This is a genomic window from Bradyrhizobium sp. WSM4873 (assembly GCF_055811355.1).
On sequence record NZ_JBVVPS010000001.1, the window covers coordinates 223,198 to 280,481 of the forward strand.

Here is a 57,284-nt window from a genome sequence, read left to right on the forward strand (position 1 = left end):
CGGAATGCGGCGCCAGCCCTTGGTCACCGGCTTGCCCTTGGCAAACTCCTCGAACACGCCGGTGATGACAGGCTCCATCGCGGCGAAGACGTCTTCCTGCGTGACAAAGCTCATCTCGACGTCGAGCTGGTAGAATTCGCCCGGCAGACGATCTGCGCGCGGGTCCTCGTCGCGGAAGCAGGGCGCGATCTGGAAGTATCGATCGAAGCCCGACATCATCAGGAGCTGCTTGTACTGCTGCGGCGCCTGCGGCAGCGCATAGAACTTGCCGGGATGAATGCGCGACGGCACCAGGAAGTCGCGCGCGCCCTCCGGCGAGGACGCGGTCAGGATCGGCGTGTTGAACTCGAAGAAGCCCTGCCCCTCCATGCGCCGACGCATCGACTTGATGATGTCGACGCGCGTCATGATGTTCTGGTGCAGCTTCTCGCGGCGCAGGTCGAGGAAGCGGTACTTCAGGCGGATGTCTTCAGGATATTCCTGGTCGCCGAACACCGGCAGCGGCAGGTCGCCGGCCGGGCCCAGCACCTCGATCTCGCTGACATAGATCTCGATCTTGCCGGTCGGCAGATCGTCATTGTCGGTGCCTTCGGGGCGGCGGCGGACCTTGCCGTCCATCTTGACCACGAATTCCGAACGCAGCTTCTCGGCCTGCGAGAACGCCGGCGAGTCCGGATCGACCACGCACTGGGTCAGGCCGTAATGGTCGCGCAGGTCGATGAACAGCACGCCGCCATGGTCGCGAACGCGATGGACCCAGCCCGAAAGGCGGACCGTCTCGCCGATGTTGCTCTCGCGGAGCGCGCCGCATGTATGTGACCGGTAGCGATGCATGGTCGTCCCAAATTCAATGTCGGAGGATCGAATCGAACCGCCGAAACGGCAGGTCCAAAGTTGCGGCAGGGTTTACCCCGGGAGGACGGGGGCGGCAACCAAGGGGACGGCCCGTTTTCGGCTGGAAGTGGCCATTTTTGCCCAATCTGGGCTCAAGCCTTTGCCATCAGGCGTTCCACGCCTATCTTGAGACCATGACAGTCCATTTCCCGTTCCAGAATTCCTATTCGGCGCTGCCCGACAGCTTTTTCGCCCGGGTCGCACCGACGCCGGTGGCGGCGCCCCGGTTGATCAAGCTGAACCGGCCGCTGGCGGTCCAGCTCGGGCTCGATCCTGACGTGCTGGAGACCCCTGAGGGCGCCGAAATCCTGGCGGGCAAGACGGTTCCCGCCGGCGCCGATCCGATCGCCATGGCCTATGCCGGCCACCAGTTCGGACAGTTCGTACCCCAGCTCGGCGACGGACGGGCGGTGCTGCTCGGCGAAGTCATCGACAAGGACGGCATCCGCCGCGACATCCAGCTCAAGGGCTCGGGACCCACCCCGTTCTCCCGCCGCGGCGACGGCCGTGCCGCGCTCGGGCCGGTGCTGCGCGAATATATCGTGAGCGAGGCGATGTTCGCACTGGGCATCCCGACCACGCGCTCACTCGCCGCCGTCGTCACCGGCGAGCACGTCATCCGCGAAACCGCGCTGCCCGGCGCGGTGCTGACCCGCGTTGCCTCGAGCCATATCCGCGTAGGTACCTTCCAGTTCTTCGCCGTCCGCCGCGACACCGACGCGATCCGCCGGCTCGCCGACCATGTCATCGCCAGGCACTATCCGGAGCTGCTCGGCGCCAAGCGGCCCTATCACGCGCTGCTCGGTGGCGTCGTTGCGCGCCAGGCCAATCTGGTCGCACGCTGGCTGCTGGTCGGCTTCATCCACGGCGTGATGAACACCGACAACAGCTCCATCTCCGGCGAGACCATCGATTACGGCCCCTGCGCCTTCATGGACACTTACAATCCGGCGCAGGTGTTTTCCTCGATCGACGAGATGGGCCGCTACGCTTATGCCAACCAGCCGCGCATCGCGCTGTGGAATCTGACCCGGCTGGCGGAATGCCTGTTGCCGCTGTTCTCCGACGATCAGGAAAAGGCGGTGGCCGAGGCCCAGGACATTCTCGCCGCCTTCTCCGACACGTTCAGCGACGCCTATCAGGCAGGCCTGCGCAAGAAGGTCGGCCTGTTCACGGAGCGCGACGGCGACGACGCGCTGATCCAGGACCTGCTGGATGCCATGGCCAAGAACCAGGCCGACTTCACCCTCACCTTCCGCAAGCTTGGTGACGCCGCCGGCGATCCGGCTGCCGACGATGCACGCGCCCAGTTCATGGACCCCGGGGCGTTCGACGAGTGGGCCAGCCGCTGGCGCGAGCGCACGGCGCTTGAGCCGCAGACCGCAGCCGAACGGCAGGCTGTCATGCACGCCGTCAACCCGATGTTCATCCCGCGCAACCACCGCGTCGAGGCCGTGATCCAGGCCGCGGTCAACGATGACAACTACGCGCCATTCGAGGAGCTGGTGAAGGTCTTGGCCAAACCGTTCGAGGACCAGCCGGACTACGCCGCCTACGCCGATCCCCCGCTGCCGGAGCAGCGGGTGCTGCAGACGTTCTGCGGGACGTGATGACAAACTCGGTGCGTAGGGTGGATTAGGCGAAGGCGTAGCGAGCCGAGCTTGTGGACGCCTCGCGCCACCGGAACCGCTGTCATCAAACTGAAACACTCCCACTCTAACGGCCTGTCAGGGTCGTCTTGCCGGAGGCGCCCACCCTCCAACGATCCTGACAAGCGCCATGCCCTTCAAGTTCATCCACATCACCGACACGCATCTCGCGAACCCCGGGCTGCTGCTGTATGGCCTCGATCCGCGCGCCCGACTGGACGCTGCGATTGCCGACGTCAACAAGCATCACGTCGACGCCGCCTTCGCGGTCGTGACCGGCGACCTCACCCATTGGGGCGAGGCTGAATCCTACGCCAATTTCGCCGACGCAATGGCGGCGTTGAAAATTCCCTACATCGCCATGGTCGGCAATCATGACCGTCGCGTCACCTGCCTCGATAGTCTGAAGGCGGCCCCGCGCGATCCGAACGGTTTCGTGCAGGGCACGCGCACCACCGAGCACGGCCTGTTCGTGTTTCTAGACACGCTGGACGAGACCAGCCATGCCGGCGAGATGTGCTCCAGGCGTCTCGGCTGGCTCGCGAGCACGCTCGCGGCCGCGCCGATGGACATCCCATTCGTGGTCTTCATGCATCATCCGCCATTCCCGGTCGGCGTCCACGCCATGGACGAAATCTCGCTGGCACAGAGCGCCGAGTTCGCTGAGGTGATTGCGCCCTACCGGTCGCGCATCCGCCACCTCTTTTTCGGCCATGTGCACCGGCCGATCTTCGGCAGCTACGGCAACATCCCGTTCTCGACGCTCCGCGGCACCAATCACCAGGTCTGGTTCGAGCTCGACGCTGCCGCGGCCGAGCATCTCGCCAGCCATGAGCCGCCGGCTTACGGCGTGGTGCTGATCGACGGCGAGAACCTGGTCGTGCACAGCCACGACTTCCTCGACACCAGTCTGCGCTTTCCCTTCGAGCCACCGGCGGGAGTGGACGACCGCGACTATGCGCTCAATTTCCCGGCGCGGTGAGATGAGCTTCGCAGAACCCGCGGCTCTCCCGGTCGCGGCCTCGGCGGCGCCGCGCCTGCATGTCCTGAAGCGGTTCTCTCACCGCTTCAAGACCTCGCTGCCGGCCTATCTCCTGCTGCTGCCCTCGCTCATCTTCCTCGCACTGTTCACCTATGGTGCGATGGGCCGCGTCCTCGTCGACGCGCTGTACCAGCGCGCCACACCCAGGGCGCCGGTCCGTTTCGTCGGCCTCGACAACATCGCAGCGGTGCTTGCGGACCCCGCCTTCACTGGCGCGGTCGTCAACAATCTCGTCTATGCCGTCGGCACCGCGGTCCCGAGCATTGGCCTCGCGCTGCTGTTCGCGCTGGCGCTGGCGCGCACCAATGCCGTGACCAGCGCGCTGCGCGCCGCGCTGTTTTTGCCGGTGCTGATCCCCATGGTCGCGGCCTCCGCGCTGTTCCTGTTCATCTTCCTGCCCAACGTCGGGCTGCTCGACTATTACATCGGCCGCTTCCTGCCGGTGCTGCCGAACTGGCTCGGCGATTCCGACATCGCGCTTTACGCGATCATGGTCATCACGATCTGGAAGAACGCCGGCTACTACATGCTGTTCTTCCTGGCCGGCCTCCAGGCGGTGCCGGAAGATGTCATGGAAGCCGCCTATCTCGACGGTGCCGGGCCGTACCAGCGGCTGCGCCACATCATCCTGCCCGAGCTCAAGCCCACCTTCCTGTTCGTCACGGTCATCGCCACGCTCAACGCGGTCACGCAGGTCGACCACGTCTTCGTCATGACCAAGGGCGGGCCGTCCAACGCGACCAATCTCGTGCTGTTCTACATCTATCAGCAGGCGGTTGAGCACTACGACATCGGCAAGGCCTCGGCAGCTACACTGCTGACGCTTGCGGCGCTGATGGGCCTCACCGCGCTCTCATTCCGGACGATGGCAAACCGCGAGGGCGGGTCATGAGGCTGTTCGACCGTCTGTTCAGGGACGCCCCACTCGCCACCCGCCGGGAAATCACGCCAAAGCTCGGCTTTGCGCTGACCGTGCTGCTCGCGGTGGTCTGGCTGATCCCGTTCCTGTGGATGGGTGTGGCGACGCTGCGCCCGGCATCCGACGGCATCAACCTCATGGCCGAGCTGATGCCGAGCCTGAAGCCGACGCTCGACAACGTCAGGGACGCCTGGGAAATCGGCGATTTCCCGCGCTACACCCTCAACACCATCATCATCTGCACCGGCATCCTCCTGGTGCAGGTCGTCACGATCACGCTGGCGGGCTTTGCCTTTGCCCGGCTCGACTTCGCGGGCAAGACGCTGATCTTCTATCTGTTCCTAATGCAGCTGATGCTGGTGCCGGTGCTGCTGATCGTGCCCAATTTGAGCCTGGTGGCGCAGCTCGGCCTCTACGACACGCTCACCGGCGTGATGATGCCGTTCTTCGCTTCCGCCTTCGGCACCTTCCTGATGCGGCAAGCGTTTGAGGCTATACCGACCGAGCTGGAAGACGCTGCCCTGATCGACGGCGCCAGCCTGCTCCAGCGCATTCGCCACATCTATGTGCCGCTGTCGATGCCGAGCTTCTCAGCCTTTGCCATCATCTCCGTGACCAGCCATTGGAACGACTTCCTGTGGCCGCTGATGGTGATCAACTCGCCGGACAAGCGGCCGCTCACGGTCGGGCTCTCGGTCTTCACGGCGACCGCGGAAGGAACGCAGGCCTGGGGCACCATCGCCGCCGGCACGCTGATGGTGATCGCACCGCTGCTCATCACCTTCCTGATCTTCCAGAAACGCTTCATCAGCTCTTTCGTCACCTCAGGCATCAAATAGGAGATTTCTCGATGCTGTTTTCCCGCAGGCTCATGCTTGGCCTTGCCATCGCAGGCACTTTGGCAGGCGCCCTCACCTTCCCGGCGCTGGCCGAAGGCCCGACCGAGATCGACCTGTTCTTCCCCGTGCCCGTCGACGGCAAGCTCGCCCGCGACATGAGCACCCTGATAAAGGAATTCAACGAGACCCATCCCGCGATCAAGGCAACCGCGGTCTACACCGGCTCTTATGACGACACGCTGATCAAGACGCGCGCCTCGATCAAGGCCGGCAAGCCGCCGGCTGCGGTGATCATGTCGGCGAACTTTCTGCTCGATATGCAGATCGAGAACGAGCTCACAAACCTCGATCCCTTGATCGCCGCCGACGGCACCACCAAGGAGCAGTTTCTCGGCCAGTTCTTTCCGGCGCTGCAGGGCAACGCGGTGATCAACCGCTCGGTCTACGGCGTGCCATTCCATAATTCGACGCCGCTGCTCTACATCAACGCCGACAAGGCGAAGGAAGCGGGCCTCGATCCGAACAAGCCGCCGCAGACTTGGGCCGAATTGACCGACTGGGCCAAGAAACTCACCAAGCGCGAGGGTGACAAGGTGACCCAATGGGGCATCGCGATCCCCTGCGCCTACGATTATTGCGGCTGGATGATGGAAACGCTCACCATGAGCAATGGCGGGCGCTACTACAACGAAGAGTTCGGCGGCGAGGTCTATTACGACACGCCCTCGATGCTCGGCGCGCTGACCTGGTGGAACGACCTCGTCACCAAGCACAAGGTTCACGCGCCCGGCGCCACGCCCGGTCCGGCCGTCAGCACCTCCTTCATCTCCGGCAACGCCGCGATGATGATGCTCTCGACGGGCTCGCTCACTTACGTGCGCGACAACGCCAAGTTCGCCTACAAGGTGGCCTTCATCCCGCGCAACGTCCGCAACGCCGTGCCGATCGGCGGCGCCTCGCTGATCGTTCCGGCTGGCCAGGAAGCCGACAAGCAGAAGGCCGCCTGGACGCTGATCAAGTGGATGACCTCGCCCGAGAAGAGCGGCTGGTGGAGCCGCGCCACCGGGTATTTCGCCCCCAACATGGCCGCCTACAAGACGCCGGACATGGTCGAATTCCTGAACAAGAACCCGGACGCCAAGACCGCCGTCGAGCAGCTCGACGTCGCAAAACCGTGGTTTGCGACCTACAAGACCGTGCCGGTGCGCAAGACGCTGGAGGACGAGGTCATGCTGGTCCTCAACGGCAAGAAGCAACCGAAGGAGGCCCTCGCCGCCGCCCAGAAGGCCGCCGACGAGACGCTGAAGCCGTATAACGCGGAGACCTCGCTGAAGCTGCCGTAAGGCCGGATGCAACGTCAAACGAACGTCGGCGCTCCGTCATGCGGGGCGCCGAATTCGTTTTGGACGGCCGCCCCCGTTAACCCCACGTCCACCATCCGGCCCGACCCGCCGCCGGTAACCACGAGAATTAACAGACCCTCAATTCGCCCTAGACAAGTTTAGCAATGTTTCCGAGGGGGTTTGCCGTGGATCTGTTGGTTTTCGAGTTCCTGGGGCTGGCGCTGGTCGCCATGTGCGTGGTCGTGGTGGCACTGCCTTGTGCGCGCAAACCCTCCCGGCGGGTCCGCTACGAATAGGATTTTCGTCGGAAAATGCGATTCCGGCCCAAATGCAAGGCTCGAATTCGCTTCGAGCCCCTTGACATCACAGCGCTTTCGGCAGAACGGCTGATGGACTTGTCATGGGCCGTTCATGGATTTGATTACCACCACCGCTGACCTTGCGGCTGCCTGCAGCCGGCTGGCCAAGCACCCCGTCATTACCGTCGATACCGAGTTCCTGCGCGAGACCACCTATTACCCGCTGCTGTGCGTGGTGCAGATGGCCAGCGCCGAGGAAGCGATCGTCATCGACACCCTGGCCGAGGGAATCGACCTCAAGCCGTTCTTCGAGCTGATGGGCAACGAGGGCGTGTTGAAGGTGTTCCACGCCGCCCGCCAGGACATCGAGATCATCTGGCATCAGGCCAATATCATTCCGCACCCGGTGTTCGACACCCAGGTCGCGGCGATGGTGCTCGGCTACGGCGACAGCATCGCCTACGACGCACTGGTCGAGAAGGTCACTGGACACCGCCCTGACAAAACCCACCGCTTCACCGACTGGTCGCGCCGGCCGCTGACCAAGGAGCAGATGCACTACGCCGTGTCCGACGTCACGCATTTGCGCGACGTGTTCGCAGCCCTCGATGCCGACCTCAAGAAGCGCCGGCGCAGCGAATGGGTCTCGATCGAGATGGAAGTCCTGACTTCGCCGAAGACCTACGACTTCCACCCCGAGCGTGCCTGGGAACGGCTCAAGACGCGGGTGCGCAAGCCCAAGGACCTCGCGGTCCTGATGGAGGTCGCCGCCTGGCGCGAGCAGGAGGCGCAGAGCCGCGACGTGCCGCGCGGCCGCGTGCTGCGCGACGAGGCCGTCAGCGACATCGCGACCCACGCGCCGAATACGATCGAGAAGCTCGCGAACCTGCGCTCGGTGCCGAAGGGTTTTGAGAAATCCAAATGGGGCGCCGACATCGTCGCCGCCGTCGAGCGCGGGCTGGCGCGGGATCACGCGACGCTGCCGAAGCTGGAAAAGCCGCGCAACAATAACAATGGCGCCGCGATCGTCGAGCTGTTGAAGGTGCTGCTGCGCATGACCGCGGAGCGCCATGCGGTCGCCAGCAAGGTGATTGCGACCGTCGACGACCTCGAGGAGATCGCGGCCGACGACGAGGCCGACGTGCCGGCGCTACGCGGCTGGCGCCGCGAGCTGTTCGGCGAGGCCGCCCTGAAACTGAAGCGCGGCGAGCTGGCGCTGGCGGTCGAGAAAGGCCGCGTGATCGGGGTTCAGCGGGCGGAATAGGCCCGATGCCTCCTTGTCGTCCCGGCGAAGGCCGGGATCCATTACCCCAGGGAGCAGTTTGGCGAAGACTCGTCGTTCGGGACTGCTACCACCCTTCTCGATAGATCACGCGGTATGGGTCCCGGCCTTCGCCAGGACGACACCGGGGGTGTGATAGAGCGCTCCGCTCACGCGTGAAGCGACGCCCCCTACGCCGGCGTCAGCTTCGCCACTTCGCCCTTCATGTCGTCCAGCACACCTGAAATCGCCGCGACCAGCTCGTCGATCTGGGCCTTGGTGACGATCAGCGGCGGGCAGATGGCGATGGCGTCGAGCATGTTGCGCGAGATCACGCCGCGCTCCTGCAGCATGCGGCTTGCCATGCCGCCGACGGCGCCCGGTGTTGCCGCTGCGGTCTTGCGCGCCTTGTCCAGCACCAGTTCGATCGCAGCGATCATGCCGACACCGCGGACCTCGCCGACCAGCGGATGGCCGGTGAGTTCACGCAGCTTGCCTTGCATGTAGCCACCGAGCTCGGCGGCATGCGCCACCAGACCCCGCTCCTCGATGATTTTCAAGTTCTCCAGCGCAATCGCCGAGCCGACCGGATGGCCGCCCGCGGTGAAGCCGTGGCCGAGCACGCCGATCTTGTTGCTCTCATCGGCGATCGGCTCGAACATGCGATCGTTCATCATGATGGCCGATAGGGGGAAATAGCTCGAGGTGATCTGCTTGGAGACCACGATCGCGTCGGGCTTGATGCCGTAGGTTTCGCAGCCGAACATCTTGCCGGTGCGGCCGAAGCCGCAGATGACCTCGTCGGCGACCAACAAGATGTCGTACTTGTTCAGCACCTTCTGGATCTTGTCCCAATAGGTCGCCGGCGGCACGATGACACCGCCCGCGCCCATCACCGGCTCACCGAAGAAGGCTGCGATCGTGTCCGGCCCCTCCTTCTGGATCAGCGCGTCGAGTTCCTCGGCCCGCCGGGTCGCGAACGCCTCCTCACTCTCGCCCGGCGCGCCGTCCTTGTAGAAATGCGGCGAGCCCGTGTGCAGGATGTTCGGGAGCGGCAGGTCGAAAGAGCGGTGGTTGTTCGGCAGCCCGGTGAGGCTGGCGGACGCAATGGTGACGCCGTGATAGGCGCGCATCCGGCTGATCACCTTCTTGCGCTGTGGCTGGCCGAGCGCATTGGAGCGATAGGCAATCAACTTCAGAACGGTGTCGTTAGCCTCCGAGCCGGAGTTGGTGAAGAACACCTTGCTCATCGTAACAGGCGCGAGCGCGACCAGCTTCTCGGCAAGATCGATCGAAGGCCCGTGCGATTTGGCGGAGAACGTGTGATAGAATGGCAGCGCCTGCATCTGCTTGTGCGCGGCGTCGACCAGCCGCTTCTCGTTGAAGCCGAGCCCGACGCTCCATAGGCCTGCCATCGCCTCGAAATAGCGCTTCCCCGACGCGTCGAACACGTAAGGGCCCTCGCCGCGTTCGATCACCAGGGGACCGGCCTCCTGATGGGCGCGCGCGTTGGTGTAGGGATGGAGCTGGTAGGCCACATCCCGGGCCTCTTGCGAATTGGGCAACATGGACATTTGCGGGCATCCTTGAAAGCGTCACGTCGCCGGCGCGGCCAGCGTCATCACTCGATGATCCAGTTCCTTGGCTATTGCCACAGCGCAGAACTTGCAACGTCAATTCGTCGGCAGCAAGCGCTCAGCAGCGTTGCACAAAGCCGCACATCGGGCCGCTGTCACGCCGCGCCCTCGTCATTCCCATCGTTATCGGCAGCAGCGGCTTCCCGCACCTCCACCAGCGCCATCGAGAGCAGATACACCGTCGTGGGAAGACCAAGACGGCGCGCCGCCTCGGCGGCACGCGACAGGTCGCTTGCCAGCTCCTCGAGCTGATCTCCCCGTGACAATGTCCCACTCCGTCCGTCGATCGCGGCCGCCTACACCGCAACGGCGCCGCTGGTTCTGATCAGTTCGGCGCTGGACTGGATTGTAGCAAAATTTCCGATCACATTCACTACCGCATGCTTGTAGGCGGCAGCATCGGCAGTCCCCGGCTGCCGGCAAGCGACCGCGTCGGCCACCACCTGGAAGCGATGGCTGCGATGAAACCCGTCGACAGCGGTGGCCAGGACAGTTTCGTCCAGGGAAAAGCCCGCGAGCACGCAACGGACATTGCGGATATTGGACATGTAGTCCACAAAACGCGCCGAACTGTAGGCCGACGGCAGCGGGTGCTCGAAAGTCATTTCTCCCGGCCGCGGCTTCGCCTCCGCGATCCAATCGGTCAGCCTGGATGCCGGATTGAACCAGGCCGCCTGCGCGATGCGCTTCAGATGCATCACCGGCCAGAGATTGTCGCGCCACAGCGTCAGCAGTTCCACGCAGCGCGCCGTGGCGGCATCGCCGTCGAGGATGACGTGACGACGTCCGGGGGTCAGATATTCGACCTGGAGATCCGCGCAGACCAGGATCGGCGGATCGTCGGTGATGGAAACCAGCATGGTTTTGCGCGCAGCTGCACCAGTTTCAACGGCTGGCGAGCGCGACGTCCCGCAGCGGCGACGTCACGGCCCGTCCTGCCGAGGCGTCGAGCACGCCCGGCCGGTCCCAATCGCCCTCGGGGCGGATGATCACGTACGGATCGCTGTCCAGCGTAATGGCATCCGGGCCCGGCTCGATCTCCAGCAGCATTTCCGTGTAGGAGAAGTCGGAGAAAGTGATCTTGCGATTGTGGCCAAGCGGCTTGGCGCCGAAATGGGCCCAGAAATCGACCAGCCGGTCCTGCGCCTGGCCGTAGATCTTGCGAAAGCCCTTGCGCTTCACATAATCGACGCTCGCCTGTACCAGCTTGAACGAGACCCGCGACCGCCGATATTGGTGCCGCACCGCAAGCCGTTCCACCTTGGCGAAGTCGCCGAAGAACCGCACCCGCAGACAGCCCGCAGGCTCGTTGCCGACATAGCCGATGAAATGCGCGGCGACCATGTCGTTGCCGTCGAACTCCTCATCGAACGGGCAATCCTGCTCGGCGAGATAGACGGCTGAGCGGATCGAGGTGACCAGCATGAGATCGCTGAGATCGCGCGCGAGGCGAATGGTGATGGCGCGGGAATCGGGCTTCGCGAGAGGAATCCTAGTACCGTGCATCTGCAAAACTCCTTGCTTGGATGATCGCGCCCGGCATGCGCATCGGCTGCCGATGCCATGGCCGCTCGTAGCACCAGAGATCGGGTTGGAAGCTTGGAACAGGCTCGAATCCTGTCGCCTTCATGATATCGCGGCCGGCCACGGTTGACGGCTGCGCATAGCAATCCGCGTTGCGAAACCTTAGCTGTCTAAGATGAGCCGCGGCCTTGCCGAGACCAGCGACGCCGCGCCCGGTCGCCGCGATCGCCCAGATGTAGATAGCGGAAACGTCTTCCTTCGCGGACGCGAGATGGCGCGTCTCCGGCGCGGTGAGGCAGATCTCGTCAAGCAGCAGCGCATCATGCCCGCGATCGTTGAGAAACAGGAAGGCCATGCCGCCGACAAGGTTGCCCTTCCGGCTGAAAGTCAGGATGCTCTCGGGGTCGAAGGCGAAATATTTTGCAAGCTCCGCCGCCCCGATCCGAACGCCCGGCACCAGCCGGTGCGCCAACTGCGACAGCGCGGCGATTTCGGAAAGTTGGGCGCGACGGACGTCGACATCCGGACTGAGCGGCAGCGCGTCGAAATCATGCCTTGCGGCAAACGAGCCCCTTTCCATACCCATATCACCCCTCTATCGTTCGCGGCTTTCGTGCCCCGCTATGACCAAGAGCTTAGCGGCTGGGGATCAGGCGTATGCAGCAGTTATTGCACCGGGGTGCTGCGATGATGCAGCACCGTGAAGAAGCCCTGGATATGTCCTGGGACGATTTGAAACTATTTTTAGCTTGCGCAAAATATAAAAGTTTCCGCAACGCCGCCGAGCAGCTCGGGCTCACCTCCACCACCCTGATGCGCAGGATCGACCGGCTCGAAGAGAGCATCGACTGCAAGCTATTCCTGCGCGACCAGAGCGGGCTCACACTCAGTGACGAAGGCAGCGCGATGATCGCCGACGTCGCGCATATGGAGCGTCATGCCTTCAACGTGTTCCGGCGTGCCTCGCGATCGTCGAATGACATGTCAGGCACCGTGCGCGTCGCGGTGACGGAAGGCCCCGGCAATTTCTGGATCCTGCCGCGACTGATCGACTTCCAGAAGACTTATCGCAAGATCACCGTCGACCTGCGCTGCGCGATGGAACAGGCCGACGTCGCGAGGCTCGAATCCGATATTGCGATCCAGCTCGAGCCGCCGACCAATCCCGATCTGATCGTCGCCAAGCTCGGCCGGCTGCACATCTATCCCTTCGTCTCCAAGGAGTACGAAAACCTCTACGGCGTGCCCGCGAGCTTGGCCGAGCTGAAGAACCACCGCATCATCAAGCAGAGCGCCCCGCAGGTCGACGACGGCGCTTACGCCCGCGTGCTCGGACTTAAGTCCCTGGAGGGCATTGTCGGGATCAAGACCAATTCCTCGGTCGGCGTGCTCTATGCGGTGGAGCGCGGCGCCGGCATCGGGTTCCTGCCGACAGTCTCGATCGCGCTCGGTGCTCCGCTCGTTGCCGTCGATCTCGGCGTCAGCCACCACGCCGATCTCTGGCTCACCTACCACAAGGAGTTCCGCGCCTCCGAGCGCCACAAGATCGTGGTCGATTGGCTGAAGAAAATCTTCGACCCCAAGATCCATCCCTGCTTCCGCGACGAGTTCATCCACCCGAACGCGCTGGCCCCGATGATGACGGCCGCGCGCGAGGGTTTTGGATTGACGGGATATGTCGCGGCAATGCCGACCTAAAGCCTGAGCATGATCTTTTCGGAAAACCGCTTCACAGTTTTCCGGATCCTGCTTTGGGCGGACGTGGGCAGGCTTCGCCTCACCACCGATGTTCGAAGCCGACCGTGCCCTGATGCGACGTCAGCTCGTTGCGGAACTTGCCGTCGTAATTGACGTAGAGCCGCGCCGTGTTGGTCAGGCTGAGCGAGGCCGAGGCGCCGGCATCCATGCCGTAGCGGCTCTCGCCGATACCGGGCACGACGATGCTCTGGGTCCCGAGGCTGACCTGCACCGATCCCAGGTTCTGATGGAAATTGTCGACGAACTTGCCATAGGCGGACAGGTCCAGGATCTTCTGGTCGAAGATGAAGTAGCGCCCGACCTCGGCTCCGATCATGACCCGCCCGCGCGAGAGCGCCGTCGAGCCGACATTGAGTGGATCGAGGCCGCCAACCTCCTGGAACGCGACGCTGGTGGCGCGGACATATTCCAGTGCGCCTTTGGGCACGATGCGCATCTGGTCCTTGGTCCAGTAATAGCTGATCTCGGTCAGCGCGCCGTCGACTGCGGCACGATAACCTGCGGTCGCAAGTCCCAGGCCGGTATCCCGGCTGGAGCGGACCTTGCCGAAGCCGTGCACCAAAGCGAACGCCCAGGTCCAGGGACCCTTGTCGACAGAGCCGCTGAAGCCGAGTTGCGTCAGGTCCAGCGTCGCGGATTGAAGTGCGAGCGGCACGTCGATGTCGGTGTTGCTCTGGTCGACGGAGAAGCCGAGATTGACACCCGGCGCGAGCCGCGCGCCAAAGCCTGCGACACCGCCAAACGTCTTGCGTTTGTCGCCGACAAAGTCTCCTTGCGCATCTGTCCGGACCGAGATGCCGTAGCCCTCGAACCAGGTGCGGTAGCGCGGATCTTCCGTGCTCGCCGATGCGCCGCCGCCGCCGGGATTGGTCCGAAACGCCCGGTTGACGCCGCCAGACGCCTGGTTGCCGAGCCGCTCCAGGAAATTCGAGCCGAGATTGAGCGCGCTGTTGCCGGCCGACTGGTCGTGATTGGTCGCTGTCGGCATCGGAATCGGCGTCGGTGACGGCGTGGGTGTCGGGGTCGGCGTGGGCGTCGGACTTTGCGCAAAGCCTGATGTTGTCGACAGCACCATGATGAGAGCAAACGCCACGGCAGCCGCGATCCAGCGGACGCGGTTCAGCCTGATCGCCTGCCGTGTCTCTGAGGGCTGCGAAATGCAGCACATGGCGACAAATCCCGAAGCAAAGAGCGGCGCGCAAAAATGCAACAGGAGCGGCGCACGCGTGCCGCGATTTGTGCCGAACTGTTACTGAGGGTCAACCGGCTGGCGCGTCCAGGCAAAGGCATTGCTTCCGATTGTGGTTCCGCGGCCACAGGTCGCAAATTGCGGTCGGGTACTCCGGTCGGGCTCTTGAAATTCGCGCGCGGCTTGCTAACGGGCGATTTTCATGTTGCAATATCGGACACAATCGGAATTGGCCGCTCGACTGTGCGTTTCGCGACATTGAGACTCAAGACTCGAACAGACTACCGGAAGCCCGTTTGTGGCGTGGCACGCGAAAAGCGGCCGCGTCGTTTTTGTATCTAGCGGAGGAGACTGAGGATGCCGCAAAAGGGCACCGTCAAATGGTTCAACCCGACCAAGGGCTATGGGTTCATCAAGCCGAACGGCAGTGACAAGGACGTCTTCGTCCACATCTCCGCCGTCGAGCGCGCCGGACTCTCGACCCTCAATGAAAATCAGGTGGTTGAATACGACCTCGTGGAGAACCGCGGCAAGGCATCCGCGGAGAACCTCAAGGTTTCCTGATTTCTCTCGCGGTCTGCGCAAGAGATCATGACGTTGCCCCCGGCTCTGCCGGGGGTTTTTGTTTGGGATGGGAAGTTTCCGAGTGCGACGGCGCTTCACCGCACCAACGGCGCAACCAGAAAATTCTCCGACGGCCCGCTGCCGGCGGTCTTGCACACATCGCCCTCGATCCGGACCTTGCCGGTCGCGAGCAGGCTCAGTGCTGCGGGATAGATGCGGTGCTCGACTTCGAGGATACGCTCCGACAGCGTGGCCGCGGTATCGTGATCGCTCACAGGCACCGCGCCCTGCATCACGATCGGGCCGGCGTCGGTCTCGGGGATCACGAAGTGCACTGTCGCGCCGGACAGCTTGACGCCGGCGCGCAACGCCTGGCCGTGCGGGTCGAGACCGGGGAAGGACGGCAGGAGCGAGGGATGGATGTTGAGCATCCGCCCGTACCACGCCTTGGTGAATTCGGCCGTGAACAGGCGCATGAAGCCGCCGAGGCAAATCAGCTCGATGCCGTGCTGATCGAGCGCTGCTTGCAGCACCTTCTCGAATCCGGCGCGGTCCTTGCCGAACGGCTTGCTTTCGATCACCAGCGTCTTCACGCCGCTCGCTTTGGCCCTTTCCAGCCCCTGCGCATCGGCCTTGTTCGAGATGACGAGCGAAATCTCCGCCGGAAAATCCGGCGCGGCCGCGCCCTTGACCAGCGCAGCCATGTTGGAGCCACGGCCGGAAATCAGGATGGCGACGCGGCGTTTCATCACAGCGCCGGTCACTACAGCGCCATATCGAGATGGCCGTTATAGACGACGCGGTGCTCGCCCTCGGCCGGGATCACAGTGCCGAGCTGTGCCACGGTCTCGCCGGCATCGGCGAAGACCTCGACGACCTCTTCGACCTTGTCCGGCTCGACGATCGCGATCATGCCGATCCCGCAATTGAAGGTCCGCAGCATTTCGAGCTCGGCGATGCCGGCCTGCGCGGCCAGCCATTTGAACACCGGCAGCACCGGCAGGCGCGCCAGATCGATACCGACTCCGAGATGCTTCGGCAGCACGCGCGGAATGTTGTCGGTGAAGCCGCCGCCGGTGATGTGGGCGAGCCCCTTCACCGCGCCGGTCTCGCGGATCGCGCGCAGGCAGGATTTGACGTAGAGACGTGTCGGCGTCAGCAGCGCGCCGCCGAGCGTCATGACGGGCGCAAACGGCGCCTGCGCTCCGAAGCCGAGGCCGGATTGTTCCACGATCTTGCGCACCAGCGAGAAACCGTTGGAGTGCACGCCCGACGAGGCGAGCCCGATCACGGCATCGCCGGCGGCGATGTCCTTGCGCGGCAAGAGCGTGCCCCGCTCCGCGGCGCCGACGGCAAAGCCACCGAGGTCGTAGTCGCCGTCCTTGTAGAGGCCGGGCATCTCGGCCGTCTCGCCGCCGATCAGGGCGCAGCCGGATTCGCGGCAGCCTTCGGCGACACCGGCGACGATCGACGCGGTCGCCTCCGGATCGAGCTTGCCGCAGGCAAAATAGTCCAGAAAGAACAGCGGCTCGGCGCCCTGCACCACGAGGTCGTTGACACTCATGGCGACGAGATCGATGCCGATCCCGCCATGCAGGCCGGTCTCGATCGCGATCTTGACTTTGGTGCCCACGCCATCGGTCGCGGCCACCAGGATGGGATCCTTGAAACCGGCCGCCTTGAGATCGAACAGGCCGCCGAATCCGCCGATTTCGGCGTCAGCGCCGGGACGTGCGGTGGCGCGCACCATCGGCTTGATCAGGTCGACCAAGCGGTTGCCCGCATCGATATCGACGCCTGAATCGGCGTAAGTGAGGCCGTTTTTGCGGTCGGTCATGCCCGATTTCCAGTGGGTTTGCGGCTGGTTACGTCGAATTCCGGGGACGCGCAATGGCTCGCATGGCGCGCCTCCGTATACTATGTAGAGATATCAACCGGTTCAGCCTCCAAAGGGCCGAATTCGAGGTCAGGCCGGGTGCCGGGAAGCGCCGTGTGAGTATACCGAACATCATTACTTTGGGCCGCATCATGCTGGTCCCGATCATCGTCTGGGCCATCGTGTCGAGCCAAATGGAGGTGGCGTTCGCCGTCTTCCTGATCGCCGGTATCAGCGACGCGGTCGACGGCTTCCTTGCCAAGCGCTTCAACATGACGAGCGAGCTCGGCGCTTTGCTCGACCCGCTCGCCGACAAGGCGCTGCTGGTCTCGATCTACATGGCGCTGGGCATCTGGGGCGCGATTCCGCGCTGGATCGTCATCCTGGTGGTCTCGCGCGACATCATGATCGTCGCTGCCGTGATCATATCGTGGCTGTTCGACCGGCCTGTGGAGATGAAGCCCTCGAAGGTATCCAAGCTCAACACTGTGGCCCAGGTGGCGTTCGCGGCGCTGGTGCTGGCCGCCCTCGCCTTCGGCTTCAAAGCCGGCCCTTATGATATCATCCTGATGGGCCTCGTCACGGTCTTCACGCTTTCCTCCGTGTCGCTCTATCTTGTCGAGTGGTTGCGGCACATGAGCACGATCGAGGCCAAATGAGTTGGGAAGCGGCCCCGCAAAAGGCCAACTCCCGCTCGATTAAGTCGCATCTCTTCAAACGAAGCCGGCACGCCGGCACGGAGCAAAGCAAGCGTGCCAGGCCACGTTCATCCCCGACAATTGGCGTTTTCGCTTCCGCATGCGGAGAGCCTGAGCCGGGACAATTTCCTTGAGGGCCCCGTCAACGCCGCCGGTCTTGCCCTCATCGACGCCTGGCCGGAATGGCCGAATCGGATCATGTGGCTGGCCGGCCCGGAAGGAAGCGGCAAGAGCCATCTCGCCGCGATCTGGGCCGAGGCTTCAGGCGCCCGCTCGACCACGGCCAATGGGCTGACCGCCGAGGCCGTCCCGGCTGCGCTCGCCACTGGCGCGCTGGTGGTCGAGGATCCCAAGGCCGGGCAATTCGACGAGCGCGCCCTGTTCCATCTGATGAATCTAGCCCGCGAGGACGGCGCCTACGTCCTCTTCACCGGACGCGAGGCGCCCGCTTCTCTCGAGATCGAACTCGCCGACCTGCGCTCGCGGCTCCGCGCCGTCCCCGTTGTCTCGCTGCTGCCGCCTGACGACCAGCTCTTCCGCGGCCTGATCGTCAAATTCTGCACCGACCGCCAGCTCGCGGTGGACGAGAGCGTGGTCAGCTACCTCGCCACTCGCCTGGAGCGGTCCTCGGCCGCCGCCCGACGGGCTGTGGACCTGCTGGACAGCGAGGCCCTGCGCCTCGGCCGCCCCGTCACAAGGGCGCTGGCGGCCGGGCTGCTCCGGGATGTCTGACCAAGGCGGCTTGACGCGGCCGGGCGGCGGAACATCAATGTCATCGAAACGTCATCGCTCTAACACATGCTCCCGCGGGTTTTGCGCGTAAGTCGCAAATTGGGGCGAACTGGATGGATCGACTTCTGATGGATTCTGCGCAAGCTATTGAAGTTAAAGAGAAAGCCCCGGAAGCCGAGGGCCCGCCTGCGATCGCATCGAACCCTGAGCGGTTCATCAATCGCGAGCTCTCCTGGCTGCACTTCAACCGCCGCGTCCTGGAGGAATCGGTCAATCCCAGCCATCCCATGCTGGAGCGGGTGCGATTCCTGTCGATTTCAGCGAACAACCTCGACGAGTTCTTCATGGTCCGCGTCGCCGGCATCAAGGCCCAGGTGCGCGAGGGCATTGCCGAGCGCAGCCCCGACGGTCTGACGCCGTCCGAGCAGCTCGCGCTGATCAACCGAACCGTCTCGCAGCTCGCCTCCGACCAGCAGGCAATCTGGCGCGACCTGCGCGGCACGCTCGCCGACGAGGGCATCGTGCTGGTCGAGGGCAAGGAAGTCACCAAGGCGGAACGAACCTGGGTCGAGGACTACTTCCTCAGCAACGTGTTCCCGCTGCTGACACCGCTTGCGATCGACCCGGCCCACCCCTTCCCGTTCATTCCGAGCCTCGGCTTCACCATCGCGCTCCAGCTCACGCGCGCCGCCGATGGCAAGCAGATGAACGCGCTGATCCGCATGCCCGGCAAGATCGACCGCTTCATCCGCCTGCCGGCCGAGGGCAAGGTGGTTCGGCTGATCTCGCTGGAGCAGGCCACCGCGCTGTTCATCAACCGCCTGTTCCCCGGCTACAATCTGCACGGCCAGGGCGCCTTCCGTGTCATCCGCGACTCCGAACTCGAAATCGAGGAAGAGGCCGAGGATCTCGTCCGCCTGTTCGAGACCGCACTGAAGCGCCGCCGCCGCGGCTCGGTGATCCGGCTCGAGATCGATGCCAAGATGCCGGAGCAGTTGCGCAGCTTCGTACAGCACGCGCTGTCGACCGCCGACGACGAGGTGTTCCTGGTCGATGGCGTGCTCGCCATGAACGAGCTCTCGCAGCTCACCCGCCTCGACCGGCCCGATCTGGAATTCACCCCTTACGTGCCCCGCCATCCCGAGCGCGTGCGCGAGCAAGGCGGCGACATCTTCGCTGCGATCCGGCAGAAGGATCTCGTCGTCCATCATCCCTATGAATCCTTCGACGTCGTGGTGCAGTTCCTCCAGCAGGCGACGCGCGATCCCGACGTCGTCGCCATCAAGCAGACGCTCTACCGCACCTCGAGCAACTCGCCGATCGTGCGCGCGCTCGTGGAAGCTGCCGAAGCCGGCAAATCCGTCACCGCGCTGATCGAGCTGAAGGCCCGCTTCGACGAGGAGGCCAACATTCGCTGGGCGCGCGACCTCGAGCGCGCCGGCGTGCAGGTCGTCTACGGCTTCCTCGAACTGAAGACGCACGCGAAATTGTCGATGGTGGTGCGGCGCGAGGGCGGCAGCCTCACAACCTACGTCCACACCGGCACCGGTAATTACCACCCGGTGACCGCGCGCATCTACACCGACCTCTCCTACTTCACCTCGGATCCAACCATCGGCCGCGACGCTGCCCGCGTGTTCAACTTCATCACCGGCTATGCCGCGCCGAGCGACCTGGAAAAGATGGCGGTGTCGCCGCTGACCTTGCGCAAGCGCATCATCGAGCACATCCAGGGCGAGACCGCGCATGCACGGCACGGGCGGCCCGGTGCGGTCTGGATGAAAATGAACGCGCTGGTCGACCCCGACATCATCGATGCGCTCTACGAGGCTTCACAGGCCGGCGTGCAGGTCGAGCTCGTGGTGCGCGGTATCTGCTGCCTACGGCCCGGCATTCCCGGCCTGTCGGAGAACATCCGCGTCAAGTCGATCATCGGACGATTCCTCGAACACGGCCGAATTTACTGCTTCGGCATGGGCCAGGGCCTGCCGAGCGCGAAAGCGGCTGTGTATATCTCCTCGGCTGACATGATGCCGCGCAACCTCGACCGCCGCGTCGAGGTGCTGTGTCCGCTGCAAAATCCCACGGTGCATCAGCAGGTTCTCGAACAGATCATGGTCGCGAATCTCAAGGACAATGAACAGAGCTGGCAATTGTTGCCGGACGGGTCCTCAACGCGTATGAAGACCGCGAAGGGCGAGGAGCCTTTCAACGTCCACAACTACTTCATGACAAATCCGAGTCTGTCTGGCCGTGGTAAGTCGCTCAAGGAATCCTCGCCGCGCCGCCTCACGCGCCGTAATGAACGTCATCAATCCTGATCCGGGATCGTCGACGTGAAGCGGCCGCGCAAGCGCGGCTCGAGCGTCGCGGTCATCGACATCGGCTCCAACTCGGTCCGTCTCGTCGTCTACGAGGGACTGACGCGGAGCCTGATTCCGATCTTCAACGAGAAGACGCTGTGCGGGCTCGGCCGCGAGGTGCAGAGCACGGGACTGCTTGCCCCCGACGCCGTCGACAAGGCGCTGACCTCGCTCAAGCGCTTCCGTGCGCTGTGCCGGGTGATGCAGGTCGGACGGGTGTTTGCGATTGCGACCGCCGCCTGCCGCGACGCCTCCAACGGCGCCGACTTCATCGCGAAGGCCGAGCGCATCTGCGCGGTGAAGATCGAGATCCTGTCGGGCCCGCGCGAGGCGCGGCTGTCGGCGCTCGGCGTGATCTCCGGCATCCACCATCCCGACGGCATCGTCGGCGATCTCGGCGGCGGCTCGCTCGAACTGATCGACGTGCGCAAAAACACCGTGCGCAGCGGCGTGACGCTGCCGCTCGGCGGCCTCGCGCTGCAGGACCTCGCGCATAAATCCCTGAAACGCGCCGACCGCATCGTGCGCGAAGCGCTCGACGGGGTGCCGCAGCTCACCGCGGGCCGCGGCCGCAGCTTCTACGCCGTCGGCGGCACCTGGCGCGCGCTTGCGCGCATCCACATCATCCAGAGCGGCTATCCGCTCCAGGTGATGCACGGCTATTCGATTTCGGCGGCCGAGGCGCTCGATTTTTCCCGCCGCCTGCGCCGGCTTGCGGCCGCCGACATGCTCGCCGACATCGAGATCGTCGCCGATGCCCGGCGCCCGCTCCTCACCTATGCCGCACTGGTGCTCGAGCACATCATTCGGGTGGCGAAGCCGAAGACCATCGTGTTCTCGACCTTCGGCGTACGCGAGGGCCTGCTGCACGAGAAGCTGCCGGAGTCCGAACGCAACAAGGACGGACTGATCTGCGCGGCCGAGGAGCTGAACCAGCTGCTGTCGCGTTCGGCCAAGCACGCGCGCGAGCTGATCGCCTGGACCGACCGCCTCGCGCGCGTGGTGAAGTTGCGCGAGACCGAGGAGGACCGCCGTCTGCGCCATGCCGCGTGCCTGCTGTCCGACATCGGCTGGCGCGTGCATCCCGATCATCGCGGCGAGCAGACGCTGAGCCTCGTCGTCAACGGCAATTTCGGCGCAATCACCCACACCGAGCGCGCCTTCGTCGGCCTGTCCGTGTTCTATCGCTATGCGGGCCTCAGCGAGGAGAACCAGCCGCCGGTCGCCATGCAGGAGCTGCTGACGCCGGCGCAGCTCGAACGCGCCCGCCTGCTGGGCGCGGCCTTCCGCGTCGCGCATCTGATCTCGGCGGCACGTCCGGGCGTCTTGCCCGCGACGCATTTCCGCAGCATGGGCCGCAAGCTGTTGCTGGTGTTCGAGCACCGCCTCGGCGATCTCGTCGCGGATCGCGTCGGCAGCCGCTTCCGCGCGCTCGCCCGCCTGATCAACCGCGCCGGCTCGATCGTCCGGCGCTAGCGCATGCTCCGGAAAGCGTGAAGCGCTTTTCCGAAAACATCATGCTCAAAAGGTAAGTCTACTCCGCCGAGGCCTTGGCGTGGCGCTCGGAGGACTCCAGCGCGGCCGCGCTCATGCTGCGCCGGCGCCAGATGGAGCCGCCGACCAGAACGACGACGACGCCGAGAGCTGCGCAGAGATATTCGCCGCCTCCGCCGCCATGGGCGAATTGCGGCGGGATGCGGAAGGCGCCGAGCATGTTGTCCAGCGACGCGCCGAACGGACCGTCAAACAGCGTGTGCAGCCTCGGCGCGATGCCGGGATCGGTCGCAATCACCTCGCCCGCGATCCAGCCGAGCAGTGCCGCGCCGGCCCACACCAGAACCGGCAGCTTCGCGAGCAGCGCCATGATCAGCGCCGCGCCGGCGACGATCAAGGGCACGCTGATGGCAAGGCCGAGCACCAGCAAGGGCGCGCTGCCATTGGCGGCCGCGGCCACCGCAATGACGTTGTCCAGGCTCATGACGATGTCGGCGACGACGACGATCTGCACGGCCTGCCACAGATGCGAAGCCGACTCGACGCCGTCCTCGTCCTCCTGCTCCGGCACCAGCAGCTTTGCCGCAATCACGATCAGCGCAAGACCACCGACCAGCTTGAGGTACGGCAGCTCCATCAGGCTCGCGACGATGCCCGTGAAGATGATCCGCAGCAGCACCGCGGCGCCGGCACCGAGGATCATGCCCCACAGCCGATGCCGCGGCTTGAGGCCGCGGCAGGCGAGCGCAATCACCAGCGCATTGTCGCCGGACAAGAGGATGTTGATCCAGATGATCTTGCCGACCGCGACCCAGAAGGTCGGTTCGGCCATCTCAACGCGGAACTGGGTGAAGAATGCCCCGATCGTAGCGGGATCGAAGATCTGCCAGAGCCAGTTCACACTACGTCCTTTCGCCGCGTCTCGTTACCTGATCGGCTGACGGATCAGCCGACGATCTCGTTGCCCGAGAAGAACTGCGCGATCTCGATCGCGGCGGTCTCCGGCGCATCCGAACCGTGCGCGGAGTTCTCGCCGATCGACTTTGCGTAGAGCTTGCGGATGGTGCCGTCAGCCGCCTTGGACGGATCGGTCGCGCCCATCACGTCGCGATACTTGGAGACGGCACCCTCGCCTTCCAGCACCTGGACCACCACGGGGCCAGACGTCATGAAGTCCACGAGCTCACCGAAGAAGGGGCGCGCCTTGTGGACCGCATAGAAGGTCTCGGCCTGTTCCTTGGTCATGCGGATGCGCTTCTGCGCGACGATGCGCAGGCCCGCCTTCTCGATCACGGCGTTAACCGCCCCGGTAAGGTTACGCGCGGTGGCGTCGGGCTTAATGATCGAGAAGGTGCGTTCGATGGCCATGATGTTGTCCTTGAAGAGAAAACGGTGGTTCGGAGTTGCCGGGCTTATATCGGCGCCTTCGCCATACGGCAAGCGACCGCCAAAACCGGCTCGCGGGCGCTTCGCCGCAGGCCCGGGGGTTCGAATGCCAACATGGATTACGACGATTTCACCCAGATGAACCCAATCTGAAGGCCGCGTCAGGGTTTGGTTCAGCCTCGCCCGGATAATCTCAGGTCCATCGAAACCAAAGCCTCCTCCTGAGGTGGACCGTTTCGGCGGCCTTTCCATCGACGCGATAGCCCCGCGCCGGCAGTTTTGAGGAGATCACCATGTTGAGGAAACTTTCGCTCGCCGCCGTCGCCGCGGTCGCGCTTGGTGCCGCGCTGGCGCCGACCTCCGCGTCCGCTCATTGGCATGGCGGCGGCGGCGGCTGGCACGGCGGCGGTGGCTGGCACCACGGCCACGGCTGGGGTGGACCGCGCTTTTATGCCCGCGGCCCCGTCGTCTCCTACGGCTATGGCGGCTGCTATGTGCGCCGGCTGGTCCCGACCCCCTGGGGACCCCGCTGGCGGATGATCAACCGCTGCTACTGAGCCCGACAGCACCTTTCCAAAGGTACCTGAGCCCCCAGGTACCTTCCAAGCGAAGCCCCGGCGTCCCCCAGCGCCGGGGCTTTGTATTCGGAGCGGGATATCAAACGGCTTCACACAATTTTTGCTAGAAGGCCGCGCAATCGCCGCGAGTGGCGAAACCATTTGGGGGCCAAGGACTTGGTACCGTGTCGCTTCTTTGAGAACACGGAACCCTGCGATGCCTGCCCTTTTCGCCGATGACAGCGAACAAATCGACCGGCGCACCAGCCGCTCGATCCGCGATGCGGTGGGCGAACGGCTCCAGCAGAGCCTGCGGCCCGAAGCCAGGCTGCCGACGCACCTCGAGCAACTCCTCAATGAGCTGAAGCAGCGCGAGCGCGAATCGCACTGAGTCGACGAGCACCGGCTTGCAGACACGGAAAAACGGGTTGCGTTTGATCGCGGGTGCGGTGACAAGGCCGCATGCTCTCCATCACCGATCTCTCGATCCGCCTCGCCGGACGCCTTCTGATTGACCAGAGTTCCGTGCAGATCACGCCCGGATCCCGCGTTGGCATGGTCGGTCGCAACGGCACCGGCAAATCGACCCTGTTCAAGGTGATCCGCGGCGAGCTCGCCGCCGAGCACGGCACGGTGACCCTGCCGCCCCGCTGGCGCGTCGGCAGCCTCGCGCAGGAAGCGCCGAACGGCCCCGAGAGCCTGATTTCGGTCGTGCTCAAAGCCGACCTCGAACGCGACGCGCTGCTCACCGAGGCCGAGCGCGCGACCGACCCGCACCGGATCGCCGAAATCCAGACCCGGCTGGTCGACATCGACGCGCATTCGGCACCGAGCCGTGCCGCCGCCATCCTCTCCGGCCTCGGATTCTCCGCCACCGATCAGCTCCGCCCCTGCGCCGAATTCTCCGGCGGCTGGCGCATGCGCGTTGCGCTTGCCGCAACGCTGTTCGCGGCTCCCGACCTGTTGCTGCTCGACGAGCCCACCAACTATCTCGACCTCGAAGGCACGCTGTGGCTCGAGGATCACCTCGCGCATTATCCGCGCACCGTGATCGTGATCAGCCATGACCGCGACCTGCTGGAAAGCTCGGTCGACCAGATCCTGCATCTGGAGCGCGGCAAGCTCACGCTTTACAAAGGCACCTACTCTTCCTTCGAGGAGCAACGCGCCATGCGCGAGATGCTCGATGCCAAAGCGGTCAAGCGCCAGGAGGCCGAACGCGCCCGCTTGCAGGCTTTCGTCGACCGCTTCAAAGCCAAGGCCTCGAAAGCCCGCCAGGCGCAGTCCCGCGTGAAAATGCTGGAGCGGCTGAAGCCGATCACGGCGCTGGTCACCCAGGACGTACGCGAGATCAGCTTTGCCGCGCCGGAGAAAATCCTGTCGCCCCCGATCATCGCGGCCGACAACGTCGTGGTCGGCTACGATCCGAACACGCCCGTGCTGAACCGCGTCACCTTGCGCGTCGACAATGACGACCGCATCGCGCTGCTTGGTTCCAACGGCAACGGCAAGTCGACGCTGGTGAAACTGCTCGCGGGCCGCCTCGCGCCGTTCTCGGGCAAGGTGACCCGCGCCGACAAGCTCTCGATTGCCTATTTCGCCCAGCACCAGCTCGACGAATTGAACGAGGATGCCTCGACCTACGACCACGTCCGCAAGCTGATGGGCGAGGCGCCCGAAGCGAAAGTACGCGCCCGCGCCGGCGCCATCGGCTTTTCCGGCAAGGCGGCCCACACCAAGGTCGGAAAATTGTCGGGTGGCGAGAAGGCGCGGCTCCTGCTGGGACTTGCGACCTTCTTCGGCCCCAACATGATCATCCTGGACGAGCCGACCAACCATCTCGACATCGACAGCCGCGCCGCGCTCGCAGAAGCCATCAACGAATTCCCCGGCGCGGTCATCATGGTCTCACACGACCGCTATCTGATCGAGTCCTGCGCCGATCAACTCTGGATCGTCGCCGACCGCACCGTGACCAATTACGACGGCGACCTCGACGAATATCGCCGTCTGGTGCTGTCCGCGCGCAATGGCGAGCCCGTCCCGCGCGAGCGCAACGCGGCGAGCGAGAAGCCGCAGCGTCCGAGATCGGACAATCGCGGCTCGCTGAAAAAACGCATCGCGGAAGCCGAAACCGAGATCGCCCGCGTCAGCGAGATCATCAGCAAAATCGACACGGCGCTGGCCCTGCCCGACATCTTCAGCCGCGACCCCAAGCAGGCCGCGCAACTGTCGAAAGCGCGCGCCAATGCGGCCGACGCGCTGGCGCGCGCCGAGGAGCAGTGGCTCGAGGCGAGCACGCAGTTCGACGAGGCGGCGGGTTGACGCCCCTATAAGGGCCGACATTAAAATCCGAAAAACAACCCCATGCACAGTACCGGTATTTTGCTACCCGGTAATTAGTCGTTGAATAACCTGTTCTTTGCCGCACCGACCGAGCCGGCCCGCATGGCGAAGCTTCGTCGGCATTATGCGGGAACTAGCGCTCCCGCATGATCTCGTGCCGGTAGCGCTGCAGCGGCGATAGCAGGTAGCTCAGGATGGTGCGCGAACCGGTCCTGATCTCGACGGTCACCGCCATTCCCGGCGACAGGTTGACGAGGCGGTCGTCCACCTGCATCTGGCTGCGATCGAGCGAGATGCGGGCGCTGTAGCTCAACTCCTGCCCGCTGGGCTCGCTGCTGTCGCGTTGCGTCCCAAGCGCACGGTCGCTCCCGCGCTCCTGAGGCCGGTCGCGAATGATGGCGTCCTGCGAGACGCTCAGGACCCGGCCTGCGAGAAGCCCGTAGCGGGTGAAATTGAAAGTGTCGATCTTGATGGCGGCGCCCTGCCCGACCTCGACAAATCCGATATCGCGGTTGGAGATCATCGCCTCGATCTCGAGCCGCGTATCGGTCGGCACGATCACCAGCAGCGACTGTGCGGGCGTGACCACGCCGCCCACAGTGTGGACCGCGAGCTGCTGCACGACGCCGTCGACCGGCGACGTCAGTTGCTGAAGCCTCGTCCTCTGCTGCGCCTTGATCAGATCGCGTGCGACGCCATTGGCTTTCTGTTCGCTCTTGGCAAGCTCGTCGGAGAGACTTTTCCTGTACTCGGCCAAGGCCTGAATGCGGGTCTCCCGGATCGCGGCGACGGCCGAATCGGCCTCCTTCAAGCGGCTGCTCTGGACGCGAAGCTCCTCTTGTTGCTCGATCTGGAGCTGGAGGGTCTCATAGTAGGTCAGCTTCGAGCCGATCTCCTTCTCCATCAGCGTCTTGCGAATCTCGACACGCTGCTGGGTGACCGGCAGCAACGCATCAAGCTTGTGAATCGTCGCCGCAATCGTCTGATGTTCGGCCTCCTTTTGCGCTTCCTGACGCGCCAGCGCCGCGAGCTTGGCCCTGTTCTCGCTGACCTGATTGGCGAGAAGCTGCCGTTGCGTCGCGACCAGCATGGGATCGGCGTCCTCTGGTACGACGAGATCGGCGGACGCCCCTTCGCCGCCCGTCAATGCGGCGCGGAGGCGCGCGACGTTGAGCCGCTCGGCCATGAGATCGTCGTGCAGACGATCGCGCTCCGCGGCGTTCACGGTCGGATCGAGCTCGATCAGCAGGTCGCCCGATTTGACCGATTGCCCGTCCTGCACGTGAATGGCGCGCACCACGCCGGTCTCGAACGGCTGGACCACCTTGCTTCGCCCGCTCGACACGACCTTGCCGGTTGCGGACGCCACGATGTCGATCGTGCCCCAAGCCGACCAGGCCAGCGCCGCGCAGACGAGAAGCATCAGGGCCATTGCGATGGCGCGGCCGATCGGCGACGGCGGGGTTTCCGTGATTTCCAGCGCCGCCGGCAGGAAGGCGACTTCCTCGGCGCGCCGGCCCTTTCCATTCCGGAACGGGATCACGGTCTGCTCCGGCCGCGGGGCCGGCACAGTGCTAGCCGACCTCATAAATGCCTCCCTGGAGACGATGCAGGGCGGCGTAGCGGCCGCCGGTCTTGATCAGCGCATCATGCGTGCCGTCCTCGACCAGACGGCCGCGTTCCAGGGTGAAGATGCGATCGGCGCCGCGGACGGTGGACAGACGGTGCGCGATGATCAGGACCGTGCGGCCTTTCGCGATCTCCTTCATGTTGTCATGGATGATCCGCTCGCTCTCATAGTCGAGCGCACTGGTGGCTTCGTCGAAGATCAGGATCCGGGGATTGCCCACCAGCGCGCGGGCGATCGCAATGCGCTGGCGCTGCCCGCCCGAGAGCGTCGAGCCGCGCTCGCCGACCACCGTATCGTAGCCCTCGGGGAGCTCCAGAATGAAATCATTCGCGCCCGCCAGCTTCGCCGCGTCTATGATGCGGTCTATGGGCAGGCTCGGATCAGCCAGCGCAATGTTGTCGCGCACCGACCGGTTGAACAGCATGTTGTCCTGGAGCACGATTCCGATCTGCCGACGGAGCCCCGCCGGGTCGGTCGTCATCAGATCCATTCCGTCGACCAGCACGCGGCCGCCTTGCGGAACGTAGAGCCGCTGCACCAGCTTGGCGAAGGTGCTTTTGCCCGAGCCGGACGATCCGACGATGCCGACGGTTTGTCCGGCTGGAATGTCAAATGAGACATCGTGCAGGATCTCCGGCCCATCGAGCCGGTAGCGGAAAGAGACGTGCTCGAAGCGGATGTTGCCCCGGATCGGCGGCAGCCCCGCGCGGGCGGCGGAGTAAGCCGGCTCCGCCGCGCTGTTGAGGATGTCGCCGAGCCGCGCGATCGACAGTCGCGCCTGATGAAAATCCTGCCAGACCTGCGCGAGCCGCAGCACCGGGGCCGACACCCGCCCCGCGAAGATGTTGAAGGCCACGAGCTCGCCGACGGTCAAGGCGTCACCGATCACCAGTCTGGCGCCGACATAGAGAATGGCGGCGGTGACGACCTTGCTGACGAGCTGCACCAGCTGGCTTGCCGTGTTGCCGAGGCTGGTGACACCGAAGCTCGCCGAGACATAGCCGGCGAGCTGCTCTTCCCAGCGGCGCTGCATCTGCGGCTCGACCGCCATCGCCTTCAGCGTTTCGATGCCGCTGACGCTCTCGACCAGGAAGGCCTGGTTCTCCGCGCCGCGGCGGAATTTCTCGTCCAGCCTGCGGCGAAACAGCGGCGTCGCCACGGCCGAGATCGCGATGTAGAACGGGAACGACGCCAGCACGATGAAGCTCATCTGCGCCGAATAGGCGAACATCACCGCGAGGAACACCGAGGTGAAGACCAGGTCGATGAGAAGCGTCAGCGACGAGCTGGTGATGAAATTGCGGATGTTCTCGAGCTCACGAACCCGCGCCACGGAATCGCCGACGCGCCTGGCCTGAAACCACGCCATCGGCAGCGCCAGAAGATGGTGGAACAGGCGTGCCCCGAGCTCGACGTCGATCCGGTTGGTCGTGTGCGCAAACAGGTAATTGCGCAGGATCCCGAGCACGGTGTCGAACAGGGAGACGACGACGAGGCCGATGACGAGGATGTCGAGCGTGGACAGTGAGCGGTGCACCAGAACCTTGTCGATCACGACCTGGAAGAACAGCGGCGAGACCAGCGCAAAAAGCTGGAGGAAGAACGAAGCCGCCAGCACCTCGCTCAGCAGCCGCCGGTATTTGCCGATCGCGCCGATGAACCAGGTGATATCGAAGTGCCGACCGAGGTCGGACAGGCCGGCGCGCCGGACCATCAGGATCAAGCCGCCGTCCCAGATCGCGCACAGCTCGTCGCGATCCATCAGCACCGGGCGCTGTGCCTCCGGGGACTGCACCAGCACCTTGTCGGCGGAGGCCTTTGCGATGACCATGAAGCCGCCGTCCCGCAGCATCGCGATCGCAGGCAGCGGGGTGTCTGACAGACGGCTCCACTGCGTTCGATAGGTTCGCGCTTTAAGCCCGAGAGACCTGGCGCAGCGGACGATATCCGCTGCGCCGAAGCTTGCCGCGCCCAGCCGGTGCCTGAGCTGCTCGCGATCGGCCGCAACACCCTGCAGATGCAGCAGCGTCAGCAACGCATCGAGCCCCGTATCGGTGGAGACCGCGTTCGTCGTCATGAGCGTTCTCCGGTCCGATGCAGCGAGAACGCAATGGCGTGAAGTCGAATCGAGCTTGGCCAGCAACAGCGCTCCATCCGTTCCCTCCCCCCTTGCGGGGGAGGGACAGGGAGGGGGGTGCCCCACGGGGATTGTTTCCGTCGTTCGGTCGCTATCACCCCATCTTCAACCATCGGCACCTTTTCCTGGGCTACCCCTCTCCCTAACCCTCCCCCACAAGGGGGGAGGGAACGCACCTCCGTCGGGGCGCTAGTGAGGCTCATCCCATCAGGCCTTATTGTCAGGCGTGCTGCGGCGGTGCGAGCACCTGACTCTGCGCCGCGTGCGGATCGGGCAGCGGCATCTCGCCGTTGCCCTCACCTGCCGGGACGAAGCTCGCCGCCATGGCCTGGTTGAGCAGCATCGCGGCCGCGAACGCTCCGCCCTGGATGACGACGTTGTTGCCGGTGCCGCCGTCCAGGATGTCGAGGCCGCCGCCGCCGATCAGCACGTCATCACCGGCACCGCCCGCCAGCGTGTCGTTTCCGGGACTACCGATCAGCACGTCGTCGCCGTTGCCGCCATTGGCAACGAGCTGGATGCCGCCGTGCAAGCCGGAAGCCGTGATGACGTCGTCGCCATCGAGACCGTTGATGACGATCCTGTCGCCCGCGCCGGCATCGGTGATGTTGATGTCCTGGCCAAGCCCCGACACCGTGATGATGCCGTCGTGCTCGGTCACCGTGATGACGTCGTTGCCGCCGGTTGCGTTGATGGTCACGGTATCCGCGGCGCCGTCATTGGCGCCGAGATCGAGGTCGACCTGACTCACGCCGGTGCCGGAGAGGTCGCCGACCGTAATGTTGTCGGCACCGCCGAGGGCATTGAAGTCGACATGTTCGACCCCGTTCAGGTCCATCGCAATGGCGGCAACATCCCGCGTGAACAGCACCCGGCCGCCATTGGCCGAGATGTTGATGGTCTCGCTGATATTGGCGCCGTTGAATGCCAGCGTGTCGGTGCCCTTGCCGCCTTCGACGGTGTCGCTGCCGTCGCCGGGATTCCAGACGAAAGTGTCGTCGCCCGCACCGAGATTGGCGAAATCGTTGCCGCGTCCGCCGTTCACAATGTCATTGCCGGCACTGCCGGTGATGGTGTCGTTGCCGTCGCCGCCGTTGATGTTCAGGCTGAACGACTGTCCCGCCTTGATGGAAGACGCATTGATGACGTCATTGCCTTGTCCGCCGTTGATGCCGAGCACATCACCGGCGTCCGCGTGCGCAATCGTCACCTGCGCAGCAAGGCCGTTGACCACGATCGATCCGCCGGAGGTCACGACCGATATGTTGTCGTCACCGGTCGTGCCGTTCACGGTCACGCGGTCCGCCGCTCCATCGCCGCTCTGGCTGCCGGGGCCGGCACTGAGATCGACGGCAACCTGCGCGATTCCTGTTCCGGTCAGATCGTTGACGGTGATGTTGTCGGCGCCGCCTGCTGCGGCGATCTGCACGTGCTCGACGCCAGCGAGGTCCATGACGATAGCACCGACGTCACGGGTGAGTAGCGCACGGCTTCCGTTCGCCGAGATCGACATGTTCTCGGCCACATTGGCGCCGTTGAACACCAGCGTATCGGTTCCCGTGCCGCCTTCGACAGTGTCGCTGCCGTCACCAGGATTCCACGTGAAGATGTCGTCGCCTGCGCCGAGAAGCGCGACGTCATTGCCGCGGCCGCCGATGACCTTGTCGTTGCCGTCGCCGCCGATCAGGGTATCGGCGCCCTGGCTGCCGGTGATGGTGTCGTTGCCCGCACCGCCGTCGATGGTCAGCCCGATCGCCGCGCCGAGCATAGATGCATCGATCACGTCGTTGCCGCCGAGCGCCTGCACGACCAGCCGGTCGTTGCCGCCCTCTGCATTTGCGATCGTCACGATTTCTTGCAGCCCCGTGACCGTTACCGTTGTGCCCGTGGCTGTGACCTCGATGTGCTGATTGCCGTTGCTGCCGTTGACGGTCACCGTATCAGCTGCGCCGTCGCCTTGCGTCCCTCCCGGAACGGCTCCGAGATCGACCAGCACCTGCTTGACGCCGGTCCCGGTGAGGTCGCCGACGTTGATGTTATCCGCCCCGCCCCGCGCATCGAATTCGATCTGCTCTACGCTGTTGAGATCCATCGTGATGTTGGCGACATCGCGGGTAAAGCGCACCCGGCCGCCATTGGCCGAGATGTCGATGGTCTCGTTGATGTTGGCGCCATTGAAAAGCAGCTTGTCGCTGCCCGATCCGCCTTCGACCGTGTCGCTGCCGTCACCGGGATTCCAGATGAAAGTGTCGTCGCCACTCCCGAGCTGGGCGACGTCGTTGCCGCGTCCGCCATTGACGATGTCGTCCCCGCTGCCGCCGATGATGAGGTCGTTGCCGTCGCCGCCGATGATCCTGTCGTTGCCGGCGCCGCCATCGAGCGTCAGCGAGATCAGGGTGCCGAGCCCGTTGCCCGCGGTGATGACATCGTCGCCGCCGCCACCGTGCACGACCAGATTTTCCGTCGTGCCGATGTCCAGCGAGAACGGCGCCGCGCCCGTCCCGTCGAGCCGCACACGGGTGCCGTTCGCCGTGATCGTGAACGTCTCGGCGGCGTTGCTTCCGTTGACCTGAGCCGTATCGTTGCCCTCACCACCCTCGAACAGGTTGGTGCCGCCGCCGGGATTCCAAATCATGACATCGTCGCCGGCCTCGCCGAACAGCTGGTTGTCGCCGCTGCCGCCGTCGAGGATGTCGTTACCCGCTCCGCCGAACAGCAGATCATTGCCGCCGCCGCCCTTGATCAAATCGTTGCCGGCCTGACCAAACAGGAGGTCGGCTCCCGAGCCGCCCGTGATCCTGTCATTGCCGTCGCCACCGAAGATGTGCACCGCCGGCATCGGGCCGTGGCATTCGTCGACGCTGATCGTGTCGTCACCGCCTTGACCGAAGATGTCGATCGCGGTGGTGTTGTCGACGGTGGGTTCGCCACCAACCGTTTTCACGTGCCCGTTATTGACCAGGATGCGGCCGGACTTGTCGCGACTTATCACGAGGCCGTTATTCGCGCTGTCGCCGAAAATGGTGAGCTGCCCCGTAACCGGGGAAAACACAGAGGTAATGGACATCCAAATGATCCTTCCGACCTAGCCCCTCCCCTCGGTGCGTAGCATTCGCGCACATGACATTCTTGAACCGTTGCTTGAGACGCGCGTGATTATTCTGGAGATTTCCTCCAGTTTTGCTTCGGGGCAGTTTTCGAAAGCGGATGCGAAGGCTCTCTCATCACGAATCGCGTGATCACGGATCACGCGTAACGCCCCCGTGATTTTCAACGCGCGCGGAAGAACGCGGCTCGAGGCAATGAAGGCGCTTTGGCGAAGGTCGGCATCCGCGATGTCGAAACTCGCGAACAAGATCGCCGGCGAGCGCGAACGGAGAGATCACGGTTCACGCCCGCCCATCGCAATCAATGGATGCAAAATCGCTTGAGGTTGGGGGCAAGCATACGCGGCCGATTGCAGCGACAGCTGCAACCAGCATCAGGGCAAAAGGCCAACCCGTTACGCCGCCGACTTCTTCTTCGGCTTCGGCTTGGTCGCCTTCGGCATGACCGGAGCTTCCGGCGTGCCCTCGATCGAGGACAGGCGACCGGCCGTGAAGGTGTAGATGCCGGCGCGCGGACCGGTCGTCCAGGTCACGACCGCAACGCGCCTGCCGGCGGCATCACCGGAGAGGTTGACGCTCGAGGGCGCGCCGATGCCGCGCACCACATCGCATTCGGTGTGGCCGAGCGCGACGGTGCCGCCCATGGGAGCCGGCGCGGTCGTCGACGCATTCGCATCAGCCGGCCCAGGCGGCGGCGCCATACCAGCACAAGCCCCGTCGGCACTGACCAGATCCTCGGCCCCAACCGGCTTGTCGGGGGTCAGCGGCGGCGACTCGATCGAGATGCTTTTGATGAACAGGCGGCTGGGCGTGTTGAACCACTGGGCATCCCTGGACAACAGATCGGTCCCGCCCGAACAGCCCGCGACCAGCGGGGCTACGGCCGCCAACGCAACTATGAGCGAGCTGGGAAGCTTTTGATGTCGCACGATAAACTAAATTCCCCGAGTGAAGGATCGGCCCTAAGCAATTGTACCAACACCACTTTGCGGCACGAAGGTGACAAAAGCCATCATCCCCCGAAAAGTGCAAATTATCATTAATTGCGAGCGACCGCTAACTCCGCTTCTGCCATCGGCCCCGCTCGTCGGCCTGCCAATAGGTGACATCAAATCCCCGCGCCTTGCAATCCGTCCAGGCGCTCCGGGCAAACGCAAGCGCGTCCGGATCGTCCCCGTCGAACAGCAGCACCATGCGCTCATAGCCCTGGGCGTCCTGCGGCAGCGCAGCGTTGTCGACGAGGAAGCGGACATTGGCACCGTTCGGATTGTCCTCCTCGACCGCAAGCACGATCGGCTGATCGGCGGCGTCGCTCACCCGCCATGTCGCGTGGGGCAGGAAGGAATCGTCGCGATAGGTCCACAAATGGGCGTCGAGCGCATCGGCGCGCTCCGGCGAAGTCGACTGCACCACGACGCGCCAGCCGCGCTCGAGCGATTTCTCGAGAAGCGGCGGCAACACGTTCTCCACCGTCATGTTTTGCAGATGGTAGAACAGGACTTCAGTCATCTCGGGTCATTTGCGTTCGTAATGGTCGGCGACCAGACGGTCGAGCAAGCGAACGCCATAGCCGCTTCCCCAGCTCTGGTTGATGTCGGTCTTCGGCGCCCCCATGGCGGTGCCGGCGATGTCGAGATGCGCCCAGGGCGTGCCGTCCACGAAGCGCTGGAGGAACTGCGCCGCGGTGATCGAGCCGCCATGGCGGCCGCCGGTGTTCTTCATGTCGGCGAACTGGGAATCGATCAGCTTGTCGTATTCAGGGCCAAGCGGCAGGCGCCAGACCTTCTCGCCGCTTTCGATGCCGGCCGCCAGCAACCGCTCGGCAAGTTCGTCATTGTTTGAGAACATGCCGGCATGCTCGGTGCCGAGCGCGACCACGATGGCGCCGGTCAACGTCGCCAGATCCACCATGAATTTCGGCTTGGCCTTCTTGGCGACGTACCAGAGCACATCGGCAAGCACCAGGCGGCCTTCCGCGTCGGTGTTGATGATCTCGATGGTCTGGCCCGACATCGAGGTGACGATGTCGCCGGGGCGCTGCGCGTTGCCGTCCGGCATGTTCTCGACGAGGCCGATGGCACCGACGGCGTTGACCTTGGCCTTGCGTGCTGCGAGCGCATGCATCAGGCCGACGACGCAGGCCGCGCCTCCCATGTCGCCCTTCATGTCCTCCATGCTGCCGGCCGGCTTGATCGAAATGCCGCCGGTGTCGAAGCAGACGCCCTTGCCGACGAAGGCAACCGGCGCCTCACCTTTCTTGCCGCCGTCCCAACGCATGATCACGGTGCGGCTCGGCCGCGCCGAGCCCTGGCCGACGCCTAGCAGCGCGCCCATGCCGAGCTTGTCCATCGCCTTGACGTCGAGCACCTCGATCTTGACGCCGAGTTTGCGGAGCAGGCCTGCGCGGCGCGCGAACTCCTCGGGAAAAAGCACGTTCGGCGGCTCGTTGACGAGGTCGCGCGCAATGATCACGCCGTCGACGATCGCAGCGGCCGATGCAAACGCCTTCTTCGCGGCCACGACATCGCCGACAGCAAACGAGACGTCGGCGCGCGAGCCGCCCTCCTCGCCGTCCTTCTTCTTGGTCTTGTAGCGGTCGAACTTGTAGGTGCGCAGCCGCAGGCCCGAGGCGATCGCGACCGCCTGCTCGCTGGTCATGGCGCCATTGGGCAGTTCCGCCATGATGGTCATGGCCGCCGCGCCGGCCGGAAGCTTGCTCGCCGCCACGCCGCCGAATTTGAGGAAGTCGTTAGCCTTCAGGCCGGCCGCCTTGCCGGCGCCGATCACGATCAGGCGGGTGGCCTTCACGCCCTCCGGCGCAAGGATGTCGAGCGCAGCGCGGCTCTTGCCCTTGAAGGCGGCGGCGGTGGCCGCCCGCTTCACGAGTTCGGTGGCCCCACCGAGCGCCTTGGCGGTCGCCGGGCCGAGCTTCAGAGCGTCGTCGCAGAACACGACCATGATGCCACGGACGGCGGCAGACAAGGGAACGAAGCCGACCTTGATGGCATCGGACATGAGTAACTCCTCAAAAAGACAGGGCTTTTTACCGATCGGCGGCCCCGGCCACCGGCCGGAGCTGAACGGCGATTCACTGAGCGTGCCGCACTATGGGCCACCGGCCCGGCAGATGCCAAGCACCCCCGTGGCCGAGGGGCCACAACGAGAGAAATATTAACCATATATTGAGGGTGCCACGGGGCAGCCATTTTGTTGACGGATCAAAGGGATGGTACTGAGAGAGTAAGCCGGCGGATGAGATGGTTGGCCGACCTTGGGGGTCCCCTTGCGGGGATTGGTTGGACAGCCGGAATTCCGGCCGGCATTGGGGACTTGGTGGGATTCGTGCGGTAGCGCATGGGGTCAATCGATAGGTATATCTTCCGCACGACGCTCGCGTCGTTTGCGCTGGTCCTGGTCAGCCTCACGGGCGTGATCTGGATTACGCAGGCGTTGCGCGGCATCGACCTGATGACGAGCCAGGGTCAGACCATCCTGACCTTCCTCGGCATCACCAGCCTCGTCGTGCCCGCGCTGGTCCTGATCATCTCGCCGATCGCGCTGATGATCGCGATCTCGCATACGCTGAACAAGCTCGCGACCGACTCCGAGATCATCGTGATGAATGCCGCCGGCTTCTCGCCGTTCCGGCTGTTCTATCCGTTCTTCTACGCCACCTGCGTCGTGGCGCTGCTGGTCGCCTTCATCGCGGCCTATCTCGCTCCAGACGGCATGCGGCGGATCAAGCAGTGGGACGCGGAGATCACCGCCGACGTGCTCACCAACATCCTGCAGCCCGGCCGCTTCGCCCAGCTCGACAAGAACCTGACGATCCGGATTCGCGAACGCCAGCCCGGCGGCATCCTCGCCGGCATCTTCATCGACGACCGCCGCGATCCGAACGAGCGGGTCTCGATCGTCGCCGAGCATGGCGAAGTCGTGAAGAACGACAACGGATCGTTCCTGGTGCTGGAGACCGGCAATCTCCAGCGCTTCGAGGCTGGCAAGCGCGATCCCGCGCTGGTGGCGTTCGGCCGCTACGGCTTCGACATGTCGAAGTTCTCGGGCCAGGGCCGCGACGTCACCCTCGGAATCCGCGAGCGTTATCTCTGGGAGCTGCTCTCGCCGTCCGAGGACGATCCCGTCTACAAGCAGATTCCCGGCCAGTTCCGCTCGGCCCTGCATGACAGCCTGCTGGCGCCGATCTATCCCTTCGCCTTTGCCGTGCTGACCTTCGCGTTTCTGGGGGCGCCTCGCACCACGCGCCAGAGCCGCAACTTCTCGATCGGCTCATCGATTCTCGCCGTGTTCGGCCTGCGCATGGCCGGCTTTGCCTGCTCGGTGATGGCGGTGAAATCGCCGGGCGCGGTGCTGGTCCAATATGCGATGGTCATTGGTGCCATCGGCATCGGGCTGGCGATCATCATTGGCGGCCTCGTGGTCGAACCGCCGCCGCGCCTCATGGAGGCCATCAACAGGTCGAACGCACGCATCGCGCGGCTGTTCGGACGGCCGGCCACCGCATGAGCATGCTCACCAACACACTCGGGCGCTATTTCGCCGGCCGTTTCGTGGTCGCGGCGCTCGGCGTGTTCGCCAGCATTTTCCTGCTGCTGGTGCTGGTCGATTACATCGAGATGGTGCGCAAGACCTCAGGGCTCGCATCCGCCTCCGCGGTCATGGTGGCCGAGACCTCGCTGTTCCGGGTGCCGCAGCTCCTGGAGAAGCTGACGCCGTTCTGCATGCTGATCGGCGCCATGACCTGCTATCTCGCCCTCTCCCGCCGGCTCGAACTCGTGGTCGCGCGCGCCGCCGGCGTCTCCGCATGGCAATTCATCTCGCCGGCGCTGGGCAGCGCGCTGCTGATCGGCGTGATCGCCACCGTCGCCTACAATCCGATGTCGGCCAATCTGCGCGAGCTGTCCAAGCGCATGGAAGCCGAGCTGTTCGGCTCGGCGCCCGGCGGCGGAATTCAGGACGCCTCCGGCTTCTGGCTCAATCAGGTCACCAATGACGGCCAGACCATCATCAACGCGGCGCGGAGCGAACAGCAGGGCGTCCGGCTCACGGGGCTCACGCTGTTCCGGTTTGACACAGAGCAGCACTTCAAGGAACGAGTCGAGGCGCGCGAGGCGACGCTCGAGGCCGGCCGTTGGCTGTTCAAGGGCGTTCGCCGCTTCTCGCTGGATTCGCCGCCGGTCGATCAGGCCAGCCTGGAGATTCCGACGACGCTGACCGAGGCGCAGGTCCGCAACAGTTTTTCCACACCCGAGACTGTGTCCTTTTGGCAACTACCGAGCTACATCCGCTCGTCCGAAAGCTCGGGCTTCGCGACAGCCGGATACCGACTCCAGTATCAGAAGCTTCTGGCACAGCCGTTTTTGCTTGCGGCCATGGTGATGCTCGCGGCCTCCGTGTCGTTGCGATTCTTCCGGATGGGCGGCGTGCAGAAGATGGTTTTGAGTGGCGTGGGCGCAGGCTTTCTGCTCTACGTTCTGTCGAAAGTGACTGAAGATTTGAGCAAGGCTGAGTTGATGCATCCGATCGCTGCGGCGTGGTTGCCCGTGGTGGTGGGCGGCCTCACCGGCTTTTTGGCCTTGCTGTATCAGGAGGACGGATAGTGACGGCCGTCCACCGAGGGCCCGTGTCTCGTTTGACGCGGCGCACATTGGTGCGCGCGAACGGGTGTGGCTTGTCCGTTCGCAGGTTCCTGCTTGCTGTCGCCGCCGTGGCATCGCTCGGCGGCCTGATGGACGTCGCCGCCGTGGCGCCGGCCTCCGCCCAGAGCTTCACCTACAATCCGTTGCCGCCGCGTGCGAAGCCACCGAAGGCCGTCAACGACAACCAGATGCTGGTTCAGGCGACCGAGGTCGACTACGACTACAACAATTCGCGCGTCTCCGCGGTCGGTAACGTCCAGCTGTTCTACAACGGCACCAGCGTCGAAGCCGACAAGGTCATCTACGACCAGAAGACCAAGCGGCTCCATGCCGAAGGCAACATCCGCATGACGGATGCCGACGGCAAGATCACCTATGCGGAGATCCTGGACCTTTCCGACGACTACCGTGACGGTTTCGTCGATTCGCTGCGCGTCGACACGGCCGACCAGACCCGCATGGCGGCGAGCCGCTCCGATCGCTCCAGCGGCAACTACACGGTGTTCGAGAACGGCGTCTACACGGCCTGCGCGCCGTGCAAGGACGATCCGAAGAAGCCGCCGCTATGGCAGGTCAAGGGTGCGCGCATCATCCACGACCAGCAGGAGAAGATGCTGTATTTCGAGACAGCGCAGCTCGAGTTCTTCGGCGTGCCGATCGCCTATATGCCCTATTTCTCGACGCCCGACCCGACGGTGAAGCGCAAGACCGGCTTCCTGATGCCGGGCTTCACGTCGAATACGCCGTTCGGCTACGGCGTCGAGGTTCCGTTCTACTGGGCGATCGCGCCCGACATGGACGCGACCTTCAACCCGCGCATCACGTCCAAGCAGGGCGTGCTGTTCCAGGCCGAATTCCGCCAGCGCCTGATGGACGGCGCCTATCAGATCCGCGTCTACGGCATCGACCAGCTCGATCGGAGCGCGCTCGCCGGCCAGCCTGGCGACAAGCAGTTCCGCGGCGCCGTCGACACCAAGGGTCAGTTCGCGCTGAACGACAAATGGGTCTGGGGTTGGGACGGCGTCCTGATGTCCGACTACTATTTCTTCTCGGACTATCGGTTGTCGCAATATCGCGATCCGCTGGGCTCGTTCCTGTATCTGCCGACGGATGCACTCTCGCAACTTTACCTGACCGGTGTCGGCAATCGCAGCTTCTTCGACGCGCGCACGATGTACTGGCTGAGTTACTCGGGCAACCAGAGCCAGGTGCCGGTTGTCTACCCCGTGATCGACTATTCGAACGTGCTGAACTATCCGGTCTTCGGCGGCGAGTTCAGCTACAAGACCAATTTCGTGAACCTGTCGCGTGACACCGCGGTGTTCGACCCGATCACGACGCTCGCCAACACCAATAGCCTGTGCACGACGGCGTCGGCCGATCCGCTCGCGCGCACGCCGTCGCAGTGCCTGCTGCGCGGCTTCCCGGGCACCTACACCCGCCTGACGGCCGAAGCGCAGTGGCGCAAGTCCTTCACCGATCCGTTCGGTGAAATCTGGACCCCGTTCGCCATTCTCCGCGCCGATGCGATCAACTCCTCGGTCTCCAACCAGCCGGGCGTGTCGAACTATCTTCCTGTCGGCGACACCCAGGCGTTCCGCCTGATGCCGACCGTGGGCCTCGAATACCGCTACCCCTTCATCAACGTTCAGCCCTGGGGTTCGACCACCATCGAGCCGATCGCGCAGATCATCATTCGGCCGAACGAGACCTATGCCGGCAAGCTCCCGAACGAGGACGCCCAGAGCATGGTGTTCGACGCCTCGAACCTGTTCAGCGTCGACAAGTTCTCCGGCTACGACCGCGTCGAGGGCGGCGGCCGCGCCAATGTCGGCGTGCAGTCCACCACACAGTTCGACAAGGGTGGCGCCGTCAAGGTGCTGTTCGGCCAGTCCTACCAGCTGTTCGGCATGAACTCCTTCGCGGTCCAGGACTCCATCAACACCGGCGTGGATTCCGGCCTGCAAAGGCCGCGCTCCGACTATGTGGCGAGCGCCGCCTATTCGCCCAACAGCACCTATACGTTCAGCGTTCGCTCGCGCATGGACGAGCAGACCTGGAATATCCAGCGCTTCGAGGCGGAAGGCCGCGCCAACTTCAACCGCTGGTCCGTCAGCATGCTGTACGGCAATTACGCGGCGCAGCCGGAACTCGGCTATCTGACCCGCCGCGAGGGCATCCTGACGTCGGGCTCGATCAAGGTCGCGGCCAATTGGGTGGTCACGGGCTCGGCGCGCTGGGACCTGGAGGCCAACAAGATCAACCAGTATGTGCTCGGTGCCGGCTACGTCGACGATTGTTTTGTGCTCGGCTTGAACTATGTAACTGGGTATAGCTATTCCGCAGGCTCGGCGCCGCCCGTGCTGAATCATGCGATCATGTTCCAGATCGGCCTGCGCACGCTGGCGAACACAGCGACCACCAGCAGTTCCGGCGGCGGACTCCAGTGAACGGTTTGAAAGTGCCGGCCGCGTGTTCCCGATCGCAGGTTCACCGCGGCTGACATGCGAGCGACAAATATGACGATCCCATTGCCTGTCTTCCGCCTCTTCCTCGTCCTCACCGCCCTGCTCCTGGTCGGCACGCCGTCGCGTGCGCAGAACATCGTCGTGATGGTCAACGGCGATCCCATCACCGACTTCGACATCGAGCAGCGCTCCAAGCTCGACCAGCTGACGACGCAGAAGACACCGGCCCGTCAGGAGGTCATCAACGAGCTGATCGACGACCGGGTGAAGATGAAGGAAGGCAAGAAATACGGTGTCGACCCCGGCGTCTCCGACATCAACCAGTCCTACGAGGGCATGGCGCAGCGCATGCGCATCTCGCCGGACCAGCTCACCAAGTCGCTCGAGGTCAAGGGCGTCCGCCCCGAAACCCTGAAGAGCCGCATGAAGGCCGAGATGGTCTGGACCAGCCTTGTGCGCGGCCGCTTCAAGGAGAAGCTGTTGGTCGGTGAGAAGGACGTCGCGCAGGCCGTGCAGGCCCAGACCGGCGACAAGCTGCAGATCGAGGGCACCGAATACAAGATGCAGCCGATCGTGCTGATCGTGCCGCGCGGCTCGTCGCAGGCGTTCCTGGAGACGCGGCATAAGGAAGCCGAGCAATATCGCGCGCGTGTCGGAAGCTGCGAAGAAGCCAATTCGTTGTTCCGCTCGACGCCGAACGCCACCATACGCGACACCGTCACCAAGACCACCGCGGAATTGCCCGAGGCGCTGCGCAAGGTCCTCGACGACACGCCGATCGGCCACCTGACCGCGCCCGAGATGACCAAGGCCGGCATCGAGATGGTGGTGCTGTGTTCGCGCAAGCCGACCATGATCGACACGCCGAAGAAGCGCGAGGTCCGCGAGAAGATGTATCAGGAGAAGTACGAGAAGACCCAGAAGACCTATCTCGAGGAGCTCCGCAAGGCGGCGATGATCGAGTATCGCAACCGCTGATGGCCCAGCAGCCTGCCAAGCCCCTCGCCCTGACGCTGGGAGAGCCTGCCGGCATCGGCCCCGACATCACCATCGCAGCCTGGCTGAAGCGCCGCGAACTGGACCTGCCCGCCTTCTATCTGCTCGGCGATGAGGCGCTGATCGCCCGCCGCGTCAAGGCGCTCGGCGCCGACGTCACGATCGCCTCCGTGAGCGCCGGCGAGGCCGAGGCCGCCTTCCCCGAGGCTCTGCCCGTGGTTGCGACCGGCGAGCCCGCGAGCGCCGAGCCCGGCAAGCCCGACGCATCGAGCGCGCCGGCCGCCCTCGCCTCGATCCGCCAGGCGGTCACTGATGTCCGCGAGGGCCGCGCCGGCGCCGTCGTCACTAATCCGATCGCCAAGAGCGTGCTCTATCGCGCCGGCTTCCGCCATCCCGGCCATACCGAATTCCTCGCCGAGCTCGCCGCGGAGGACGGCCGCGTGCCGCAGCCGGTGATGATGCTGTGGTCGCCGCGGCTCGCCGTGGTGCCCGTGACCATCCATGTCTCCTTGCGCGATGCGCTGGCCCAGCTCACCAGCGAGCTGATCGTCTCGACCGTGCGCATCGTGGCGACCGAACTCCAATCCCGCCTCGGCATCGCCAATCCGCGCATCGCGATTTCCGGCCTCAATCCGCATGCGGGCGAGGACGGCTCGCTCGGCCACGAGGAGCAGACCGTGATCGCGCCGGCGATCAAGACGTTGCGCAACGACGGCATCGAGGCGAAGGGACCGCTCCCCGCCGACACAATGTTCCACAAAGCCGCGCGAAACAGCTATGACTGCGCCGTCTGCATGTACCACGACCAGGCGCTGATCCCGATCAAGACGGTGGCCTTCGACGACGCGGTCAACGTCACGCTCGGGCTGCCCTTCATCCGCACCTCGCCCGACCACGGCACCGCCTTCGACATCGCCGGCACCGGCAAGGCCAATCCGGCGAGCCTGATCGCCGCGTTGAAGCTTGCGAGCCGGATGGCGGCTACGAAAACCCGATGAGTGCGATCGACGACCTCCCGCCGCTTCGCGAGGTCATTCGCCAGCACGCTTTGTCGGCCCGCAAATCGCTCGGCCAGAACTTCCTCCTCGACCTCAATCTCACGGCGCGCATCGCGCGTGCGGCGGCTCCGCTCGAGGACTCCACCATCATCGAGATCGGCCCCGGTCCGGGCGGGTTGACGCGCGCCTTGCTCGCGCTCGGCGCCAGACGCGTCATCGCCATCGAGCATGACGAGCGCGCCATCCCCGCCTTGCAGGATATTTCCGCGCGCTATCCCGGCCGTCTCGAGATCGTGCATGGCGACGCCATGACCTTCGACCCGCGCCCGCTGCTGTCGGGCGAACGAGCAAAAATCGTCGCCAACCTGCCCTACAATATCGCGACCCACCTCCTTGTCGGCTGGCTCACCACCGAACCCTGGCCGCCCTGGTACGACATGATGGTCCTGATGTTCCAGCGCGAGGTCGGCGAGCGCATCGTGGCGCGCGAGGACGAGGAGGCCTTCGGCCGGCTCGGCGTGCTCGCCAACTGGCGCTGCGAGACCAAGATCCTGTTCGACATCGCGCCGTCCGCCTTCGTGCCGCCGCCGAAGGTTACGTCTTCCGTTGTGCGACTGATCCCGCGCGAAAACCCTCTCGCCTGCGATCGCAAGCTGCTCGAACAGGTCGCCGCCGCCGCCTTCGGCCAGCGCCGGAAGATGCTGCGGCAAAGCCTGAAGTCGCTGGGCGCCGATCCCGCGCGGCTCGCCGCAGCTGCGGGCGTCGATGCGACGCGGCGCGCCGAGACCGTTCCGATTTCCGGCTTTGTTGCCATGGCCCGTGAATTGGCCAATATACGCAGCGAAACAGAGAGATAATTTCGGAGGAAGAAATATGGCGTTGATGCGTCGGCAGTCCCTCGTCAAGTTCGATGCGCCGCTGTGCGAGACCATCGTCGACACGCCGAAGCCGCAAGGACGCGAGGTGCTGGTGCGGATCGAGCGCTGCGGCCTCTGCCACTCCGATCTGCACATCCAGGACGGCTACGCCGATCTCGGCGGCGGCAAGAAGCTCGATACTACGCGCGGCATGACGCTGCCCTTCACGCTCGGCCACGAGATCGCAGGCGTGGTCGACGAAGTCGGCCCCGACGTGTTCGCCGGTCTCGTCGGCAGCAAGAAGGCGGTGTTTCCGTGGATCGGTTGCGGCCAGTGTCGCGACTGCGCCAATGGCGATGAGAACCTCTGCGCCAGGCAGCGCTTTCTCGGCGTCTCCATCGACGGCGGCTTCGCCACCCACGTGCTGGTGCCCGACGCGAAATATCTGCTCGACTACGATCCCCTGCCCGTCAACCAGGCCGCGACGCTGATGTGCTCCGGCGTCACCGCCTATGGCGCGCTCAAGCGCCTGGTCGACCGGCCGCGCCAGCGCAACCTCCTGCTGATCGGTCTCGGCGGCGTTGGCATGATGGGCCTCTCCTTCGCGGCGGCCATGTTCAAGCAGCCGATCACGGTCGCCGATCTCAGCGGTGCGGCGCGCGAGACCGCGCTCAAGAACGGCGCGGCTGTGGCCTACGATCCGGCCGAGCCCGACGTGATCAAGCGCATCCTCAAGGAAACTGATGGCGGCTTCGACGAGATCGTCGATTTCGCGGGCAACGAGAAGTCCATGGCTTTCGCGGTCGCTGTCGCCGCGCGCGGCGGCAAGATCGTGGTCTCCGGCCTGATGGGCGGCCAGTTCACGTTGCCGATGGTGCAATGGGTCTACAAGCGCATGACCATCGAGGGCTTCATGGTCGGCACGCTCACCGAGGCTCACGAGCTGATGGCGCTCGCCCGAGCCGGCAAGATCAAGCCGACGCCGATGCGCGAGGAGCCGATGGGCGACGTCCAGACATGGATCGACGAGCTTCGCGCCGGCAAGGTCGTCGGCCGCATCGTGCTCAAGAACTAGAATGCGCGAGCAGAACGAGGCGGCGGGCTCGGTATCTCTCCGCCGGCTGCGATTAACGCGAAATTGACGCAAGCCGGTGTTCCAAATTGGGGAACCCGCTCTGTGCGGATTATGGTCCTCGCCGGTTCTCTTTTTGGAATCCCGACAAGACCATGCAGACCATTCGCCGCTTCCTCGCCGACGAGTCCGGCGCCACAGCGATCGAGTACGGCCTGATCGCCGCAGGCATCGCGCTCGCGATCATCGCCGTCGTCAACAATCTCGGCGCGACGCTGAACAAGAAGTTCACATCGATCAGCAGCTCGCTGAAGTAACGCGGGCACGCGCGCTAATTCACGGCATTCGTCTGTCGCGCGGAACGGCAACGGCCGCGCCGCGTTGGCAGCCATGTCCATTCGCTGCACCGTCGAGAACGCATTCTTCATCGCCTGGAGCTTCCTGGAGCAGAGCGGAGAGCTCGGCTCTCCGGACGAGACGGCGAACGTCCTGCTCGACGCCATTGAGGCCCAGCTCAGGACCGGTGAACGCCGGCAACTGATGCTCGCCAACAGGGCGATCGATGCCTATCGCGCCCACGCGGAGAAAAGCCGGCCCGCGCACGATTGCGAAGCACGCTTCGGGTAATGAACTTCGGGTGATGAACATCCTGGCCGCCCTCGCGCTCGCCGGCCCGGCGGCATTTGAGATATGGGCCGGCGGTCCGTCGGGCAGAGTGCACGGGCTGCGGCGCTCCGCGACGAGGATGCTACGCCGGTCCGCGCCCCTGCTGTGTGCACTCCTGCACAGAGCTCGTAAGGTTGAAGGCCGCTCGTTTCGGCTGCGCCATTTGCCTCGCGGGCCATGCGCCTCGGCAAAACTTTCCGGAATTCCGCAAGCCGGAGGCCACTTTTTCAACGGCTGAGAAACGCCTTGTGTGCACTTTGGAACCGTCGGCTCCGTCACGGAAACGTAGGGTTCTGGCCGGTGCCGATTCCCGGCCAGAGCAAGACATGTGACCGGTCGGCCCCAGAACGATCTTCTCCAGCAGCTCAGCCACTCCGATTTCGAACTGCTCGCGCCGCATCTCCAGCCGCTCGAACTCGAGGCGGGCCACATCCTGTATCACGCCGGCGACGAGGTCGCGGCGGTGCATTTTCCCTGCCGCTCCACGCTCGTGTCGTTCGCCGTGCCGGTCGAGGACGATCGCGAGGTCGAAAGCCTGCTCGTCGGGCGCGAGGGCGCGGTGGGCATTGCCGCCGGCCGCAGCGCCTCGCTGGCCTATTCGCGCATCGTCGTGAAGCTGGGCGGCACCCTGATGCGGCTGCCGCTACGGGGGCTCGAGCAGGCCCAGCAGAGGTCGGTCACGCTCCAGCAGGTCTTCTCGCGCTACGCCGACTGCCGGCTCGCACAGCTGCTCCAGACCGCGGCCTGCAACGCCGCACATTCGATCGAGCAGCGCGCCGCCAAGTGGATCATCTCCGCGCAGGAGCATGTCGGCGGCCCCGAGGTCCCCCTCACCCACGAGCAGCTCGCCGGCATGCTCGGCGTCTCCCGCAGCTATGCCAGCCGCGTCATCCAGATGTTCAAGGCCAGACGGATCCTCGCGACACGCCGTGGCGCCATCCTGATCCTGGATGCGCCGGCGCTCGAATCGAGAGCCTGCTCCTGCAACGACTGGGTGAAGAAGCATTTTGACGAGGTGATGGGACGCACGGCCGCGGACGGTTAGCTTTAAGGTCTCACGCATGCGGCGGCGATTGGCGCTTCAAGTGCAGATAGGTCGGACTGAAGCCTCCGAGCCGCTGCAGTTCGCGCCATTTCAGGACGATCAGCTCGCCGTCGCGCATGTCCATGGTCCCGCTCCGCCTGAGGTCGGCGAGCGTCCGGTTCACCGTCGCGATCGCCATGCCCAGCGTCTCGCCGAGCTGCGCCAGGCTGATCGGCAGGCGGCAGCGATTGCCGCGAACGAGTTGCGCGGCGCGGGCGCGGTAGAACAGCTCGCAGAACAGGTGTGCCATGCGCGTGTGCATCGGCCGGGCGCTGTTGTTGGTGATGGCCTCGCGAAAGATCGCGGCATCGAGCAGGGTCTCGCGCCAGACCGAGAGCGCGAAGGTCGGCCGCCGACGAAACGCGTTGAGCAATTCGCGATGCGGGATGAACGCCACCGAGGCGGGCCCGAGGGCGCAGAGGCCATGGTCCATCTGGTCGATGAACAGTCCCTGGGAGTCCGGCAGATCTCCAGACAGATGGAACGCGAGATATTGCCGCCTTCCGCTGTCGAGCAGATGATAGCGCGCGATCATGCCGGAGACGACCAGCGCCGAATGCTCGGGTTCGTCACCCTGACGGATGAAATCCTCATTCGGCGCGAACTCGCGCTGCACAAAGGTCAGCCCGCGAATTTCGGCGACATCCTCCTGGGCGAGTGCGGTGTGCTCGCCCAGGTTCCGGATCAGCACGTCATGGGCTTTTTCCATGTGTACGCTCCATGCGCCCCGCCAAAAATGCTGCCGGTTCGATCAAATGATACATCGGGCCCGCATACAGCGGACTAGAACGCGAGTCGGAAGCACAGGTTGCTACCGGTCTGCGACATTACTGGGTCGCGACTCCCCGTCCCTCGATCGCGGACTGCGCCCGCCATTCGCATGAGCCCTACGACGATCCTGAAACGCATTCGCCACCTGTTCGCATCGGATTCGGGCGAGCACCTGGACAGTATCCGCGCTGCCTTCCTGCATGGAAGGTTGAAGGAGCCGGCGCGGCCGATGTCGGATCAGGAGCTTGCGCGCGCCATCCGCGAGTTCCAGGCGGTTCCCGTGTCCGATTGGACCATCGCAAAACTCTCCCAACGCCTGCTCGAGCCGGCGATGCCGCGTGACGACTGAAACACCTCCTCCTCTCCATGCCGCACCCGAAGTTCATCGCACATCTCCAGGCGATTGAAGGCCTCTCCGAAGACGAACGCCGCCAGATCGCGGGTCTGCCGTCCACGTTGCGCCAGGTCTCCGACGGCGAGATCCTGCTGCGCCAGGGTGAAGATGCCTCTCGTTGCGTTTTCGTCGTCAGCGGCTTCCTCTACCAGGCCCGCATCGTCGGCGATCGCAGCCAGATCCTCGCCTTCCACGTTCCCGGCGACATGCCGTGCCTGCACACGCTGCTGGTCTCGCCGATGGATGCGGACCTCGTCGGTCTTGGCCCCACCATCGTCGGCTACGTCGCACACAGCCAACTCAAGCAGCTGCTCGACGGCTCCATTCACCTGACCCGTGCGTTCTGGCGCGAGACGCTGATCGATGCGGCGATCTCGCGACAATGGATTGCGCGCCTCGGCGCACAGGCGGCGCTGCCAAAGGTGGCGCATCTGATCTGCGAGCTCGCCGCAAGGCTGGAGGTCGTGGGCCTCGTCAAGAGCGGTCGTTTCCAGATGCCGATGACGCAGCGGCATGTCGCCGATGCGTGCGGACTGTCGATCGTCCACGTCAATCGCACCATCCAGGAGCTGAGAGGGCGCCGATTGATTGCTTGGGAGGGAAGCGAGATCGAGCTATTGCAACCCGACGAGCTCCGCGCGCTCGCGGATTTCACGCCGGATTATCTGACGTAAGCGGAGCGGGCAACTCGGGGGACGCGCCGGCGCTCCAACGAGCAGCCTGCGTCCGGGACACGAGATGGAAGGATAGCGCACGCTGTGTCCACGGAGTCATTGCGAGCGCAGCGAAGCAATCCAGACTGCCGCCGCAGAAAGATTCTGATTGCTTCGCTGCGCTCGCGATCACGAGGAGGCCCCGGGCTTGCCCCAAGTCCTCTCGCCGCAAGAGGCCTGCACCCGCGAGGCGTCGGGCAAAACACCTCGTCAAGCCCGCCGCAGAAAAACATTTCACTTTTCCGAATTTCGGATTTGTGGCATACACGCGCCATCCTGGCCCTGCCAAAGGGGCGTTCGCGACCGTCACGACATGCGGGCCGGGTGGCGATGGACGCGGCAGCGACGGCGCGGGCGGCGTGATGACAGGGCGGGCAACCGTGAGTCCTCACTCGACGCGTACGACACGGCGCTGGAGAGCGGGCTCGTCGATCATCGGGGGTGAGCACACGCAAGCCCTCGACGATTTTGGCGGGACCGTCCGTGGACGGAGAAGTCGTGTGGTCCTGACGCCCGGGGTCTGTGCGTCAAGCCTCGCGGTGATGTGGCGGCCCAACCGGGCGCGCGCATCAGCGATCGGCGGGGCGACGGGGGCAATAGTGCATCGCTCCCCGAGGAGAGCACGAAGGACACCGTTAAAACCATCCGCGCAGGGAAGGCCGGGCGATCGGCCACCCTATCGGTCCACCCCGTGTGCACTCCCGTAGCGCACGGACCAACGGGTGCCGCCGGCGCCCGGCCTTCCCTGCGCCCTTTGGCCTCCATTGGGCGATGAACGGCAGCAAGGCTCGGGCAGAATCTGCCGCGGGAACGCGCGGCCGCGTTCGCAATCTGGATTGAGCGCCCCTTCTATTTCACCGTCGCTCTGAGGTGCCGGAGGGTAGCGGAGGCCTCGAAGGGCGACGGCGGCTGGCGGCTCAGCCGTTCATCCTTCGAGGCTCTCCACACGTCGCGTTGCGACGCATGGCTCGCGCCTCAGGATGACGGGATCGGCAGCAAGCGCTCGAGCGGCCTGCGCCGCTGCCCGCCGTCGCACCACTTTTCGCCGGCGCGCCGGACTGTTAGACTGACGCCATTATTTTGGGGAATTTTGATGCGCGCGAGAATTTTCAATCGCGTCCCGGGGCTGGCGACGCTGGTCGCAGCCCTGCTCGTCGTCGCCACGCACCCGGCATCGGCCGAGAAGCGCATCGCGCTCGTGGTCGGAAACTCCGCCTACAAGAACATTACGCCGCTCGACAATCCATCCAGGGACGCGAGCCTGATGGCGGACACGCTTGGCCTGCTCGGCTTCACCCTGGTCGGAGGCCGCGCCCGGCTCGATCTCGACAAGGGCGCGATGGACCTGGCGGTGCAGAGCTTTGGCCGGCAGGTGCAGGGCGCCGACGTCGCGCTGTTCTATTATGCCGGCCACGGCGTGCAGGTCTCGGGCGCCAACTATCTCGTGCCGGTCGGCGCCAATCCGACGCGCGAGGCCGACGTCGACTTCCAGATGACCGACGTCAACCTCGTGCTGCGCCAGATGCAGGGATCGGGCACGCGGCTCAACCTCGTCATCCTGGACGCCTGCCGCAACAACCCCTTCGGCTCGCGCGGCCTGCGCGCCTCAGATGGCGGCCTCGCGCAGATGCGCGCGCCTGAGGGCACGCTGATCTCCTACGCAACGCAACCCGGCAACGTCGCCCAGGACGGCAGCGACGGCCACAGCCCCTACACCAAGGCATTGGCCGCGACGGTCCGGACCGCGGGCCTCGACGTATTCCAGACTTTCAATCAGGTCGGCCTCGCCGTGAAGCGCGCCACCTCCGGCGCGCAGCAGCCCTGGGTGTCGTCCTCCCCGATCGACGGCACCTTCTATTTCGTAGCCCCGACGCAAACCGCGCCGCCGCAGGTCGCAGCGATGCAGCCCGATGTGCTTCCGGCGGATCGGTTGCGCGCCGATCCGGACCGCGTCCCCTTGCGCGATGCCGCCCTGCTGAGCGAACTCAGCGAGCGGCTCTACGAGCTCAATTTCGATCCTGACAGCCCCGATGGACTGACCCGCGCGATCACGAAGCTCCAGCAGCGGATTTCCATGGCGCCGACGGGCGAAGCCACCGAGGGCCTTCTGCTGCGGATGCGCAAGATGGAGGACCTGAAGCCATGGGGCTCGATCGTCTACGGGCCCGACGGCGGCAAATGGGGCATCTCCTGGAACCACGCCTCGCGGCGCGCGGCGGTAGCGGATGCGCGCGGCAATTGCGCCGGCGCCAAATGTCCGATCGAACTGTCCTTCTATGGCAACCGCTGCGGCGCGTTCGCGATCTCCGACAAATCCTGGTCGCTGGTCCAGCGCGACAGCGTGCAGCGCGCGAAAGACGCCGCGCTTGACGAATGCGGCAAGGCTGGCAAAGCTTGCCGCATTATCGGTTCCGTCTGTGCCGACGGCTCCGGCCGCTGATACGATTTTTCATTTTTTGGATTTTTGCTCATGCGCAATGCCGTCATCCCTGCGATTGCCCTGGCCTTATTCCTGTCCGTCACCGTCGCTCCACCGTCCGCCGTTGCGCAGTCCGGCAGTGCCGGCGGCTCGATCGGCAATGACGAGAAATCGCTGTCCGGCTCGCGATCGGACCGTTCCGCCGAGCCGGCGCCCTCGGCGCGCCGCAGCAAGCCGGCCGAGGAGCCGCGCAGCTCCTCGCGACGCGGTGGTGGGGGTGGTGGCGGTGGCGGGAGTTTCGACGGCGCCTGGATGGTCGTCAGCGTCGGCTGCGGCGGCACCACGTCCGGCGCGGTCGTGGTCTCCTCAGGCAAGGTCATAGGCCAAGGCGTCACTGGTACCGTCAGCGCGAGCGGCGCGGTCAGCACGTTCGGTCAAGGCGACGGCGTGACCTTCACCGGCTCCGGCCGCCTCGCTGCCCGCAGTGGCTCCGGATCCTTCCGCCGCTCGGACGGCTGCGGCGGAACCTGGACTTCGACCAAGCAATAGCAGCGAAAAAGTCTGCTTCCGCGGCGGAACGAACGCCGCGCAGGCCCGATTCAGGCCACATCCTCTCCGGATTTGCGGCTCATTGCCACCCAAGTCTTTGACGACAAAGGGAAGGTAACGAGTTGCGTCATGCGTAATCGGGAGACCAGGATGGGCAACCGCACCGCAAAATTCTTATCCGCCCTTATGGGCAGCATCATTGTCGGCGCGCCACTTGCCGCCGTGTCGCAGAATGCAACGACGCCACCGAGCACGGCAAATGCCGCGAGCGACTGCCTCGGCTCGCCAAAGGGCGCCGCCCCGCAGGGCCAGCATTGGCATTATCGCCTCGAGCGCGCGACCAAGCGGCAGTGCTGGTATCTGCGCGCCGAAGGCGGCAAGGCCACCCAAACCGCACAGGCTGTGCCCGATACGCCTGCAGCGGATACACCCGTGCCGCAGCAGCACTCGGTCCAGGACGCGCGCGCCGAATATCTGACCCCCCAGAGCATCGCCACGGTGAAGACGCCTGCACAGGCGGGACCTGCGCCGACGCAACAAGCTGCGAGCCCCGCCGCCGACGCCAACGCGCAGCAGCCCGACGTCGCCGCGCGCTGGCCCGAGGCCTCCACGGCGTCCGCCGCGCCCACAGAGCAGCCCTCGCCTGCACCTGCCGCGGTCGCTGCGCAGCCGACCGCGAAGCCGGCGAAGTCCCCTGCTCCGATGGCTCTGGCCGCGGCAGACAGCACCGCCGACAAGCAGACCGGCTCGCTCCAGATGCTGCTGCTCGTGATCGGCGGCGCACTGGCGCTTGCCGGCATCCTCGCCAGCGTCATCTACCGCTTCGCCGGTGGGCGCATCCGCGTTCAGGCCGCCGACCAGCGCCGCGTCAACTGGGACAATTTTGAGCCGCACGATCACGACGATGGCCGCGCGCCGTGGCTCAACGCAGCGCCCGCCGACGCGCCGGACGCTCGGCAGCCCCGCCCGGTGGATTTCGATGCCCTGCGTCCGCAGCCAGCCCAGCTCAAGACCGCGCAGCTTGCCGCGATCGATCGCGAGATTGATGTGATCGATGAGCGCGCACCGCAAGCGCACCACGATGCCGCAGAGCTCGACGATGCCGACATCTTCAACGGAGAATTCCAGATCGAGGCCGCGCCGCAGCTCGCGGCCAACGGCGTCAATGACGAAGAGCCGGCCGGTCGCGATGAAGATGCGGGAGCCGAGGACGCCATCGACATCGACGTGATCACGACGATGCTGGAACGGCTGGCGAAGGACGGGCCGCGGCTGACGGAGCCTAACCTTGAAGCTGGCCTTGCAGACCTCGCACGAACCCCACGAGGCCGGTCTGCCGCTCGCGCTTGAGGCGTTCGGCCTTCAGGATCGACTGTACCTCGGCGAAGGCCTCGTCGACGTCATGGTTGATGACGATGTAGTCGTACTCGGCCCAGTGGCTCATCTCGTGGCTGGCGCGGCTCATGCGCTTGCGGATCACCTCGTCGGAATCCTGCGCGCGCGAATGGAGCCGCTTCTCGAGATCGGCGGCCGAGGGCGGCAGGATGAACACGCTGACGACGTCGGCGCGTGCTTTCTCTCGGAGCTGCTGCGTGCCCTGCCAGTCGATGTCGAACAGCACGTCCTGCCCAGCTGACAGCGCCGCCTCAACCGGCGCACGCGGCGTGCCGTAGCTGTTGTCGAACACGGTCGCCCATTCCAGCAGCTGGTCGGCCTTCGCCATCGCCTCGAAGGTGGCCTTGTCGACGAACGAATAGTCCCTGCCGTCGACCTCGCCCGGCCGCATCGCCCGCGTGGTCGCCGACACCGACATTCGAAGGCCGGGCATACGGTCGATCAACATGCGCGACAGCGTCGTCTTGCCCGCGCCCGACGGCGAGGACAGCACGAACATCAATCCGCGCCGCTCGACACCATCCGTTCCGTGACCGCCAATCGTCATCGATCACTCCAGATTCTGGACCTGCTCGCGGAACTGCTCGACCACGTTCTTCATGGCGAGCCCCGTATTGGTCAGCTCGATGTCGTTCGACTTCGAGCAACAGGTGTTGACCTCGCGGTGAAATTCCTGCGCCAGGAAGTCGAGCTTGCGCCCGACCGGGCCGCCCTTGCCGATCAGCTCGCGCGCCTGCGCGATGTGCGAGGCGATGCGGTCGAGCTCCTCGCGGATGTCGGCCCTGGTCGCAATCAGGATCGCTTCCTGCATCAGGCGGTCGGAATCGAAACGGTCGGAAGTGTCGAGCAGGCTCGCGATCTGCTCGGCGAGCCTGGCCTTGATCGCCTCGGGCTTGCGGCCGGGCGCGGCCTCCGCCTTCTTCGCCAACTGCTCGACCTCGTCCACGCGCTGGATCAATATCTGCCCGAGCGAGGTCCCCTCACGCTTGCGCATCTGGACGAGTTCGGCGAGCGCCTTGTCGAAGGCGTCCGCGGCGGCGGCGCGCGCGGCCTTGTCCTCTTCCTCGTCGCCCTCGGGCTCGGCGACCTCAATGACACCCTTGATGGCCAAAAGCCCGTCGACGCTCGGCGCGACCGCATCGACCTTGCCGGCGATCACAGCGGCGGCCTTGAGGACGGCGTTGAGCACGTCCTCGTTGACGCGGACGCTGGTGGCCGCATTGGCGCGCTTGACGGTCAGATTGGCGTAGACCGTGCCTCGCGAGAGCAGCTCGGCGGCGCGCTTCTTGGCATGAGCCTCGAGTTCGTCGAACCCCTGCGGCAGCCGCACCCTGAGATCAAAGCCCTTGGCATTGACCGACTTCAATTCCCATTCGAACGTATACGGCCCGCTCGCGCCGTGGCTTCGGGCAAAGCCGGTCATGGACGACAACGCCATCAGGTCAATTTCTCCAGAAGCTCGGGATTCGCGCGGCCATCAAGCCACGCGAATCTTAAGACTATTTTGCAGGAAAATGTAATCCGCAAAGTCCCGCGGGGCAGGTCTGCACCTGGCCTAGCGCTGGACCACCGGGGGCGAGGGCTGCACCGCGCCTTGCCGGGCCGGCGGCGGACCCGCGGGGCGAGCGGCCGGCGGCTTTTTCTGCTGGTTGGGGCGGGCCGGCGTGGTCGCCGTCGGCGTATCGGCGGTACCGGGCGCGGCGGCGGCGGGTGCCTGCGCGTCCTCGGCCGGCTCGACCGTGTCGTTCTGAATCTGCTTTTCCATCGCGCGCAGCTTGGCGACGTTCTTCTGGTGCGCGTCGTAGGTCTCGGTGAAGGAATGCCCGCCGGTGCCGTCGGCAACGAAATAGAGATCGCGGGTGCGGGCCGGGTTGGCGGCAGCCTCGAGCGAGGCCCGGCCGGGATTGGAGATCGGGCCCGGTGGCAGGCCCTCGATGACATAGGTGTTGTAGGGCGAGGGCTGCGTGATCTCGCTGCGCTTGATCGGACGACCGAGCGTGCCCTTGCCCCCGACGAGGCCATAGATGATCGTGGGATCGGACTGCAGCTTGATCCTCTGCTTCAGGCGATTGACGAACACCGCGGCGACGCGGCTGCGCTCGTCCGGCTTGCCGGTCTCCTTCTCCACGATCGAGGCCAGCGTCACCAATTGCTCCGGACTCTTGACCGGAATGTCCTGACTGCGGCGCTCCCAGATCTCGGTCAGCACGCGCTTGTGCGCCTGCTGCATGCGTTGGATCACCTGATCGCGCGGGGTGCCGCGCGGGAACTTGTAGGTCTCGGGCAGCAGCGTGCCTTCCCGCGGCAGCTCACGCACGCTGCCGGTGAAGATGTCGTTGTCGGAGAGCCGCGCCACGATCTGCTCGGAGGTCAGGCCCTCCGGGATCGTCACGGCATGCTGCACCACCTTGCCCTCGACGATGGTGGCAATCACGTCGCGCAAGGATGCGTTCTTCTGGAACGAGTATTCGCCGGGCTTGAGGTCCGAGCTCGCCTTCAACGCAGCGACGCTGGCAATGAACGCCCACGGATTGACGTCGGTCACGCCTTCGCGGTTCAGCGTCTCGGCGATGTCACGCTTGCCGGCGCGCTGCGGGATGTTGACGATCTTGTCTTCCTTCAGCGGTCCCGGCGCCTCGAGCACCTGTCGGCCGTAATAGTACGCGCCGCCCGCGCCGATCATCGCAATCAGCAGCAGGGTGATGATGGCGTTGCCGACGATCACGAAGGGATTGCGCGCGCGATCCGATCGCTTCGGCGGCGGCGGGACCTGCTCGGGCTCGAGCGCTGCCCGCGGGCTCCGGGGCGAAATGGGCGGCCTTTCACTCATCGAAGCAACCTGAATCCTGCCGGTTCAATCGCGACCTGACAATCGCTTGCCGAGCCAAATGCACGCGCCCGCTTCCATGACTATCGCCGAATACGGCAAAACGGTGGATTCGTCGCAACAACAAACTAGTGGACCAGACGCCGGAAGACGACCGATGCGTTGGTACCGCCAAAACCAAAAGAATTCGACAACGCGACGTTGACCTCGCGCTTCTTCGCCTGATGCGGCACCAGATCGATCGCAGTCTCGACCGACGGATTGTCCAGGTTGATGGTCGGCGGCACAACATTATCGCGAATCGCGAGAATGGCGAAGATCGCCTCGATCGCGCCGGCCGCACCCAGGAGGTGACCGGTCGACGACTTGGTCGAGGACATCGCGACCTTGGAAGCGGCATTGCCGAGCAGACGTTCAACGGCACCGAGCTCGATCTCGTCACCGAGCGGTGTCGAGGTGCCGTGCGCGTTGATGTAGTCGAGATCGGACGCGGTGAGGCCGGCGCGCTTGAGCGCCGCCGCCATGCTGCGGAAGCCGCCGTCGCCGTCGGGTGACGGCGAGGTGATGTGATAGGCATCGCCCGAAAGACCGTAGCCGATCACCTCGGCATAGATCTTCGCGCCGCGGCGCTTGGCGTGTTCGAGCTCTTCCAGGACCAGAACGCCGGCGCCCTCGCCCATGACGAAGCCGTCGCGGTCCTTGTCGTAGGGGCGCGAGGCCTTCTCCGGCGTTTCGTTGAAGGCTGTCGAGAGCGCACGCGCGGCGTTGAAGCCGGCAATGCCGATGCGGCCGATCGGCGATTCCGCGCCGCCGGCAACCATGACGTCGGCATCGCCGAGCGCGATCAGGCGGGCGGCATCGCCGACCGCGTGAGCGCCGGTCGAGCAGGCCGTGACCACCGAATGGTTCGGCCCCTTCAGCCCATGCTTGATCGAGACATAGCCGGAGGCGAGATTGATCAAGCGGCCCGGAATGAAGAACGGCGAGACCCGGCGCGGCCCGCGCTCCTTCAACAGGACCGCGGTCTCGGCGATGCCGTTGAGGCCGCCGATGCCGGATCCGATCATGGTGCCGGTTGCACATTTGTCCTCTTCGGTCTCGGGGTGCCAGTTGGCATCATCGAGCGCCTGGCCGGCTGCGGCCATGCCGAAGATGATGAAGTCGTCGACCTTGC

Annotated in this window: 52 protein-coding genes (2 of these 52 only partly in view); 30 read left to right on the forward strand and 22 right to left on the reverse strand. The window is 64.9% G+C overall.

The window, feature by feature from the left end; translation table 11 throughout:
* Positions 1-834 carry the start of an aspartate--tRNA ligase gene (gene aspS, locus AC0L21_RS01090; protein ID WP_473257114.1) on the reverse strand. 939 nt of this gene lie to the left of the window's left edge, so only the first 834 of its 1,773 coding nucleotides appear in the window; its start codon is at positions 832-834; its stop codon lies off the left edge, out of view.
* A gap of 194 nt (positions 835-1,028) precedes the next feature.
* On the opposite strand from aspS, the gene AC0L21_RS01095 reads away from it, so the two are divergent.
* From AC0L21_RS01095 to rnd, 6 genes are all read left to right on the forward strand, one after another.
* The gene (locus tag AC0L21_RS01095) at positions 1,029-2,504 is read left to right on the forward strand and encodes a protein adenylyltransferase SelO (protein WP_473257116.1); all 1,476 of its coding nucleotides are present in this window, start codon (positions 1,029-1,031) and stop codon (positions 2,502-2,504) included.
* Between the two features lie 169 nt (positions 2,505-2,673).
* Complete coding sequence (locus AC0L21_RS01100) at positions 2,674-3,525, forward strand: phosphodiesterase (protein ID WP_473257118.1); 852 nt, start codon at positions 2,674-2,676, stop codon at positions 3,523-3,525.
* A 1-nt stretch (position 3,526) separates the two neighbouring features.
* Positions 3,527-4,477, forward strand: coding sequence for a carbohydrate ABC transporter permease (locus AC0L21_RS01105; RefSeq protein WP_473257120.1), 951 nt, complete (start codon positions 3,527-3,529; stop codon positions 4,475-4,477).
* The gene (locus tag AC0L21_RS01110) at positions 4,474-5,343 is read left to right on the forward strand and encodes a carbohydrate ABC transporter permease (RefSeq protein WP_473257122.1); all 870 of its coding nucleotides are present in this window, start codon (positions 4,474-4,476) and stop codon (positions 5,341-5,343) included. The genes AC0L21_RS01105 and AC0L21_RS01110 overlap by 4 nt, the downstream gene beginning before the upstream one ends.
* Positions 5,344-5,354: 11 nt before the next feature.
* The gene (locus AC0L21_RS01115) at positions 5,355-6,686 is read left to right on the forward strand and encodes an ABC transporter substrate-binding protein (RefSeq protein ID WP_473257124.1); all 1,332 of its coding nucleotides are present in this window, start codon (positions 5,355-5,357) and stop codon (positions 6,684-6,686) included.
* A 411-nt stretch (positions 6,687-7,097) separates the two neighbouring features.
* Positions 7,098-8,249: a ribonuclease D gene (gene rnd / locus AC0L21_RS01120; protein WP_473257126.1), complete on the forward strand. Its 1,152-nt coding sequence runs from the start codon at positions 7,098-7,100 to the stop codon at positions 8,247-8,249.
* A 188-nt stretch (positions 8,250-8,437) separates the two neighbouring features.
* Here rnd and AC0L21_RS01125 read toward each other — a convergent pair whose 3' ends face one another.
* From AC0L21_RS01125 to AC0L21_RS01145, 5 genes are all read right to left on the reverse strand, one after another.
* The gene (locus AC0L21_RS01125) at positions 8,438-9,820 is read right to left on the reverse strand and encodes an aspartate aminotransferase family protein (RefSeq protein WP_473257128.1); all 1,383 of its coding nucleotides are present in this window, start codon (positions 9,818-9,820) and stop codon (positions 8,438-8,440) included.
* A 158-nt stretch (positions 9,821-9,978) separates the two neighbouring features.
* Positions 9,979-10,149, reverse strand: a complete 171-nt coding sequence (locus AC0L21_RS01130; RefSeq protein WP_473257130.1) for a hypothetical protein — start codon at positions 10,147-10,149, stop codon at positions 9,979-9,981.
* Between the two features lie 30 nt (positions 10,150-10,179).
* Positions 10,180-10,743: an isochorismatase family protein gene (locus AC0L21_RS01135; protein WP_473257133.1), complete on the reverse strand. Its 564-nt coding sequence runs from the start codon at positions 10,741-10,743 to the stop codon at positions 10,180-10,182.
* 25 nt (positions 10,744-10,768) lie between these two features.
* Entirely contained in the window at positions 10,769-11,389 is a 621-nt protein-coding gene (locus tag AC0L21_RS01140) for a GNAT family N-acetyltransferase (RefSeq protein WP_473257135.1), read from the reverse strand.
* Positions 11,376-11,993: a hypothetical protein gene (locus tag AC0L21_RS01145; RefSeq protein ID WP_473257137.1), complete on the reverse strand. Its 618-nt coding sequence runs from the start codon at positions 11,991-11,993 to the stop codon at positions 11,376-11,378. The genes AC0L21_RS01140 and AC0L21_RS01145 overlap by 14 nt, the downstream gene beginning before the upstream one ends.
* A 71-nt stretch (positions 11,994-12,064) precedes the next feature.
* Here AC0L21_RS01145 and AC0L21_RS01150 point away from each other — a divergent pair, with 71 nt between their 5' ends.
* Positions 12,065-13,105 (forward strand): LysR family transcriptional regulator, encoded by a 1,041-nt coding sequence (locus AC0L21_RS01150; RefSeq protein ID WP_473257139.1) that lies wholly within the window; start codon positions 12,065-12,067, stop codon positions 13,103-13,105.
* A 79-nt stretch (positions 13,106-13,184) separates the two neighbouring features.
* On the opposite strand, the gene AC0L21_RS01155 is transcribed toward AC0L21_RS01150, so the two are convergent.
* Entirely contained in the window at positions 13,185-14,333 is a 1,149-nt protein-coding gene (locus AC0L21_RS01155; RefSeq protein ID WP_473257141.1) for an autotransporter outer membrane beta-barrel domain-containing protein, read from the reverse strand.
* A gap of 378 nt (positions 14,334-14,711) precedes the next feature.
* Here AC0L21_RS01155 and AC0L21_RS01160 point away from each other — a divergent pair, with 378 nt between their 5' ends.
* The gene (locus tag AC0L21_RS01160; protein ID WP_007591938.1) at positions 14,712-14,918 is read left to right on the forward strand and encodes a cold-shock protein; all 207 of its coding nucleotides are present in this window, start codon (positions 14,712-14,714) and stop codon (positions 14,916-14,918) included.
* A gap of 95 nt (positions 14,919-15,013) precedes the next feature.
* On the opposite strand, the gene purN is transcribed toward AC0L21_RS01160, so the two are convergent.
* Positions 15,014-15,667 carry a phosphoribosylglycinamide formyltransferase gene (gene purN, locus AC0L21_RS01165; RefSeq protein ID WP_473257144.1) on the reverse strand — a complete coding sequence of 218 codons (654 nt, stop codon included), beginning with the start codon at positions 15,665-15,667 and terminating at the stop codon, positions 15,014-15,016.
* A 14-nt stretch (positions 15,668-15,681) separates the two neighbouring features.
* The gene (purM, locus tag AC0L21_RS01170; RefSeq protein WP_473257148.1) at positions 15,682-16,755 is read right to left on the reverse strand and encodes a phosphoribosylformylglycinamidine cyclo-ligase; all 1,074 of its coding nucleotides are present in this window, start codon (positions 16,753-16,755) and stop codon (positions 15,682-15,684) included.
* A gap of 155 nt (positions 16,756-16,910) precedes the next feature.
* Here purM and AC0L21_RS01175 point away from each other — a divergent pair, with 155 nt between their 5' ends.
* From AC0L21_RS01175 to ppx, 4 genes are all read left to right on the forward strand, one after another.
* Positions 16,911-17,453 carry a CDP-alcohol phosphatidyltransferase family protein gene (locus tag AC0L21_RS01175; protein ID WP_027569696.1) on the forward strand — a complete coding sequence of 181 codons (543 nt, stop codon included), beginning with the start codon at positions 16,911-16,913 and terminating at the stop codon, positions 17,451-17,453.
* A 93-nt stretch (positions 17,454-17,546) separates the two neighbouring features.
* Positions 17,547-18,224 carry a P-loop NTPase family protein gene (locus tag AC0L21_RS01180; protein ID WP_473257150.1) on the forward strand — a complete coding sequence of 226 codons (678 nt, stop codon included), beginning with the start codon at positions 17,547-17,549 and terminating at the stop codon, positions 18,222-18,224.
* A gap of 128 nt (positions 18,225-18,352) precedes the next feature.
* The gene (locus AC0L21_RS01185) at positions 18,353-20,545 is read left to right on the forward strand and encodes an RNA degradosome polyphosphate kinase (protein WP_473257152.1); all 2,193 of its coding nucleotides are present in this window, start codon (positions 18,353-18,355) and stop codon (positions 20,543-20,545) included.
* Positions 20,546-20,560: 15 nt separating this feature from the next.
* Positions 20,561-22,063, forward strand: a complete 1,503-nt coding sequence (ppx, locus tag AC0L21_RS01190) for an exopolyphosphatase (protein ID WP_473257154.1) — start codon at positions 20,561-20,563, stop codon at positions 22,061-22,063.
* A gap of 58 nt (positions 22,064-22,121) precedes the next feature.
* Here the strand turns inward: ppx and AC0L21_RS01195 are convergent, their stop codons facing one another.
* Together AC0L21_RS01195 and ndk are read right to left on the reverse strand one after the other, a co-directional pair.
* A complete protein-coding gene (locus tag AC0L21_RS01195) occupies positions 22,122-22,982 on the reverse strand; it encodes a TerC family protein (RefSeq protein WP_473257156.1) in 861 nt (286 codons plus the stop codon).
* Between the two features lie 44 nt (positions 22,983-23,026).
* Complete coding sequence (gene ndk / locus AC0L21_RS01200; RefSeq protein ID WP_007591953.1) at positions 23,027-23,449, reverse strand: nucleoside-diphosphate kinase; 423 nt, start codon at positions 23,447-23,449, stop codon at positions 23,027-23,029.
* 311 nt (positions 23,450-23,760) lie between these two features.
* Between ndk and AC0L21_RS01205 the strand changes: the two genes are divergently transcribed.
* The 3 genes from AC0L21_RS01205 to AC0L21_RS01215 all read left to right on the forward strand — a co-directional run bounded on the left by AC0L21_RS01205 (position 23,761) and on the right by AC0L21_RS01215 (position 26,349).
* Positions 23,761-24,024, forward strand: a complete 264-nt coding sequence (locus AC0L21_RS01205; RefSeq protein WP_473257158.1) for a sulfur globule protein precursor — start codon at positions 23,761-23,763, stop codon at positions 24,022-24,024.
* Positions 24,025-24,241: 217 nt separating this feature from the next.
* Positions 24,242-24,415: a hypothetical protein gene (locus tag AC0L21_RS01210; RefSeq protein ID WP_473257161.1), complete on the forward strand. Its 174-nt coding sequence runs from the start codon at positions 24,242-24,244 to the stop codon at positions 24,413-24,415.
* 71 nt (positions 24,416-24,486) lie between these two features.
* Positions 24,487-26,349, forward strand: coding sequence for an ABC-F family ATP-binding cassette domain-containing protein (locus AC0L21_RS01215; protein ID WP_473257164.1), 1,863 nt, complete (start codon positions 24,487-24,489; stop codon positions 26,347-26,349).
* A 154-nt stretch (positions 26,350-26,503) separates the two neighbouring features.
* Here AC0L21_RS01215 and AC0L21_RS01220 read toward each other — a convergent pair whose 3' ends face one another.
* The 6 genes from AC0L21_RS01220 to AC0L21_RS01245 form a co-directional block, all read right to left on the reverse strand.
* Positions 26,504-27,958, reverse strand: coding sequence for an HlyD family type I secretion periplasmic adaptor subunit (locus AC0L21_RS01220; RefSeq protein ID WP_473257166.1), 1,455 nt, complete (start codon positions 27,956-27,958; stop codon positions 26,504-26,506).
* Positions 27,945-30,077, reverse strand: coding sequence for a type I secretion system permease/ATPase (locus AC0L21_RS01225; protein ID WP_473257168.1), 2,133 nt, complete (start codon positions 30,075-30,077; stop codon positions 27,945-27,947). Before AC0L21_RS01225 ends, AC0L21_RS01220 begins: the two co-directional genes overlap by 14 nt.
* A 280-nt stretch (positions 30,078-30,357) precedes the next feature.
* Positions 30,358-33,204, reverse strand: coding sequence for a beta strand repeat-containing protein (locus AC0L21_RS01230; protein ID WP_473257170.1), 2,847 nt, complete (start codon positions 33,202-33,204; stop codon positions 30,358-30,360).
* Positions 33,205-33,639: 435 nt separating this feature from the next.
* Positions 33,640-34,134, reverse strand: coding sequence for a hypothetical protein (locus tag AC0L21_RS01235; RefSeq protein WP_473250758.1), 495 nt, complete (start codon positions 34,132-34,134; stop codon positions 33,640-33,642).
* Between the two features lie 166 nt (positions 34,135-34,300).
* Positions 34,301-34,753 carry a DNA polymerase III subunit chi gene (locus tag AC0L21_RS01240; protein WP_007609353.1) on the reverse strand — a complete coding sequence of 151 codons (453 nt, stop codon included), beginning with the start codon at positions 34,751-34,753 and terminating at the stop codon, positions 34,301-34,303.
* 6 nt (positions 34,754-34,759) lie between these two features.
* Positions 34,760-36,259 carry a leucyl aminopeptidase gene (locus AC0L21_RS01245; RefSeq protein ID WP_473257173.1) on the reverse strand — a complete coding sequence of 500 codons (1,500 nt, stop codon included), beginning with the start codon at positions 36,257-36,259 and terminating at the stop codon, positions 34,760-34,762.
* 339 nt (positions 36,260-36,598) lie between these two features.
* Between AC0L21_RS01245 and lptF the strand changes: the two genes are divergently transcribed.
* From lptF to AC0L21_RS01295, 10 genes are all read left to right on the forward strand, one after another.
* Complete coding sequence (lptF, locus tag AC0L21_RS01250; protein ID WP_007609351.1) at positions 36,599-37,768, forward strand: LPS export ABC transporter permease LptF; 1,170 nt, start codon at positions 36,599-36,601, stop codon at positions 37,766-37,768.
* Positions 37,765-38,862 (forward strand): LPS export ABC transporter permease LptG, encoded by a 1,098-nt coding sequence (lptG, locus tag AC0L21_RS01255; RefSeq protein WP_027569681.1) that lies wholly within the window; start codon positions 37,765-37,767, stop codon positions 38,860-38,862. Before lptF ends, lptG begins: the two co-directional genes overlap by 4 nt.
* Positions 38,862-41,351, forward strand: coding sequence for an LPS-assembly protein LptD (locus AC0L21_RS01260; protein WP_473257176.1), 2,490 nt, complete (start codon positions 38,862-38,864; stop codon positions 41,349-41,351). The genes lptG and AC0L21_RS01260 overlap by 1 nt, the downstream gene beginning before the upstream one ends.
* A gap of 69 nt (positions 41,352-41,420) precedes the next feature.
* Entirely contained in the window at positions 41,421-42,347 is a 927-nt protein-coding gene (locus AC0L21_RS01265) for a peptidylprolyl isomerase (RefSeq protein WP_473257179.1), read from the forward strand.
* Positions 42,347-43,363 (forward strand): 4-hydroxythreonine-4-phosphate dehydrogenase PdxA, encoded by a 1,017-nt coding sequence (pdxA, locus tag AC0L21_RS01270; RefSeq protein ID WP_473257181.1) that lies wholly within the window; start codon positions 42,347-42,349, stop codon positions 43,361-43,363. Before AC0L21_RS01265 ends, pdxA begins: the two co-directional genes overlap by 1 nt.
* A complete protein-coding gene (gene rsmA / locus AC0L21_RS01275) occupies positions 43,360-44,220 on the forward strand; it encodes a 16S rRNA (adenine(1518)-N(6)/adenine(1519)-N(6))-dimethyltransferase RsmA (protein ID WP_473257183.1) in 861 nt (286 codons plus the stop codon). The genes pdxA and rsmA overlap by 4 nt, the downstream gene beginning before the upstream one ends.
* A gap of 16 nt (positions 44,221-44,236) precedes the next feature.
* Positions 44,237-45,295: an alcohol dehydrogenase gene (locus tag AC0L21_RS01280; RefSeq protein WP_473257185.1), complete on the forward strand. Its 1,059-nt coding sequence runs from the start codon at positions 44,237-44,239 to the stop codon at positions 45,293-45,295.
* 152 nt (positions 45,296-45,447) lie between these two features.
* Complete coding sequence (locus AC0L21_RS01285; protein WP_007609340.1) at positions 45,448-45,609, forward strand: Flp family type IVb pilin; 162 nt, start codon at positions 45,448-45,450, stop codon at positions 45,607-45,609.
* A gap of 73 nt (positions 45,610-45,682) precedes the next feature.
* Positions 45,683-45,919, forward strand: coding sequence for a hypothetical protein (locus AC0L21_RS01290; protein ID WP_007609339.1), 237 nt, complete (start codon positions 45,683-45,685; stop codon positions 45,917-45,919).
* 367 nt (positions 45,920-46,286) lie between these two features.
* Positions 46,287-47,003: a Crp/Fnr family transcriptional regulator gene (locus AC0L21_RS01295; RefSeq protein ID WP_473257187.1), complete on the forward strand. Its 717-nt coding sequence runs from the start codon at positions 46,287-46,289 to the stop codon at positions 47,001-47,003.
* 10 nt (positions 47,004-47,013) lie between these two features.
* Here AC0L21_RS01295 and AC0L21_RS01300 read toward each other — a convergent pair whose 3' ends face one another.
* Positions 47,014-47,751 (reverse strand): Crp/Fnr family transcriptional regulator, encoded by a 738-nt coding sequence (locus AC0L21_RS01300; RefSeq protein ID WP_473257189.1) that lies wholly within the window; start codon positions 47,749-47,751, stop codon positions 47,014-47,016.
* A gap of 171 nt (positions 47,752-47,922) precedes the next feature.
* Here AC0L21_RS01300 and AC0L21_RS01305 point away from each other — a divergent pair, with 171 nt between their 5' ends.
* The 5 genes from AC0L21_RS01305 to AC0L21_RS01325 all read left to right on the forward strand — a co-directional run bounded on the left by AC0L21_RS01305 (position 47,923) and on the right by AC0L21_RS01325 (position 53,238).
* Positions 47,923-48,162 (forward strand): hypothetical protein, encoded by a 240-nt coding sequence (locus tag AC0L21_RS01305; RefSeq protein WP_473257192.1) that lies wholly within the window; start codon positions 47,923-47,925, stop codon positions 48,160-48,162.
* A gap of 17 nt (positions 48,163-48,179) precedes the next feature.
* Entirely contained in the window at positions 48,180-48,881 is a 702-nt protein-coding gene (locus AC0L21_RS01310) for a Crp/Fnr family transcriptional regulator (RefSeq protein WP_473257194.1), read from the forward strand.
* A gap of 1,132 nt (positions 48,882-50,013) precedes the next feature.
* On the forward strand, positions 50,014-51,360 hold the full coding sequence (locus AC0L21_RS01315; protein WP_473257197.1) for a caspase family protein: 1,347 nt from the start codon (positions 50,014-50,016) through the stop codon (positions 51,358-51,360).
* A gap of 30 nt (positions 51,361-51,390) precedes the next feature.
* Positions 51,391-51,888 (forward strand): hypothetical protein, encoded by a 498-nt coding sequence (locus tag AC0L21_RS01320; RefSeq protein ID WP_473257199.1) that lies wholly within the window; start codon positions 51,391-51,393, stop codon positions 51,886-51,888.
* Between the two features lie 150 nt (positions 51,889-52,038).
* Positions 52,039-53,238: a hypothetical protein gene (locus tag AC0L21_RS01325; protein WP_473257202.1), complete on the forward strand. Its 1,200-nt coding sequence runs from the start codon at positions 52,039-52,041 to the stop codon at positions 53,236-53,238.
* Here AC0L21_RS01325 and gmk read toward each other — a convergent pair.
* The 4 genes from gmk to fabF all read right to left on the reverse strand — a co-directional run.
* Positions 53,171-53,830 carry a guanylate kinase gene (gene gmk / locus AC0L21_RS01330; RefSeq protein WP_473257204.1) on the reverse strand — a complete coding sequence of 220 codons (660 nt, stop codon included), beginning with the start codon at positions 53,828-53,830 and terminating at the stop codon, positions 53,171-53,173. The genes AC0L21_RS01325 and gmk overlap by 68 nt on opposite strands.
* Before the next feature lie 3 nt (positions 53,831-53,833).
* The gene (locus tag AC0L21_RS01335; protein WP_473257206.1) at positions 53,834-54,721 is read right to left on the reverse strand and encodes a YicC/YloC family endoribonuclease; all 888 of its coding nucleotides are present in this window, start codon (positions 54,719-54,721) and stop codon (positions 53,834-53,836) included.
* Positions 54,722-54,838: 117 nt separating this feature from the next.
* Complete coding sequence (gene mltG / locus AC0L21_RS01340) at positions 54,839-56,113, reverse strand: endolytic transglycosylase MltG (protein WP_473257208.1); 1,275 nt, start codon at positions 56,111-56,113, stop codon at positions 54,839-54,841.
* Positions 56,114-56,238: 125 nt separating this feature from the next.
* Positions 56,239-57,284 carry the 3' portion of a beta-ketoacyl-ACP synthase II gene (gene fabF / locus AC0L21_RS01345; protein ID WP_473257213.1) on the reverse strand. Its footprint extends 220 nt past the window's final position, so only the last 1,046 of its 1,266 coding nucleotides appear in the window; the start codon falls outside the window, past its right edge — the gene reads right to left on this strand; its stop codon occupies positions 56,239-56,241.

Coding starts and splice junctions, on each gene's coding strand:
- AC0L21_RS01095 (WP_473257116.1), top strand. CDS start 1,029: ATGACAGTCCATTTCCCGTTCCAGAATTCCTATTCGGCGCTGCCCGAC.
- AC0L21_RS01100 (WP_473257118.1), top strand. CDS start 2,674: ATGCCCTTCAAGTTCATCCACATCACCGACACGCATCTCGCGAACCCC.
- AC0L21_RS01105 (WP_473257120.1), top strand. CDS start 3,527: ATGAGCTTCGCAGAACCCGCGGCTCTCCCGGTCGCGGCCTCGGCGGCG.
- AC0L21_RS01110 (WP_473257122.1), top strand. CDS start 4,474: ATGAGGCTGTTCGACCGTCTGTTCAGGGACGCCCCACTCGCCACCCGC.
- AC0L21_RS01115 (WP_473257124.1), top strand. CDS start 5,355: ATGCTGTTTTCCCGCAGGCTCATGCTTGGCCTTGCCATCGCAGGCACT.
- rnd (WP_473257126.1), top strand. CDS start 7,098: ATGGATTTGATTACCACCACCGCTGACCTTGCGGCTGCCTGCAGCCGG.
- AC0L21_RS01125 (WP_473257128.1), bottom strand. CDS start 9,820: ATGTCCATGTTGCCCAATTCGCAAGAGGCCCGGGATGTGGCCTACCAG.
- AC0L21_RS01135 (WP_473257133.1), bottom strand. CDS start 10,743: ATGCTGGTTTCCATCACCGACGATCCGCCGATCCTGGTCTGCGCGGAT.
- AC0L21_RS01140 (WP_473257135.1), bottom strand. CDS start 11,389: ATGCACGGTACTAGGATTCCTCTCGCGAAGCCCGATTCCCGCGCCATC.
- AC0L21_RS01145 (WP_473257137.1), bottom strand. CDS start 11,993: ATGGGTATGGAAAGGGGCTCGTTTGCCGCAAGGCATGATTTCGACGCG.
- AC0L21_RS01150 (WP_473257139.1), top strand. CDS start 12,065: ATGCAGCAGTTATTGCACCGGGGTGCTGCGATGATGCAGCACCGTGAA.
- AC0L21_RS01155 (WP_473257141.1), bottom strand. CDS start 14,333: ATGTGCTGCATTTCGCAGCCCTCAGAGACACGGCAGGCGATCAGGCTG.
- AC0L21_RS01160 (WP_007591938.1), top strand. CDS start 14,712: ATGCCGCAAAAGGGCACCGTCAAATGGTTCAACCCGACCAAGGGCTAT.
- purN (WP_473257144.1), bottom strand. CDS start 15,667: ATGAAACGCCGCGTCGCCATCCTGATTTCCGGCCGTGGCTCCAACATG.
- purM (WP_473257148.1), bottom strand. CDS start 16,755: ATGACCGACCGCAAAAACGGCCTCACTTACGCCGATTCAGGCGTCGAT.
- AC0L21_RS01185 (WP_473257152.1), top strand. CDS start 18,353: ATGGATTCTGCGCAAGCTATTGAAGTTAAAGAGAAAGCCCCGGAAGCC.
- ndk (WP_007591953.1), bottom strand. CDS start 23,449: ATGGCCATCGAACGCACCTTCTCGATCATTAAGCCCGACGCCACCGCG.
- AC0L21_RS01205 (WP_473257158.1), top strand. CDS start 23,761: ATGTTGAGGAAACTTTCGCTCGCCGCCGTCGCCGCGGTCGCGCTTGGT.
- AC0L21_RS01210 (WP_473257161.1), top strand. CDS start 24,242: ATGCCTGCCCTTTTCGCCGATGACAGCGAACAAATCGACCGGCGCACC.
- AC0L21_RS01215 (WP_473257164.1), top strand. CDS start 24,487: ATGCTCTCCATCACCGATCTCTCGATCCGCCTCGCCGGACGCCTTCTG.
- AC0L21_RS01220 (WP_473257166.1), bottom strand. CDS start 27,958: ATGAGGTCGGCTAGCACTGTGCCGGCCCCGCGGCCGGAGCAGACCGTG.
- AC0L21_RS01225 (WP_473257168.1), bottom strand. CDS start 30,077: ATGACGACGAACGCGGTCTCCACCGATACGGGGCTCGATGCGTTGCTG.
- AC0L21_RS01230 (WP_473257170.1), bottom strand. CDS start 33,204: ATGTCCATTACCTCTGTGTTTTCCCCGGTTACGGGGCAGCTCACCATT.
- AC0L21_RS01240 (WP_007609353.1), bottom strand. CDS start 34,753: ATGACTGAAGTCCTGTTCTACCATCTGCAAAACATGACGGTGGAGAAC.
- AC0L21_RS01245 (WP_473257173.1), bottom strand. CDS start 36,259: ATGTCCGATGCCATCAAGGTCGGCTTCGTTCCCTTGTCTGCCGCCGTC.
- lptF (WP_007609351.1), top strand. CDS start 36,599: ATGGGGTCAATCGATAGGTATATCTTCCGCACGACGCTCGCGTCGTTT.
- lptG (WP_027569681.1), top strand. CDS start 37,765: ATGAGCATGCTCACCAACACACTCGGGCGCTATTTCGCCGGCCGTTTC.
- AC0L21_RS01265 (WP_473257179.1), top strand. CDS start 41,421: ATGACGATCCCATTGCCTGTCTTCCGCCTCTTCCTCGTCCTCACCGCC.
- pdxA (WP_473257181.1), top strand. CDS start 42,347: ATGGCCCAGCAGCCTGCCAAGCCCCTCGCCCTGACGCTGGGAGAGCCT.
- rsmA (WP_473257183.1), top strand. CDS start 43,360: ATGAGTGCGATCGACGACCTCCCGCCGCTTCGCGAGGTCATTCGCCAG.
- AC0L21_RS01280 (WP_473257185.1), top strand. CDS start 44,237: ATGGCGTTGATGCGTCGGCAGTCCCTCGTCAAGTTCGATGCGCCGCTG.
- AC0L21_RS01285 (WP_007609340.1), top strand. CDS start 45,448: ATGCAGACCATTCGCCGCTTCCTCGCCGACGAGTCCGGCGCCACAGCG.
- AC0L21_RS01290 (WP_007609339.1), top strand. CDS start 45,683: ATGTCCATTCGCTGCACCGTCGAGAACGCATTCTTCATCGCCTGGAGC.
- AC0L21_RS01300 (WP_473257189.1), bottom strand. CDS start 47,751: ATGGAAAAAGCCCATGACGTGCTGATCCGGAACCTGGGCGAGCACACC.
- AC0L21_RS01305 (WP_473257192.1), top strand. CDS start 47,923: ATGAGCCCTACGACGATCCTGAAACGCATTCGCCACCTGTTCGCATCG.
- AC0L21_RS01310 (WP_473257194.1), top strand. CDS start 48,180: ATGCCGCACCCGAAGTTCATCGCACATCTCCAGGCGATTGAAGGCCTC.
- AC0L21_RS01315 (WP_473257197.1), top strand. CDS start 50,014: ATGCGCGCGAGAATTTTCAATCGCGTCCCGGGGCTGGCGACGCTGGTC.
- AC0L21_RS01320 (WP_473257199.1), top strand. CDS start 51,391: ATGCGCAATGCCGTCATCCCTGCGATTGCCCTGGCCTTATTCCTGTCC.
- AC0L21_RS01325 (WP_473257202.1), top strand. CDS start 52,039: ATGGGCAACCGCACCGCAAAATTCTTATCCGCCCTTATGGGCAGCATC.
- gmk (WP_473257204.1), bottom strand. CDS start 53,830: ATGACGATTGGCGGTCACGGAACGGATGGTGTCGAGCGGCGCGGATTG.
- AC0L21_RS01335 (WP_473257206.1), bottom strand. CDS start 54,721: ATGGCGTTGTCGTCCATGACCGGCTTTGCCCGAAGCCACGGCGCGAGC.
- mltG (WP_473257208.1), bottom strand. CDS start 56,113: ATGAGTGAAAGGCCGCCCATTTCGCCCCGGAGCCCGCGGGCAGCGCTC.